The following is a 44,389-nucleotide window of genomic DNA, read 5'->3' as shown; positions in this document are numbered from 1 at the left end:
CCGCCGGAACGGCCCGCGCCACCGGGACCGCCGGAACGGCCCGCGCCACCGGGACCGCCGGAACGGCCCGCGCCACCCGCACCGCCGGACCGACCGCCGGGACCGCCGGATCGACCACCGCCGGCGCCACCGCTGCGGCCGCCACCGGACCGGTCACCGCCGCCGGAGCCGCCGGCCGGCCGGCCGCCCCCGCCGTCTCGTCGCTGTCCCGGGCTCATGCCACACCGTCTCTCTCCAGGTCGTCCAGGGCGTCGACCTCGGGCAGGTACGGCGCGAGCGCAGGCAGCTCGTCGACCGACCGCAGGCCCATCCGCTCGAGGAACGTGCTGGTGGTGCCGTAGAGCACGGCACCGGTCTCGGGGTCGGACCCGGTCTCGGCGACCAGGCCCCGCGTGACGAGGGTGCGCATGACGCCGTCGACGTTGACGCCGCGGACGGCGCTGACGCGGGCGCGGCTCACCGGCTGCCGGTAGGCGACGACGGCGAGCGTCTCGAGCGCGGCCTGGGTGAGCCGGGCCTGCTGGCCGCCCACCACGAAGCGCTCGACGACGGGCGCGTAGTCGCTGCGGCTGAACACGCGCCAGCCGCCCGCGACGAGCCGCAGCTCGAACCCGCGGCCGGCGTCGTCGTACTCGGCGGCGAGCGAGCGCACGAGCTCGGCCACCTGGCCGGGCGGCAGGTCGAGCGCCTGCGCGAGGGCGGTCTCGTCGACGGGCTCGTCGACGACCATCAGCACCGCCTCGATCGCACCGCGCGCACCGGAGGGGGTCGCCTCGAGGTCGATCGCGGGCGGCTCGGCCGCGGCGTCGACGACGGGATCCTCGTCGACGACGACGTCGGCGGCGTCGGTCTCGACGCTGCCGACCGCCCCCTGCTGCTCCTCGGTCACGAGGAGCGATCTTACGGGCTGGCCGGTCAGCGCACGGACAGCCTGTGGACGGGCGAGGTGTCCGGGCGGTTGGCGGTCGAGCCGGCGAACACGACCTTCACGCTCACCGAGGTGGTCGGGTGCAGCGTGGCGCGGTAGGTGCCGCGCACCGCCGAGGTGCGCACGCTCTTCGCCAGCACCCACTTCGAGCCCTTGGCGGTGCGCTTCGTGTAGACGCGCAGCGACTTGCCGGTCAGCGGCAGCTTCGAGGCGGTGCGGCGCAGCGAACCGCGCACGGTCACGGCGTGGCCGCGGGCGACGCGGGTGGCCGACGTCGTCGCGGTCACCTCGGCGGCGTACCGGTCGGAGATCGTGTGCGCCCGCTCGGTCGACCACGAGGCGGCCACGGCCCGGCTGCCGGAGAAGCGCACCTTGTACTCCCAGGCGCTCGACGGACGGCGCACGAACGCGAACGCACCGCCGGCGGACGTCGTGGTGGTGGCGACCTGGCGCCAGGCGGCGCTCGAGCCCTTCGCCCGCACCAGCAGCTTGACGGCCCGCCCGGCCGCCGCGCTCGACGGCCCGGTCGTGGTCAGCCGGCCGCGCAGGGTCCAGGTCGAGCCGCGGAAGGCGCGGGCGCCCGTCGTCGTGGTGGAGATGGTCGTCGAGGGGTGCGCGAAGGCCCGCAGGCCGGCCGCGTCACCGTTGAAGGCGTCGAGGTCGACGTCGGTGCGGATGCCCGCGACCGATCCGGTGGCGCTGTACTGCCACAGCGTCCAGGTGGGCCAGCCGCCGGGCACGCTGGGTGTGCGCGGCCCCCAGTGCGCGATCCACAGCGGGTAGGCGTGGAAGGCCGTGCTGTCGGCCATCGCGCCGCGCCAGAACGAGGGCGTGGTGTAGACGACGGGCGTGCGGTTGGTGAGCCGCTGCACGGTCGTGAGCCAGGTGCGCACCCAGGCCTGCAGCTGCGCGGGGGTCAGGCCGCCGCTCACCTCGAGGTCGAGCACCGGGGGCAGGTCGCCGGGCTCCTGCAGCCGCCCGGTCGCCGCGACGAGGAAGCGCGCCGAGGCGGCGGCCGAGCCGGCCGTCGTCGAGGGGCGCACGTACATGTAGGCGCCCCGGTAGAGCCCGGCGGCCCGGGCCGCGACGGCGGCGGCGCGGTAGCAGGGGTCGACGCTGTTCGTGCCGTCGGCCAGCGTCACCGCGGCGCGGTGCACGAGGAACCGGTGGGTGTCGCGGACGCGTCGCCAGTCCGGCACGATCGAGCCGCACGCGCCGGTCGTGCTCCCGGGCGACTGCCACCGCGAGGCGTCGACGCCGAGCGGGCCGGTGGGGTGCGAGGCGCTGCGCGCGGACGCGGCGGCGACGTCGGCGGTGGCGGCCGTCGCGGCCTGCGGTGCGGCGGCGCACACCGCGGCGCCCACGGCCACGGCGGCCAGCGCCCCGGTGATCCCCCGGCGGCTGCGGGACGGACGGGGACGACGCACTGCGGTGAACGGACGCATGGCCGTGACGTCGGCACCGGCTCTCGACCCCTTGAGCCGCCGCCCGCCCGCGACGCGGTCCTCAGGCCGGGTCGGGCGGCTCGTCCGCGGGCCCGTCGTCCTCGTCGAACTCGGCACCCACCTCGACGTCGCCGGTGTCGGTGCCGGTCCAGCGCACGGTGAGCTCGCCGAGCGGCGTGACCTGGTCGAACGCGACCGCGCCGTCGCGGAACAGCTCGAGCAGGGCGAGGAACCGAGCGATCACCACGAGGGTGCCGTCGGCGTCGGCGGTGAGCGAGCGGAACGTGCTGGTGCGCGAGCGACGCAGCCGCTGGACGACGATCGCGGCCTGCTCGCGCACGCTGACCGCCGGCGCGTGCAGGTGCTCGAGCCCGACCGTGGGCGCGACGCGCGGGGTGAGGGCGCGGGCGGCGATCGCGGCGAGCTGCTCGGGCGTGATGCTCATGACCAGCTCGGGCAGCAGCGTGGCGAGCTGCGGCTCGAGCGACACCGCGCGTGGGTGCCAGCGCCCGGCGACCACCATCCGCTCGGTGAACACGGACGCGACCTGCTTGAACGCGCGGTACTGCAGCAGCCGGGCGAAGAGCAGGTCGCGGGCCTCGAGGAGCGCGAGGTCCTCCTCGTCCTCGACGCTGGCGGCGGGCAGCAGCCGGGCCGCCTTGAGGTCGAGCAGCGTGGCGGCCACCACGAGGAACTCGCTGGCCTGGCCGAGGTCCCACTCGCGACCGCGGGCGCGGATGTGCGCGACGAACTCGTCGGTCACCGAGGCCAGCGCCACCTCGGTGATGTCGAGCTTGTGCTTGGAGATGAGCCCGAGCAGCAGGTCGAACGGCCCGCTGAACACGTCGAGGTGCACCTCGAACGGCGCCGAGCGACCACGCCCCGTGAGCGGGACGGCGGGCGCGGCGTCCGGCTCGAGGGGGTCCTCGTCGGGCACGCGGCTCAGGCCGCGTCGCCGCGCGCGACGAGCTCGCGGGCCAGCTGCCGGTAGGCCTCGGCGCCGGCGTGGGTCGAGGCGTAGACGGTGATCGGCTCGGCGGCGACCGTGGCGTCCGGGAACTTCACGGTGCGCCCGATGACGGTGTGGAAGACCAGGTCGCCGAAGGCGTCGACGACGCGGGCGACCACCTCGCGGCTGTGCAGGGTGCGGCCGTCGTACATGGTGGCGAGGATGCCGTCGATCTCGAGGCGCGGGTTGAGCCGGTCCTGCACCTTCTCGATGGTCTCGACGAGCAGGGCCACGCCGCGCAGCGCGAAGAACTCGCACTCCAGCGGGATGATCACGCCGTGCGCGGCGGTCAGCGCGTTCACCGCGAGCAGGCCCAGTGAGGGCTGGCAGTCGATGAGCACGACGTCGTAGTCGTCGCTGACCGTGCGCAGGGCGCGGGCCAGCACCATCTCGCGGGCGACCTCTCCCACCAGCTGCACCTCGGCGGCCGACAGGTCGATGTTGGCCGGCAGCACGTCGAGCCCGGCCACGGCGGTGCGCTGCACGACCGCGCGGGCGTCGACGGAGCGGTCCATCAGCACGTTGTAGACGGTGGTCTCGAGCTCGTGCGGGTTGATGCCCAGGCCCACGGAGAGCGCGCCCTGCGGGTCGAAGTCGACGAGCAGCACGCGGCGTCCGGCCTCGGCGAGCGCGGCACCGAGGTTGATGGTCGTGGTGGTCTTGCCCACCCCGCCCTTCTGGTTGCACATCGCGATGATCCGGGCCGGGCCGTGACTCGCCAGGGGCGGCGGCTGCGGGAAGTCGGGCATCGGCCGGCCGGTGGGCCCGAGCTGGCCGGCGCCGGCGCTCTCGGTGCCGGGCAGGTGGTCCTGCGCCCGCGTGCCGACCTGGCTGACCTGCGGGTCGGTCGGGGGCTGCGCGGTCACGGCGGGGTCCACTCTCCAGAGGCGACGAGGTGTGCTGACGGGTGCCGACGGCGTGCAGATCGGTGCGGCGACCCTAGCCGCGGCGCTCGGGCACCATCAAGGCGCCCCGCCGCGGGCGGTCAGCGCGCCCGCGGGTGCGACGCGGCGTACACCTCGCGCAGCCGCTCGACGGTGACCAGCGTGTAGACCTGCGTGGTGGTCACCGAGGCGTGCCCGAGCAGCTCCTGCACGACGCGGACGTCGGCGCCGCCGTCGAGCAGGTGGGTGGCGAAGGAGTGGCGCAGCGTGTGCGGGCTGACGTCCGCGGTGAGTCCGGCCCGCTCGGCGGCGACGCGCAGCACGGCCCACGCGCTCTGCCGCGACAGCCGGCCGCCGCGGGCGTTCAGGAACACCGCCGGGGTGCCCCCGCCGTGCTCGGCCAGGGCGGGGCGGGCCCGCACCAGGTAGGCCCGCAGCGCGTCGCGGGCGTACGACCCGAGCGGCACCAGCCGCTGCTTGCGCCCCTTGCCGAGCAGCCGCACGCCCTGGTGCTGCGCCCCGCCGTCCGGCCCGGCGTCGAGGTCGAGCACGTCGAGGTCGTCGAGGTCGAGCCCGATCGCCTCGCTGATCCGGGCGCCGGTGCCGTACAGCACCTCCAGCAGCGCCCGGTCGCGCAGGGCGGTCGGGGTGTCGCCGAGCGACGCGGCCTGCAGCAGCCGCTCGACGTCGTCGGTGCCGATGGCCTTGGGCAGCCGCTTGGCCGCGGTCGGCGGGCGGACGGCGGCGGCCGGGTCGGTGCTGGTCACGCCCTCCAGCGCCCAGAACCGGTGCAGGCCGCGGACGGCGACGAGCGTGCGGGCCGCGGACGACGCCGTCAGCGGCGGGTGGGCGTCGTCGCCCTCGGACAGGTGGGCGAGGAACGCGGTGACGTCGTCCTCGACCACCTGGCCCGGCTCGTCGCGGCCGCGCGCACCGAGGAAGCCGAGGTAGCGGCGCAGGTCGCGCCGGTACGACAGCAGGGTGTTGCGGGCCGCGCCGCGCTCGACCTCGAGGTGCCCCAGCCAGCCGTCGGCGGCCCGGCGCAGCGCCGGGGGCTCGACCTGCGGGGGCACCTCGGCGGCCCGGGCGGTCAGCCGAGCACCTCCGCGAGGGGCGTGCTGTCGAGGCCGTGGGCCTCGGCGACCGGGCCGTAGGTGACGGCGCCGGCGTGCGTGTTGAGGCCGAGGGCCAGGGCGTGGTCGGCGCGCAGCGCGTCGCGCCAGCCGCGGTTCGCCAGCTCGACGGCGTACGGCAGCGTCACGTTGGTCAGCGCGTAGGTCGAGGTGTGCGGCACCGCGCCGGGCATGTTGGCGACGCAGTAGAAGACGGAGTCGTGCACCTTGTACGTCGGGTCGGCGTGCGTGGTGGGCCGCGAGTCCTCGAAGCAGCCGCCCTGGTCGATCGAGATGTCGACGAGCACGCTGCCCGGCTTCATCCGCGAGACCTGCTCGTTCGACACCAGCTTCGGGGCGCGGGCGCCGGGTACCAGCACGGCGCCGATCACCATGTCGGCGTCCATGATCGCCCGCTCGACCTCGTAGGCGTTCGAGGCGACGGTCTGGCAGTGGCCCTGGTAGATCGCGTCCACCTGCCGCAGCCGGGCGACGTTGCGGTCGAGCAGCAGCACCTCGGCCTGCATGCCGAGCGCGATCGCGGCGGCGTTCATGCCGGACACGCCGGCGCCGATGACGACGACCTTGGCCGCGTACACGCCGGGCACGCCGCCCATGAGGATGCCGCGCCCGCCCTCGGCGCGCATGAGCGTGGCCGCGCCGACCTGCGGCGCGAGCCGCCCGGCGACCTCGCTCATCGGCGCGAGCAGCGGCAGGCTGCGGTCGGGCAGCTCGACGGTCTCGTAGGCGATGGCGGTGACCTTCCGCTTCGCCAGCTCCTCGGTGAGCGGCTTGTCGGCGGCCAGGTGCAGGTAGGTGAAGAGGGTCTGCCCCTCGCGCATGCGGTGGTACTCGCTCGCGACGGGCTCCTTGACCTTCAGGACCAGGTCGCCGGTGGCCCACACGTCGTCGGCCTCGGTGAGGATCTGCGCGCCGGCCGAGACGTAGTCGGCGTCGGTGATCGAGGACCCCGCGCCGGCGTCGTGCTCGACGAAGACCTCGTGCTCGTTGCGCACCAGCTCGTGCACGCCCGCCGGGGTGATGGCCACCCGGTACTCGTGGTTCTTGACCTCGCGGGGGATGCCGACCTTCACGTTCGTGCTCCGTTGCTCGACGAGACTGCTGGGTGCCCGCGAGTGTAACCACGACGGCGGTATCCGTGGACGTGACGGCGCGCACATCCCGGATCCGTCGTACGACCCCCTCTCGGACGTCGTGTTCCGCCGCACGCGGGCCGGACGACGGCGGATCCGATCACCGCAGAACGGTCCGATGCTTGACAGTCCATCGCTAAACCGGTTTATATCGAGGTCCGACGACGACGACGGGAGGTGGACGCGGTGGCACGAGCAGCCGACGAGCCGGCCACGCGCACCGCGGGGCACGCCCCCGCCCGTCGCCCGACGATCGCCGACGTCGCCCGCGCGGCCGGCGTCTCCAAGGGCGCCGTCTCGTTCGCGCTGAACGGCCGACCCGGTGTCGCCCCCGGCACCCGCGACCGCATCCTGGCCACCGCGGGCGAGCTCGGCTGGTCGCCCAGCCACCGCGCGCGCGCCCTGTCGAGCTCGCGCTCGCTCGCCGTCGGGCTGGTGCTCGCCCGTTCTCCCGAGACCCTCGGCAGCGACCCGTTCTTCCCGGCGTTCATCGCCGGCGTCGAGACCGTGCTCTCGCCGGCCGGCCAGGCCCTGGTGCTGCAGGTCGTGCCCGACCCGGCCGCCGAGCTGGCCGGCTACCGCACGCTGGCCGCCGAGGGCCGGGTCGACGGCGTGCTGCTGACCGACGTCCGGGTCGGCGACGAGCGGCCCGCGCTGCTGCGCGAGATCGGCCTGCCCGCCGTGGTCGTCGCGCCGTCCGCGCTGCCGGGGTGGGACGGCGTGCCCGCCGTCCCCGCCGACGACCGACCGGGCGTCGCGGAGGCGGTCGAGCACCTGATCGCGCTGGGCCACACCCGGATCGCGCACGTCGGCGGCCGCGACGACCTGGTGCACGCCCGGTCGCGGCGCGAGGCCTGGCAGTCGTCGCTCGCGGCCCACCACCTGCCGGCCGGACCCTGCGCGGAGGCCGACTTCTCGGCGGCGTCCGGCGCGGCGGCCACGGCTCGGCTGCTCGAGCTGCCCGACCCGCCGACCGCCGTCCTCTACGCCAACGACCTGATGGCCGTCGCGGGCCTGTCCGTGGCCCACGGCCGCGGCGTGCGGGTGCCGCACGACCTGTCCGTCGTCGGGTTCGACGACACCGAGCTCGCGGCGCACCTCACCCCCGCGCTGACCACCGTCCGGGCGGACGCCGCGGCCTGGGGGCGGGCAGCCGCCGAGCGGCTGCTCGAGCTGGTGGCCCACCCCGACGACGTCGCCGACGCCCCGCCCCTGCCGCCGCCCCGCCTCGTGGTGCGCGGCTCCACCGCCCCGCCCGCCGGCTAGCCCGGCGGCGCCGTCCGACCGCACCGCAGCACGACCCCGTCAGACCAGACAACGACGTCACGGAGGAACCCCATGAAGCGCGTGGTCCCGATCGCCCTTGCCCTCACCGTGGCCGCGTCAGCGGCCGCCTGCGGAGGTGGCGGCGGCGGTGACGCGTCCGCCGCCAAGGCCGCGAAGGGCCCGATCAAGATCTGGCTCTCGAACAACGCCGACGAGCTGAAGTGGGGCAAGGCGATGGTCGCCTCCTGGAACAGCGCGCACCCGGACGAGCAGGTGACCGCCCAGGAGATCCCCGCCGGCAAGACGTCGGAGGAGGTCATCGGCGCCGCCATCACCGCCGGCACGGCGCCCTGCCTGGTCTACAACACCTCTCCCGCGGCGGTTCCCGGCTTCCAGAAGCAGGGCGGCCTGGTCGCGATCGACGACCTGCCCGGCGGCAAGGAGTACATCGAGAGCCGCACGGGTGCCACGGCCGACCAGTACAAGAGCCCGGACGGCAAGTTCTACCAGCTGCCCTGGAAGTCCAACCCGGTGATGATCTTCTACAACAAGAAGCTGCTGAAGAAGGCCGGCGTCGACACCGCGAACCCGCCGCTGGCGACGTACGACGACTTCCTCGCCACCAGCCGCAAGATCGTCAGCAGCGGCGCCGCGAAGGCCGCGATCTGGCCGGCGCCGTCGTCGGAGTTCTTCCAGTCGTGGTTCGACTTCTACCCGCTGTACGCCGCCGAGAGCGGCGGCGCGCAGCTGGTCCAGGACGGCAAGGCGACCTTCGACGACCCGGCCGGCAAGGCCGTCGCGGGCTTCTGGCGCACCATGTACAGCGAGAAGCTCGCGCAGAACGAGGCCTACAACGGCGACTCGTTCGCCGACGGCAAGGCCGCCATGTCGATCGTCGGGCCCTGGGCCGTCGCCGTCTACGGCAAGAAGGTCGACTGGGGCGTGGCGCCGGTGCCGACGTCGACCGGCAAGCCGGCGTCCGACGTCCACACGTTCAGCGACGCCAAGAACGTGGCGATCTACTCCGCCTGCAAGAACCAGGGCACCGCGTTCGACCTGCTGAAGTTCTCGACCAGCGAGGAGCAGGACGGCAAGCTGCTCGAGGCCACGGGTCAGATGCCGCTGCGCAAGGACGTCGCCACGACGTACAAGGCGTACTTCGACGCGCACCCGGCCTACCAGACCTTCGCCGACCAGGCCTCGCGCACCGTCGAGGTGCCCAACGTGCCGAACTCGGTGCAGGTCTGGCAGACGTTCCGCGACGCCTACTCGTCGTCGGTCATCTTCGGCAAGCAGCCGGTCGACGCGGCGCTCAGCGGAGCGGCGACGAAGGTGACGTCGCTCGCCGGCCAGTCGTGAGCGCCACCACCGCCGGGGCCGTCGACCGCCCGCCGCTGCTGCGGCGGGTGGTCGGCCGGCAGCCGCTGGGCATCGCCTTCACGCTGCCCTACGCGCTGTTCCTGGCCGCCGTCTTCGCCTACCCGCTCGGGTACGCGGTGTGGATGAGCTTCCACGACTTCTTCTTCACCGCACCGGGCGCCGTGGTGCCCCACCCCTTCGTGGGGTTCGACAACTACGTCACGGCGCTCACCGACCCGGCCGTGCTGCGCTCGTTCCGCAACGTCGGCGTGTTCCTCGTCATCAACGTCCCGCTGACCGTGGTGCTGTCGCTGGTGCTGGCGAACGCGCTGAACGCGGTGACCCGGCTGCGCACGTTCCTGCGCATCGCGTACTACGTGCCGTACGTGACGGCGAGCGTGGCGGTCGTCGGCGTGTGGCTGTTCCTGTTCAACGGCGACGGCCTGGTCAACTCGGTGCTCGGGCCGCTGGCCCCCGACCCGTCGTGGCTGGTGAACAGCGCGTGGGCGATGCCGGTGATCGCGGTGTTCGTCACCTGGAAGCAGCTGGGGTTCTTCATCCTGCTGTACCTGGCGGCGCTGCAGAACGTGCCCAAGGAGCTGCACGAGGCGGCGTCGGTCGACGGCGCCGGCCGGTTCCGCAGGTTCCTGTCGGTGACCGTGCCGGGTGTGCGTCCGGCGACGTTCCTCGTGGTGCTGCTGGCCACCATCACCGGCGGCAACCTGTTCACCGAGCCCTACCTGCTGACGGGCGGCGGCGGGCCGGACGGCGCGTCGTCCTCGCCGGTGCTGGTGATGTACCAGCGGGGTGTGCAGCAGGGGAACCCCGACGTCGCCGCCGCCATCGGCGTCGTGCTCGTGCTCATCGTGCTGCTGCTCGGACTCGTGCAGCGGCGCGTCTTCGGACGGGAGGACTGACGTGACGACCGTCGCCGAGGCGCGCACGCTCGACACCGCGCCCACCACCGCGAACCAGCTGAGGCAGCGACGCCCGTGGGGGCAGTACGTGCTGCTGCTGCTCGGGGCCTTCGTGTTCCTCTTCCCCTTCTACTACATGCTGATCGGCTCCATCCAGCCGGAGCCCGACACCTCCCCCGCCGGCGCGCTGCCGCTGCACGGGGTGACGCTGAACAACTACACGGACATCAACAGTCGGATCAACCTGGGCCGGTCGCTGCTGAACTCCGGCATCTTCACCGGCGGCGTCATCCTGCTGACCGTGGTGTTCGGCGTGCTGGCCGGCTACGCGCTGGCCCGCCTGCACTTCCGCGGCAAGGGCGTCGTCTTCGCGGCGATGCTGCTGATCCAGGTGGTCCCGTTCCAGCTGCTGCTCATCCCGCTGTACGTGATGATCGTGCGCGACTACGGGCTGGGCGACAGCTACCTGGGCATGATCGCGCCGTACGCCATCAACTCGACGGCGGTGTTCGTCTTCCGGCAGTTCTTCCTGCAGCTGCCGGACGACCTGTTCGCCGCCGCCCGCATCGACGGCGCCGGCGAGCTGCGGGTGCTGTGGTCGATCGCGCTGCCGCTCGTGCGGCCGGCGCTGCTGACCGCCGTGCTGCTCACGTTCATCGGCCCGTGGAACGAGTTCCTCTGGCCGTTCCTGGTGACCAAGGACGCCGACCTGCAACCGCTCGCGGTGTCGCTGGCCAACTACATCAGCAACGTCGCCTCGCGGGCCGCCAACCCGTTCGGCGCGATCCTCGCCGGCGCCTGCGTGCTGGCCGCCCCGGCGGTCGCGCTGTTCGCCGTCTTCCAGCGCCACTTCACCTCCACCGAGCTCGGATCGGGAGTCAAGGGATGACCACAGCCACCACCACCGTGCCCTACACGCTGACGCGCGTCGGCACCGTCATGGAGCCCGACCCGTCGAACCCGCACGAGGTCGCCGGGGTGCTGAACCCGGCGTCCGGCCGCACGCCCGACGGCCGCCTGCACCTGCTGCCCCGGCTGGTCGCCGAGGGCAACGTCTCGCGGGTCGGCCTCGCGGAGGTCGAGCTGACCGACGGGGTGCCCACCGGCGTCCGGCGGCGCGGCGAGGTGCTCGCGCCGGACGAGGGCTGGGAGCGCGGCGCGGCCAACGCCGGCGTCGAGGACCCGCGCACCACCTGGGTGCCGTCGCTCGGAGCGGCCGGCACGCACGTCATGACGTACGTCGCGTACGGGCCGCTCGGCCCGAAGCCCGCGCTCGCCGTCTCGACCGACCTCGAGCACTGGACCCGGCTCGGGCCGGTGCAGATGGCGTACCAGCCCGACCTCGACACCGACCTGAACCTGTTCCCCAACAAGGACGTCGTGTGGTTCCCCGAGGTCGTGCCCGACCCCGACGGCGTGCCGTCGTACGCCGTGCTGCACCGCCCGATGTGGGACCTGGGCTGGATCCGCCCCGGCGAGACCACGCACCTGCCGGCCGGCGTCGACGACGAGCGGCCGGGCATCTGGATCTCGTACGTCGAGGCCGCCGCCGCGCAGGCCGACCTCAGCGCGCTGACCCGGCCGCGCAAGCACCGGGTGCTGGCCATGCCCGAGTTCGACTTCGAGGCGCTGAAGATCGGCGCCGGCCCGCCACCCGTCCGCGTCGCCGAGGGCTGGCTGCTGCTGCACCACGGCGTGGTGGGGTACGTGCCGCCGGGCTTCGACCCGACGACGCAGCAGGTGTCGTACGCGGCGGGGGCCATGCTGCTCGACCCCGAGGACCCGTCCCGGGTGCTGGCGCGCACCAGCGAGCCGCTGATGTCGCCGGAGACGGACGACGAGCGCACGGGGGTGGTGTCGAACGTGGTGTTCCCGACGGCGATCGAGGAGGTGGACGGCGTGACGTACGTCTTCTACGGCATGGCGGACGCGAAGATCGGCGTCGCCCGGCTGGAGCGGCTGCGATGAGGCGGCTGCTCACGGCGCTGGCCGCCGTCGCGGTCGCCGCCGGCACGGTGACCGGCGTCGGCGCGGCCTCGGCGCAGGCCGCTCCCCCGCGGCTGACGAACCTGGCGCACCTGAACCTGCTGGGTGCCACGGTGCGCCCGCCCGCCCAGGCCGGGCACACGACGTACCGCATCGCCGAGGAGCCGGCGATGGGCGTCCTCTGGACCTACGCCGAGCCGGCCGGGAGCGGCTGGAAGCGCCTCGGCGGCGGGGCGTACGACCCCGCCACGAACACCTACGGGCAGGGCGCCTTCAACGCGGACGACGTGGCGCGAGCCGCCGTCGTGTACCTGCGCGACTGGCAGCAGACCCGCTCGCTCACCAGCCGCAGCCGGGCCTTCCAGCTGCTGCGCGGCCTGGCGTTCCTGCAGACGGCGTCCGGGCCGCACGCCGGCGAGGTCGTGCTGTGGATGCAGCCCGACGGCACGCTCAACCCGAGCGCCGACCCGGTCGAGCTGCCCGACCCGTCCGACAGCGGCGACTCGTACTGGCTCGCCCGCACGATCTGGGCGCTCGGCGAGGGCTACGCGGCGTTCCGGCAGAGCGACCCCACGTTCGCCGCCTTCCTGCGCCAGCGCACCGAGCTCGCGGTGACCGCCCTGGACCGCGACGTCCTGACGGACTACGGCCGCTACCAGGTCGTCGACGGCAAGCAGGTGCCGCGCTGGTTGATCGCCGACGGCGGCGACGCCAGCGCCGAGGCGCTGCTCGGGTTGTCGGCGTACGTGCGGGCCGGCGGCTCGGCGCGGGCGCGCACCGCGATGGACCGCCTCGCCGAGGGGGTCGCCGCGCTGCAGGGCGGTGACGCGACGCACTGGCCGTTCGGCGCGGTGCTGCCGTGGGGCCTCAGCCGCGCCGACTGGCACGCGTGGGGCGCGCAGATGCCGGCCGGGCTGTCCGCCGCCGCGGGGGCGACCCGCGTGGGCGACGTCCGCGGCTCGGCGACCGTGCCGGCCGTGTCCGACACCGCGGGCTTCACGCCGTGGCTGCTGACCACGGAGGGGCCCGACAACGGGCTGCTGCCCACGCCGGTCGAGCGGGCGCAGATCGCGTACGGCGCCGACGCGCGGGTGCAGTCGCTGCTGGCCGCCGCGCGGCTCACCGGCCGCACCGGGCTGCGCGACGAGGCGGGCCTGGCCGCCGGGTGGTTCTTCGGGGCCAACCGGTCGGGCGCCCGGACGTACGACCCGGCCACCGGCGTCACGTTCGACGGCGTCGAGGCCGACGGGCGGGTGAACCGCAACAGCGGCGCCGAGTCGACCATCCACGGGCTGCTCACGATGCTCGCGCTCGACGCCGACCCGCGGGCCCGTGCGCTGGCCCGCACCGGCACGACGTACCAGCGCACCGGCTCCTCGGTCGTGCAGGCCGAGGACGGCGCGACGTCCGGTGGGGCAGCGGCCGTCACGCCGGCGTCGCTCTGGACCGGTGAGTCGTCGTTCGGCGGCACCGGCTACGTCGACGTGCCGGACGGCGGGTCGGTGAGCTTCGCCGTCCCGGCCGCCGACCGCGGACAGCGCCTGGTGCTGCCCGTCGTCGAGCTGCGCGACGGCTCGAGCGCGGTCACCACGTTCCGCGCCGGCGGCCGGGTGCTCGGCACCGTGCGCTCCGGTGCGGTCGGCCCCGACGGTGCGTCCGCCGGGCCCGGCGCGCTGCTGCCGATGACGCTGTCGAAGCGGCTGCCCGCCGGGGCGACCACGGTCACGGCGACCACCCGGTCGAGCGGCGGCGACGTCGCCCGCCTCGACGCGCTCTGGGTGCAGCCCTCGGTGTCGGCGCTCGTGCAGTCCGGCGACGGCGACGCCGCCGCGCTGGTCCGCAACGGCCTCGCCCGCCGCACCACCCAGCAGGTGACGCTGCCCGGCAGCGGGGCGGTGCACGCCACCCTGCAGGACGACCGCGGCCGCACCCGGCAGCGCGTGGTGCTGCACGCCGGTCGCGGTGGCGCCGTCACGGTGCCCGTGCTGCCCGGCGGCTTCACGATCGCCCGCCGCTGAGACCGCCGCGGGTGGTCTCGCGGGCCACGTGAAGTCGGCTGCGGCACCGTTCGAGGGGTCTGCACCCCCCTCGGACGGTGCCGCAGCCACGTGCGGCACCTGGACGAACTCCCCTTCCCCGCCCTCGCTCGCCCGATCGTGTCGTCGGCCTGCGGCGCACACGTCGGCCGGCCGGGGGAAGGCCAGGCTGAAGGGCCGGCCGCGGTCTCCGGAGAGCCGACGTCAAGGCGAGCTCTCGCGAGCCAGTCGGCCGGAGGAGGCCGCGGTCGGCCCGGACGCGACAGACCCCGGCACCCGGTCCGACGTGCGAGACGGTCAGGCGCTGGGCACGATCCGGGCATGCGCCTCTACGCCCAGCTGCCTGCCCGCGCGGTCCGGCAGGTCGCGGCCGACGTCCTGGCCGTGGTGGTGCTCCTGCTCGCGGTGCGCGCCGCCCACGCGCTGCGCGACGCGGTGCTGCAGCTCGCCGAGCCCGGACGCCGGCTGCAGACCACCGGCGACGCGGTGGGCCGCAGCCTGCGCCAGGCCGCCTCGCAGGTCGGCAACCTGCCGCTCGTCGGCGACGACGTCCGCGGGCCGCTCGACCAGGCCGGGGTGCAGGCGGGCACCCTGTCGCGGGCCGGCACCGACCTGGTCACCGCCGTGCAGCACCTCGCGACGCTGCTGCAGGTCGTGGTGATCGGCGGCGCGATCCTGCTGCTGCTGCTCACCTGGCTGCCGGTGCGGGTGCGGTTCGTGCGCTCGACCCGCACGGCGCAGCGCTTCGTCGACGCCGAGCCCGACCTCGACCTGTTCGCGCTGCGGGCGATGGCGCACCAGCCGATGCACCGGCTCGCCCGGATCAGCGACGACCCCGCCGGCGCCTGGCGCCGAGGCGACCGCACGGTCATCCACCAGCTGGCGACGCTCGAGCTGAAGGCCGTCGGCCTGCGCCCCCCGCGCCTGCCCTGACCCTCCCGCCGAGTTGCCACGAGCGGGTCACCGCAGCGCGCCCCCGTGACCCACTGGTGGCAACTCGGCGTGGGGAGCTGCTCAGCCCTCGACGGGGCGGCCGCCCTGCCAGCCGTGCCAGGCCTCGATCTCGACGAGGGCGCTGGTGCGCGGGCGGTCCCGCACCGGGTAGGCGTTGCCGGTGTAGTGCGTCGACAGCCGGTCGATGTCGGCGAGCTCGGGGTCGGCGCGCCACTCGACGACTCGGCCGCGCACGCTCACGTGGTTGCCCCAGTTCTCGGGCTCGAGGGCGGTCAGGGCGACGCGCGGGTCGTCGCGCATCCACGCCAGCCGGGCGCGGCCGTCGTCCATGTTGACCAGCACTCGACCGTCGTCCTCGAGCAGGTACCAGGTGGCGACGGTCATCGGGTCACCGCCGGGGCGCAGCACGGCGACGACGGCGGGACACGGACGGCGCAGCAGGTCGGCGGCGCCCTCGGGCAGCGGTGGCTTCGGCACCCTGCGAGCATGCCGCACGTGGAGCTCGGTGACGCGATCAGGGCACGCCGCATGCTGCGGACCTACGACCCCGACCGGCCGGTACCCGACGACGTGGTGGGGCGGCTGCTCGACCACGCCACCCGCGCGCCGAGCGCCGGCTTCACCCAGGGCTGGGACCTGCTGGTGCTGCGCACGGACGCCGACCGCGACCTGTTCTGGCGGACGACGGCGGGCGACGGCGAGATGGGGCCGTGGCTGCGCGGGCTGTCGAGCGCGCCGCTGCTGGTGGTCTGCTGGAGCGACCCCGAGCGCTACCTCGACCGCTACGCCGAGCCAGACAAGGGCTGGACCGACCGCTCCCCCGACAACTGGCCGGTGCCCTACTGGGACGTCGACACCGGGATGGCCGCGCTGCTGATGCTGCTCACGGCCGTGGACGCCGGGCTCGGCGGCTGCTTCTTCGGGGTGCCCGGCGCACGGCACGACGCGGTGCGGGCGGCGTTCGGGGTGCCCGCGAACCGGCGTCCGGTGGGCGTGGTGAGCGTCGGGTACCCGCCGGCCGACCGCCCCGACCGCCGCTCCCCCAGCCTGCGTCGCGGCCGGCGTCCGCTCGCCGAGGTCGTGCACGACGGACGCTTCGACACGCCCTGGGGCGGCTGACCGGGCCGACCCCCGCGGTGGGCGATGATGGCGCGCATGGCCCGTCGCACGTCGAGCACGCCCCCGCCGCCCGAGGAGTACACCGAGCGGATCGTCGACGTCGACGTCCAGACGGAGATGCACGGCTCGTTCCTCGAGTACGCGTACTCCGTCATCTACTCGCGCGCGCTCCCCGACGCCCGCGACGGCCTGAAGCCCGTGCAGCGCCGGATCCTGTTCTCGATGTCGGAGATGGGCCTGCGACCCGACCGCGGCCACGTGAAGAGCTCGCGGGTCGTCGGCGAGGTCATGGGCAAGTACCACCCGCACGGCGACACGGCGATCTACGACGCCCTGGTGCGCATGGCCCAGCCGTTCTCGCTGCGGCTGCCGCTCGTCGACGGGCACGGCAACTTCGGCTCGCCGGACGACGGCCCCGCGGCCATGCGGTACACCGAGGCCCGGATGGCGGCGTCCGCGCTGCTGATGACCGGCTCGCTCGACGAGGAGACCGTCGAGTTCGTCCCCAACTACGACGACCAGCTGCAGCAGCCCGACGTGCTGCCGGCCGCCTTCCCGAACCTGCTGGTGAACGGCGCCAGCGGCATCGCCGTCGGCATGGCCACGAACATGGCGCCGCACAACCTGGTCGAGGTGATCGCCGCCGCGCGGCACCTGATCGCGCACCCGCAGGCCACGCTCGACGACCTGATGCGCTTCGTGCCCGGCCCCGACCTGCCGACCGGCGGGCGCATCGTCGGGCTCGACGGCGTGCGCGAGGCGTACGAGACCGGCCGCGGCACCTTCCGCACCCGGGCGACCGCCCGCATCGAGGACGTCACGGCCCGCCGCAAGGGCATCGTGGTCACCGAGCTGCCGTACACGGTCGGCCCGGAGAAGGTCATCGAGAAGATCAAGACGCTCGTGCAGTCGAAGAAGCTGCAGGGCATCTCGGACGTCGTCGACCTCACCGACCGCGAGCACGGCCTGCGGCTGGTCGTCGAGGTCAAGAACGGCTTCAACCCCGACGCCGTGCTCGAGCAGCTCTACCGGCTGACCCCGATGGAGGACTCGTTCGGCATCAACAACGTCGCACTGGTCGACGGCCAGCCGCGCACGCTCGGCCTGCGCGAGCTGCTACAGGTCTACGTGGACTTCCGCATCGACGTCGTGCGCCGGCGCAGCCAGCACCGGCTGCAGGGCCACCTCGACCGGCTGCACCTCGTCGAGGGCCTGCTCGTCGCGATCCTCGACATCGACGAGGTCATCCAGATCATCCGCACCAGCGACGACGCCGGTGCGGCGCGCGAGCGGCTGGAGCAGGTGTTCGACCTGTCGACCCCGCAGGCCGAGTACATCCTCGAGCTGCGGCTGCGGCGGCTCACCCGGTTTAGCCGGATCGAGCTGGAGAAGGAGCGCGACGAGCTGGCCCGGCTCATCGAGGAGCTGCAGCGGATCCTGGGCGACGAGGCCGTGCTGCGGGCCGTGGTGTCGGACGAGCTGTCGGACGTCGCGAAGTCCCACGGCACGCCGCGGCGCACGGTGCTGCTCGCCTCCGCCGGCACGCCGGCGACCGCCACCCCGCTCGAGGTGCGCGACGACCCGTGCTGGGTGCTGCTGTCGTCGACCGGCCTGCTGGCTCGCACCGGCGACGCCGAGCCGCTGCCCGCCGAGGGCGAGCGGCACGCGCACGACGCGGTGGTGTCGTCGGTGGTCGCGACCGCCCGCGGCGAGGTGGGCCTGGTGACCTCGCGCGGCCGGGTGCTGCGCCAGTCGGTGCTCGAGCTGCCCGAGCTGCCGCCGACGTCCGGCCCGCCCGGCCTGTCCGGCGGCGCGCCGCTCGGGGTGGTCGTCGACCTGCCGGCGGGCGAGCGGGTGCTCGCGCTGACCTCGCTGCGCGGGCCGGGCCAGGGCGGGGCGGGCCTCGCGCTCGGCACCGCCCAGGGCGTGGTGAAGCGCGTGGTGCCCGACGTGCCGAAGGGCGAGGCGTGGGAGGTCGTCGGCCTGCGCGACGACGACGAGGTCGTCGGCGCCGTCGAGCTGGTCACCGGCGACGAGGAGCTGGTGTTCGTGACCGCCCAGGCGCAGCTGCTGCACTTCGCGGCGTCCGGCGTCCGGCCGCAGGGCCGACCGGCCGGTGGCATGGCCGGCGTGCGGCTCGGCGCCGGCGACCGGGCGATCTGGTTCGGCGCCGTCGACCCCGCCGCCGGCGACCCGGTGGTCGTCACGGTGGCCGGCGCGTCGTCCGCGCTGCCGGGCACCGAGGCCGGCAGCGTCAAGGTGACGCCGTTCAGCGAGTACCCGGCCAAGGGCCGCGGCACCGGCGGCGTGCGCTGCCACCGGTTCGTGCGCGGCGAGGACGTGCTGCTGCTCGGCTGGGCCGGCCCCACCCCGGCGCGGGCCAGCAGCGGCAGCGGCAGCCCGGTCGACCTGCCCGAGGTCGACGGCCGCCGCGACGGCTCGGGCACCCCCGTCGCCGCGCCGATCTCCGCCGTGGCCGGCCCGGCGGGCCAGCGCTAGCAGCGGCCGGTCGGCCGGTCGACGTCCCCGGCGGCGACCGTGCCCGAGGTCAGGCGTCGATGCGGTCGCGGTCGAGGGCGTCGGCGCCCTCGACGATGAAGTCCTTGCGCGGCCCGACCTCGGAGCCCATGAGCAGCTCGAACACGCGCTCGGCCGCCTCGGCGTCGGGCACGGTGACCCGGCGCAGGGTGCGGTGCCGCGGGTCCATCGTGGTCTCGGCCAGCTGGTCGGCGTCCATCTCGCCGAGGCCCTTGTAGCGCTGGATCGGCTCCTTGATGCGCTTGTTGCGCTTGGCCAGGTCCTTCAGGGTGCTGCGCAGCTCGGCGTCGGAGTAGGTGTAGACGTAGTCGTTCTTGCCGCGCTGGTTGACCACCTCGAGCCGGTGCAGCGGCGGCACGGCGGCGAACACCCGGCCGGCGTCGACCAGGGGGCGCATGTAGCGGAAGAACAGCGTGAGCAGCAGCGTGCGGATGTGCGCGCCGTCGACGTCGGCGTCGGTCATCAGCACCACCCGGCCGTACCGCGCGGCCTCCAGGTCGAACGACCGCCCCGAGCCGGCACCGATCACCTGGATGATCGACGCGCACTCGGCGTTCTTCAGCATGTCGGCGATCGACGCCTTCTGGACGTTCAGGATCTTGCCGCGGATGGGCAGCAGCGCCTGGTGGTCCGACGAGCGCGCCAGCTTGGCGGTGCCCAGGGCGCTGTCGCCCTCGACGATGAACAGCTCGCTGCGCTCGACGTCCTGCGAGCGGCAGTCGGCGAGCTTGGCCGGCAGCGACGAGGTCTCGAGCGCGTTCTTGCGCCGCTGCGTCTCCTTGTGGACGCGGGCGCTGATCCGCGACTTCATCTCGGCGACGACCTTGTCGAGCAGCATCGCCGCCTGCTGCTTGTCGCCCTTGCGCGGGGAGGTGAGCGCCGCCGTCAGCTGCTGCTCGACGACGCGTGCCACGATGCCCCGCACCGCGTTGGTGCCGAGCACCTCCTTGGTCTGCCCCTCGAACTGCGGCTCGGCCAGCCGCACCGTGGCGACGGCGGTCAGGCCCGCCATCACGTCGTCCTTCTCCAGCTTGTCGTTGCCCGCCTTGAGCCGTCGGGCGTTCGCCTCGACCTGCTTGCGGAACGTCTTCAGCAGGGCCGCCTCGAACCCGGCGACGTGCGTGCCGCCCTTGGGCGTGGCGATGATGTTCACGAACGAGCGCAGCTGCGTGTCGTAGCCGGTGCCCCAGCGCAGCGCGACGTCGACCGTGCACTCGCGCTCGACCTCCGTCGGCGACATGTGCCCCTGCGCGTCGAGCACCGGGACGGTCTCGCGGAAGTGCCCGGTGCCCTGCAGCCGCCAGACGTCCGTCACGGCCGGGTCGGTGGCGAGGAACTCCACGTACTCGCCGATGCCGCCGTCGTGGACGAACACCTCCTCGTGCGGGCCGTGCTCGCCCGGGGTGCCGGCGACACCGCGCTCGTCGCGCACGACGAGCCGCAGCCCCGGCACCAGGTACGACGTCTGCCGGGCGCGGGTGACCAGCTCGTCGTAGGCGAACGCCGCCTCGCGCAGGAACACCTGACGGTCGGCCCAGTAGCGGATCCGGGTGCCGGTGACCCCGCGCTTCGTCCGCCCGGTGACCAGCAGCTCGGAGCCGTCGACGAACGGCCGGAAGGGCGCGTCGGGCGACGGGCCGGCGACGGGGTCGTCGAACACGCCCGGCTCACCGCGGCGGAAGCTCATCGAGTGCACCCTGCCGCCGCGCTCGACGTGCACGTCGAGGCGGGACGACAGCGCGTTGACGACGCTCGCCCCGACGCCGTGCAGCCCACCGGACGCCGCGTACGACCCGCCGCCGAACTTGCCGCCGGCGTGCAGCTTGGTGAAGACGACCTCGACGCCGCTGAGCCCCGTCTTGGGCTCGACGTCGACCGGGATGCCGCGGCCGTCGTCGTGGACCTCGACCGAGCCGTCGGCGTGCAGCGTGACCTCGATGCGGCCGGCCTGCTCGGCCAGGGCCTCGTCGACCGAGTTGTCGATGATCTCCCACAGGCAGTGCATGAGGCCGCGACCGTCGGTGGACCCGATGTACATGCCGGGCCGCTTGCGCACGGCCTCGAGGCCCTCGAGCACCGACAGGTGCCGAGCGGTGTAGTCGCCCTCTGCTGCCGGTCGGCGGGGGCGGGTCGAGGGCGTCGCGGTCACGTGCGTGCGTCTCCTGGCCTGGACGAGGGGGGTGGTGCACCGGCCCGTCCAGGCTAACCGGCGCCACCGATGACGCCGGGACCCGCGCCGATCCGGTTGCGACGGGTCGGCCCGCTCGGCTCAGGTGCACGGGCCCGCGAACCGATGCAGGTGCGAGACGACACGCGGGCCGGATCGCCGGCCGGTGCGTCAGCACGCATGATGGCCGTGCATGATGAACGCACTGCTCATGGCACCAGGTACGGATTTCGCTCACAGCCGATCGGCGGGCACGTCCCTTCGGGGAACGCCGCGAGGTGCTTGACTGTTGGACAGGTCGAACACGGTGAAGCGGCCCCCCGGACTGACCGGGGACGCCGCAGACGAAGAGAAGGAAGGTGTCATGAACGCCACCCTCGCCCCCAGCCACCTGACCGCTGCCGACCGCTGCGACCGCTGCGGGGCCCAGGCGTACGTCCGCGTCACGCTCGCCAGCGGCGGTGAGCTGCTGTTCTGCGCGCACCACGGACGCGAGCACGCGGCCGCGCTGTCCGGTGCCTCGGCGCAGATCCACGACGAGAGCGAGAAGCTGCAGCCCACGCCGGCGAACGCCGCCGAGGGCGACCGCTGAGCTCGCAGCACGACCCCCGAACGGGCCCCGGCGACCTGCCGGGGCCCGTTCGCGTCTGCACGGGGTCGGTGTGACGGGCGCGGTCGACGTCCTCGTCGGCGTCGTGATCCTGATCGGCCTGGTCGGCGTCGTGGTCCCCGTGCTGCCCGGGCTCGTGCTCGTGCTCGCGGCACTGCTGATCTGGGCGATCGAGCAGGGGGACGCCGTCGGCTGGGTCGTCCTCGGCGTCGGTGCCGCGCTCTTCGCCGTGGGCCAGGTGGTCAAGTACGTGCTCCCCGGGCGGCGACTGAAGGACGCCGGGGTGCCCTGGTGGACGACGCTGGCCGGCGTCGCGCTCGGCGTCGTGGGGTTCTTCGTCGTGCCGGTCGTGGGGCTGCTGCTGGGGTTCGTCCTCGGCGTCTACCTGGCCGAGCTGGCCCGGCTCGGCTCCCACGCCGCCGCCTGGCCGTCGACCCGCCAGGCGCTGAAGGCGGTGGGCTGGAGCATCGTCATCGAGCTGGCCACCGGGCTGCTGATGGCGACCACCTGGGCCGTCGGGCTCATCGTCCGCTGACCGGCGTCCAGGGCGCCGCGGCCAGGTGCTCGTCCAGCGTGCCCCCCGGCGCGCAGCCGCCGTCGCGGTAGGCGTCGGGCATCCGCGGGTACGTGGTCGTCCAGTGGCTGCGAGCCAGTGCGACGGCCTGCTCCGCCGTGGCGCCGAGCAGCCGCGCGGTGACCGCGTCGCGCTGCACGGCGCCGCACTCGGCCGCGTTCTCGGTGGTCACCCCCGCCACGTGCCGCGTCTCGTGGGTGAGCACGTGCACCGCGACCACCTGGTCCCGCGTCGGCCGGCTGCGGTCGCCGCCGAGGTAGGCCGCCAGCTCCCGGCACGGGTCGCGCTCGACGAACGTGCGGCGCTCCGGCACGCCGTCCGGTCCGGAGCGGACGGACCCCAGGTCGCTGCCGAGGTCGGCCAGCTGGCGCCCCAGCGACTGGCACCGCACCTCGGACGGCGCTCCCACCAGCGCCGACGCGACGGCCGACAGGCGCGTCTCGAGGCGGTGGTGCTGCAGCACGGGCACCGTGCCCCCGACCGCCAGCGCCAGGCTCAGCCCCACGGAGACCGCGAGGAAGGGACGTCGCCGGCCGAGTCCGTCGACCGGCCGCCTGGTCCACCGCACGACGACGGCGCCGGCGAGCCCCACGAGCGCGAGGACGGCACAGGACAGCACGCCCTCGCTGTCGGCGGAGCTGGCGTGACGGTCGAGCGCCGCCACGCCGTCGTCACCCGGACGCGCCGACGGCCCGGTCCCCGTCGGGGGGCCGGGCCGTCGCGGTCGCTGCTCGACTCAGTCGAGGTAGTCGCGCAGCACCTGCGAGCGCGACGGGTGGCGCAGCTTGCTCATCGTCTTGGACTCGATCTGCCGGATCCGCTCGCGGGTGACCCCGTAGACCTTGCCGATCTCGTCGAGCGTCTTGGCCTGGCCGTCGGTGAGGCCGAAGCGCATCGACACCACGCCCGCCTCACGCTCGGACAGCGTGTCGAGCACCGAGTGCAGCTGCTCCTGCAGCAGCGTGAAGCTGACCGCCTCGGCCGGCACGACCGCCTCGGAGTCCTCGATGAGGTCGCCGAACTCGCTGTCGCCGTCCTCACCCAGGGGGGTGTGCAGCGAGATGGGCTCGCGGCCGTACTTCTGCACCTCGACGACCTTCTCCGGGGTCATGTCGAGCTCCTTGGCGAGCTCCTCCGGAGTGGGCTCGCGGCCGAGGTCCTGCAGCATCTGCCGCTGCACCCGGGCGAGCTTGTTGATGACCTCGACCATGTGGACGGGGATGCGGATGGTGCGGGCCTGGTCGGCCATGGCCCGCGTGATGGCCTGCCGGATCCACCAGGTGGCGTAGGTGGAGAACTTGTAGCCCTTGGTGTAGTCGAACTTCTCGACCGCGCGGATGAGGCCGAGGTTGCCCTCCTGGATCAGGTCGAGGAAGAGCATGCCGCGACCGGTGTAGCGCTTGGCCAGCGAGACGACGAGCCGCAGGTTGGCCTCGAGGAGGTGGTTCTTGGCCTTCTTGCCGTCCTGGGCGATCCACCACAGCTCGCGCTTGAGCTTGCTGTCCATCTTCAACCCGGAGTTGAGCTTCTCCTCCGCGAACAGGCCGGCCTCGATGCGCTTGGCGAGCTCGACCTCCTGTTCGGCGTTGAGCAGCGCGACCTTGCCGATCTGCTTCAGGTAGTCCTTGACGGGGTCGGCCGTCGCGCCGGCGGTGGCGACCTGCTGCGCGGGCGCGTCGTCGTCGTCGTCGGTGATGACGAAGCCGGTCTCCTCGACCGCCTCGCCCTCGGGAGCGGCGGCGGCACCCTCGGGGGCCTCCGCGCCCTCGGCGACCTCCTCGGGGCCGTCGGCCTCGGCAGGCTCGGAGGCCGGTGCGGCGGCCGTCTTCTTCGCAGCGGTCTTGCGCGCGGGGCGGGCGGCCTTCTTGGCCGGTGCGGCCTCGACGCCGTCCTCGGCCGGGGCGTCCACGGCGTCGACGGCGACGGCTGCGACGACCGTCTTGGCAGCCGGCTTGGCGGCGGTCTTCGTCGCCGTCTTCTTGGCCGCGGACGCCGTGGTGCTCGCGCGGCGGGTGGCGGTGGCGGCGACCGCGCGGGCCGGGGTCTCCTCCTCGACGCGGACGGCGATGCGCTCCTCGTCGAGGGCGCGGAGCACGGCCTTCATGCGGTGCAGGGGCAGCTGGGCCTGCTCGAGCGCGTCACGGACGGCAGCGGCCGGGACCGAGCCGTTCGTGGCGCCCTGGCGCAGCAGCTGCTGGAGGGCGGGGTGGCTGAACTCGGCGGGCAACGAGGTGCGCGCGGCGGGCTGGACGGGGCGGACCGACGACACGGACTCCCTTTCGTCGTTGGTACGGGACGGGCACCGGCGCTGGCGTGCGGGCACAGCAGGGCTCGATGTGGACAACGCACGAGAGCGCCTTGGCATGCCCGCGCACCGTGAGAGATCCCCCGGCGCGAGCCGGACACACAATTGTAGCGCGCCGGGGCCTGGCGCTCCGCCCCGACACCGCCGCGGACGGCTGCGCCGCCCTCGGTCAGGCGTCGGCCTTGACCGCCAGCACGGGGCACGGCGCGTCGAGCAGGATGCGCTGGGCGTTCGACCCGAGGATCAGCTTGCCGACGGGCGTCCGGCGCCGCAGGCCGATCACGATGAAGTCGGCCCGGGTCTCCTCCGCCACCGCGATGAGGTCCTCGGCGGGCTCCAGCCCGCGCACCAGCTGGCGCACCTCGTGGTCGACGCCGGCGCTGCGCAGCTCGGCCTGGACCTCCTCGAGCTCGGCCTCGTACCGCTCGGCCTCCTCGCGCGACAGGTCCTTGCCGCCGCGGTTGGAGTTGATGACGACCAGCCTGGTCGAGCGCAGCTGCGCCTCCTCGGCGGCACGGCGCAGCGCGGCGCGTCCCTCGTTGGTCGGGACGAACCCCACGACGATCGACATCTGTGCTCCCTCGACGCGGGCGGCGGACAGCGGGCGGCCGGCCCGTCGGCCGCCGAGCCGACCGTACCGGACCAGCGGCCGCCGGGCCCGCTCCCGGCACGTCCGCCCTCCGCGGACCGTCGGGGCGCCCGCCCACCCGTCGTCAGGTCGCCGCGGCCGGTGCCGCCTGGCGAGACGGACCGGTGCACCGGGGCCGCGACCGCGGCACGGGTCCGTAGGCTGACGCCGCGCGGCGCCACGACCGCGCGACCGGGGGCACGACCGCCGCCGGCAGGCGCACGAGAGGCGGTCCGATGTCCCCGAGCCCGGGACCGACGCTGGGTGTCGAGGAGGAGCTGCACGTCGCCGACGCCGGCACCGGCCGGCTGGTCAGCCGCGGGCCCGAGGTGCTGGCCGCGCTGGCCGACGTCGCCCTCGACCCCGCCGACGGCAGCGCGGTGGCCGAGCTGACGCTCTCGCAGCTCGAGACCGTGACCTCCGTGGCGCGCGACGTCGAGGACGTCGTCGCCCGGGCCGCGCGGCTGCGGACCGCGGCCGCGCGCGCCGCGGAAGGGCTCGGGCTGCAGCTGCTCGCCAGCGGGACGCCGCCGCTCGGGTCCGCCGAGGAGCAGCAGGTGGCGCCCGACGAGCGGTACCTGCCGCTGCGGGCGCGGGCCGCCGGGCTCGTGGACCAGCAGCTGATCGCGGGGCTGCACGTGCACGTGGCGGTGGCCGCGCCGGGCACGCGCGTCGAGGACGTGGACGACGAGGCCCGCGTCGCCGTCGTCGAGCGCATCCGCCCCTGGCTGCCGGTGCTGCTGGCGGCGACCGCGAACTCGCCGTACTGGCTGGGCACCGACACCGGCTTCGCGTCGTACCGCCAGGTGCACTGGCAGCGCTGGCCGGTGGCCGGTCCCCCGCCGCCGACCGGTTCGGCCGCCGCCTGGCACGAGGCGGTGGCCTCGCTCGTCGACGCCGGCGTGGTCGACGACGCGAGCTTCGTCTACTGGGACCTGCGCCTGGCCACCCGCTACCCCACCGTCGAGGTGCGGGTCGCCGACGCGCTCCCCTCGCTCGACGACCTCGCGACGTTCGTCGCGCTCGTCCGCGGCCTCGCGGCGTCCGTCGCGGTCGACGCAGCCGCGGCGGGCGGTACCCGTGCCGTGCCCGGGCAGGGGACGCCGCTGCACGCGCTGCGTGCGGCCGGGTGGCGGGCGGCCCGCCACGGCCTCGAGGACCGCCTGGTCGACCCGCGCACCGGCCGGCTCGCCGGGCCGATCGACCTGCTGCACGGCCTGCTCGAGGGGGCGCGACCTGGCCTGGAGGCCTGCGGTGACCTCGAGACCGCGCAGGCCGGCGTCGCACGCTGGCTGCGGGACGGCAACGGGGCGATGCGGCAGCGCGCCGCCTTCGCCCGAGCCGGCTGGCCGGGCGTCGTGGACGTCGTGCGGGTGCGCCCGGACGCCGCACCGGACGGCCTGGCACCGGCCCGATCGACTGCGTCCGCAGGCACGTCGGACGGGGCTGCGCAGCGCGCCGTGGACGGGCACCGCATCACCGAGGCGGGCGCACCCGAGGCCCCTCGCGTCCCGCCGACCGACGCACCGGGGTCGTCGGACGCCGCGCGCGAGGACCGGGCCGCAGGCCGCGCGGGCGACGGCAACGGGTGGGTCGACTGCGCCTGCGGTCACCGGCACTGGGGGCTGCACGGCGCGGCCGGCCTGCTCGTGGCGCGACCGGCCGACGGCGAGCCGGAGGTGCTCCTGCAGCTGCGCGCCGTCTGGACGCACCAGGGCGGCACCTGGGGGCTGCCCGGCGGCGCGCGCGACAGCATCGAGACGACCGGTCAGGCCGCACGGCGCGAGGCGTCGGAGGAGGTCGGCCTCGACCCACGGGGCCTGACCGACCTCGGCTCGGTCGTCGTCGACCACGGCTCCTGGTCGTACACGACCGTGCTGGTCGCGGCCCCCGCCGGGACGTCGGCGACGCCCACCAGCCCGGAGACCGACGCGGCGGTGTGGACCCCGCTGTCGGAGGTCGCCGCACGCCCCCTGCACCCGGGGCTGGCCGAGACCTGGCCCGGGCTGCGCGCCCGGCTCGAGGCCGCCGACCTCCGGGCACCGGCCGGCGGGGTCGACTCCGACCGCTCGCGCTGACAGCCCGCGGCCGGTCTCGGGTGACCTGACCTCTCGGGTCGCCTACGCCTGGTGCCGCACGGCCTGCCGGCCGAGCACCTCGCGGGCGAGGGCACCCACCTGGTGCGTCTCGATGAGGAACCCGTCGTGCCCGTAGTCGGAGTGCACGGTGCGCACGGCGGGCGCACCCGGGAGGGCGGCGGAGAGCCGCTGCGACAACCGCGGCGGGTACAACCGGTCGCTGTCGACGGCCGCCACCACCACGTCGGCGCGCACCCTCGCGAGGGCGGCGTCCAGCCCGCCGCGGCCACGGCCCACGTCGTGCGAGCTCATGGCCTCCGTGAGCACCAGGTACGAACCCGGGTCGAACCGGCGGGCCAGCTTGCCGGCGTGGTGGTCGAGGTAGCTCTCGACCGCGTAGCGGCCACCGCCGCCGAGCGGCTGCTCGTCGCCCTGGGCCCGGCGGCCGAATCGGGCGTCGAGCTCGTCGGCGCTGCGGTAGGTGGCGTGCGCGATGCGACGGGCGATGCCCAGCCCGGTGACGGGACCGGGGCCGTCCTGGTCGTGGTAGTCGCCGCCCTGCCAGGCGGGGTCGGCGCGGATGGCCGCCACCTGCGGCGCGCACCAGGCGATCTGGTCGGCGCTCGCCGCCGCCGTCGACGCCAGCACGAGGGCGCTGGCGACGCGGTCGGGATGGGTGACGGCCCACTCGACCACCCGCATGCCGCCCATCGAGCCGCCGACGACGCTCGCCCACGTGCCGATGCCCAGGGCGTCGGCCAGGCGCACCTCCGCCTCGACCTGGTCGCGCACCGTCAGGAACGGGAAGCGCGAGCCCCAGGCCCGGCCGTCGGGCGCGACGGACGACGGACCCGTGGTGCCCTGGCAGCCACCGAGCACGTTCGGCGCCACCACGAACCAGCGGTCGGTGTCGAGCGCGCGGCCCGGGCCGACGAGCCCGTCCCACCACCCGGGCGTCGGGTGGCCGTCCCCGGCCGGTCCGGCCACGTGGCTGTCACCGGTGAGCGCGTGCAGCACCAGCACGGCGTTGTCGACCGCCGCGTTCAGCGTGCCCCACGTCTCGTAGGCGACCGTGACGTCGGGCAGCGCGCCCCTGGCCTCGAGGGTGATCGTGCCGACCTCGGCGAACCGGCGGTGCCCCACGGGGTCGCCGGGTCGCCAGTGGCCGGTCACGGTCATCAGGAGCCCTTGGCGGCCCGGAAGCCGGCCTCGAGGTCGGCGAGGATGTCGTCGAGGTGCTCCAACCCCACGGCCAGCCGCACCAGGCCGGGGGTGACCCCGCTCGCGGCCTGCTCCTCGGGCGAGAGCTGGCTGTGGGTCGTCGACGCCGGGTGGATCACCAGGCTGCGCACGTCGCCGATGTTCGCGACGTGGCTGTGCAGCTCGAGCGCCTCCACGAAGCGCTGCCCGGCCTCGAGACCGCCGACGATCTCGAAGGCCAGCACCGCGCCCGCACCGCGCGGCGCGTACTTGCGCGCGTTCTCGCGCCACGGGCTGCTCTCGAGGCCGGCGTACGCGACCCGCTCGACCTCGTCGCGACCCTCGAGCCAGGTGGCGACGGCCTCGGCGTTGGCGACGTGCCGCTCGATGCGCAGGCTGAGCGTCTCGATCCCCTGCGAGAGCAGGAAGCTGTTGAACGGCGAGATCGACGGTCCGAGGTCGCGCAGCAGCTGCACGCGCGCCTTGAGGATGTACGAGAGGTTCGCCCCCAGCGGGCTGCCGACGCCGAGGTCGCGGCCGTAGACGAGACCGTGGTAGCTCGGGTCGGGCTGGTTGAACCCCGGGAACCGATCCGGCTCGGCGGTGTAGTCGAAGCGACCGCCGTCGACGATCACGCCGCCGATCGCGCTGCCGTGGCCGCCGAGGTACTTGGTCGCCGAGTGCACCACGACGTCGGCGCCCCACTCGAGCGGGCGGATGAGGTACGGCGTGGCCACCGTGTTGTCGACGATCAACGGCACGCCGGCGTCGTGCGCGACACCGGAGACGCCCTCGATGTCGAGCACGTCCTGCTTGGGGTTCGAGATGGTCTCGGCGAAGAAGGCCTTGGTGTTCGGCCGCACCGCGGCACGCCACGACTCGAGGTCGTCGGGGTCGTCGACGAAGGTGACCTGCACGCCCAGCTTGGGGAACGTGTAGTGCAGCAGGTTGTACGTGCCGCCGTAGAGGCTGGGGCTGGCCACCACGTGGTCACCGGCCTCCGCGACGTTCAGCAGCGCCAGCGTCTCGGCCGACTGACCGCTGGCGACCAGCAGGGCCCCCACGCCGCCCTCGAGGTTCGCCACGCGCTGCTCCACGACGTCGGTCGTGGGGTTCATCAGGCGCGTGTAGATGTTGCCGAACTCCTTGAGCCCGAACAGGTTCGCGGCGTGCTCGGCGTCCTTGAAGACGTAGGACGTCGTCTGGTAGATGGGCAGCGACCGGGCGCCGGTGGCGGCGTCCGGCTGCTGACCGGCGTGGATCTGTCGCGTCTCGAAGGACCAACCGTCGGACATCTCTGCTCCTCGGTGCGTGCTGGTGGGTGCGTGCTCGTGCGTGCTGGTGGGTGCCTGCTCACGCCCCGCGGGGCGCGGCAGCGGGACGCGCCGGTCGTCCGGCCCGTCACCGGGTCCTGCGTCAGCGGTCGCGTCGACAGCTCATCGGGGGACTCCCATCTCTGGGGTCCGTCGGCACGACGGACCCGCGCTTGCCGTCCGTCACCGTGACGGAGCAGCCGGGTCATCACCCGGGGCACCCCACCGCGAGTGGAGGGTTGCCGGCCAGCGAGCCGGGGCTTGACGCTGGCGCTCATGACCTGGGCCGAAGGTACCCCAGACCACCGCCGCGGATCCACGCTCTGGACGCCGCCGTCTCACATGGTGGACCTCACGTCGACCGCCGAGGCCCACCGGGGCACCACGCCCGTCCGCAGCGCCTCGTCGACCAGGACCGCCAGCGGGTACCCGGCGTCCACCTCCAGGGCCCGCTCGCAGGCGACCGCCGCCAGCGGGCCGTCACCACGGGTCCAGTGGTGCACGGCCAGCATGGTGGCGACGGGCGCGGCGAGCGCGTCCGGCGCGAGCGTGCAGAGCCGGGTCAGCAGACCTCCGACGGCGGCGACGCCGTCCGGCGTGCCGACGAGGCGACTCGCCGGCGACTCCTCGCCCGCGCGGTCCACCGGCACCATGCGCCCGCCGAGGCGACGCAGGGCCGCTGCGGCCTCGTCCACCGCGTGGTCGGCGTCCGAGTCGTCGACGTCGTCGAGGTCGTCCACGTCTGCGTCGCCCACCGCGGCGCGCCAGCCGCTCCAGCGGTCGAGCAGGACGTCGCGCACGTCGCGGTCCCCCAGCCCGACGAGCAGCCGCCCGACGTCGGCGAGCTCGGGGGGTTCGGAGCGGTTCGCCTGCCCGACGACCATCTCGTCGAACAGCCGCACGGTCGCAGCCTGCCGCGCTGCAGCCCCGCGGCCGCGACGGGCCGCCCAGTCGTGGAGCGCATCGGCCCGGGCACGGTCGGCGGCCACCTGCACGGCTGCGGCGGTCAGCGGCGACCCGGGCCGCAGCGCGGCGAGGGCGGCCGCCCGGTCGGGAGCCGGTGCGCGGCCCTGCAGCACGAAGTGCAGCACGAGCTCGCTGTGCCGGTGGTCCGACAGGTCGTGGCGGCGGGCGGGGCGCAGGCCGTCGGCTGCGGTGTCGGCCAGTGGGTCCGTCCAGGCGGCGCCGTCGTGGACGTAGAACGTCCAGACCGGCACCGGGTGCAGCGCCGCGACGACCGCGTCGCGCTCGGCGCTGCGTGGCGGTCTGGCTCCCACTGCCCGCGGCCGGTCGTCGTGGACGACGACCACCACCGCGGCGGGGCGTGCTGCGACCACTGCCTCCGTCACCGCCGCCGCCCAGGACCGCACCCGCGTCGTCCCCGTGCCGGTCGGCGGCAGGTCGGCGCGGGCCATCAGCCCGAGCGTCGGCGCCCCGCGCGTGAGCGACAGCAGCACCACGCTGCGTCGGGGCTCGTACCCCAGCAGGTGCGGGAGGGCGGCGACCAGCTCGACCGGGTGGCGCACCGTGGCCGCCGGCACCTCGGCCGCCCGGTCGGCCGCTGTCCGACGCGGGTCCGTGGCCCCGGTCGAGGAGCGCGAATCGGTCGGGTCGGTCGGGTCGGTCGGGTCGGTCGGGTGGGCGGGGTCGGTGGTGGGTCGGTCGTCGCGTCGTCCAGGCATGCGGCGAGCGTCGACGCCGGCCGGTCACGACGCCTGCGTCCGACGACCGCTGTGGACCGTCGCCGGCGTCCACAGGCCGCGCCTGTGGACGGGCGACGGCCGTCCACCGTCAGCGCACGACCTGCCCGGGCACGACGTCGGGTCGGCCAGCCTCGGACGCGTGCCGCTCCCCACGTCGACGCCAGCGCCCGAACCGGCGGCGTCCGCTCTCGTCCTCGCCCGCGCGCTCCCACCGCAGGAAGGCGTCGGTCTCGCCCAGCAGGCGGGCAGCCAACCAGCTGAGCACGAACGCGTCGTCCCCGAGCCCCAGCAGGCCCAGCGGCACCTCGGGCACGAGGTCGATCGGCGACAGCACGTAGCCGGCGGCGAGCGCCAGCCCGATCAGCCGCGTGCCGGTCGTGCCGGTGTACTCGCCGCTGTGCACGGCGCGCACCAGCCGGGGCACGGCACGCACGCGATCGGGCAGACCGGGCTCACCGGGGCGCAGCGATCCCCGCAGCAGCCGCCACAGGGTCGACCAGGCCGTGCCGGACGTCTGTCGCGATCGTGCAGCCATCGTCACCCTCCGTCGGTCGGTCGCGCGGTCGGCGGCCTCGTCGTGTCAGACGGCGAACCCGACCGGTCGGTTCCCGCACGTCGTGGCGCGTCGCGGCGCCGTGGTTCAGGACCCGGCCACGAGTCGCAGGGGGAACTCGCGTCGGGCGTGGTCGGTGATCTGCTTCAGGAGGTAGCCGTCCACCCCGGCACCCACGACCCCGCCGACGAACGGCACGCCCCGGCCGAGGCGCGACAGCGCAGAGCGGCCGGCGCGGCCGACCAGGCGGAAGCCGATGCCCTTGTTCAGGGCCATGAGCACGGGCCCCGGCAGCCGCCGGGTCGCGAGCCCGGCCAGCCCGCCCGTCGTCGACATCCCCGCCTTGCGCAGGAGGTCGTTCGCGTCGGCCCCGACCAGCGTGAGGACGACTGCGGTGCGCACGCCCTGGTCTCGCAGGTCGTAGCCGCGCAGGGCGGCCACGGCCGCGACCGCCCGGGTGGCCACCGCGTAGAAGCCGACGACGTTCGCGGGGACGGCGACGGGCATGGTCACGAAGCCGCCGAGGCTGGTGACGAAGCCTCCCGCGGCAGCGGCCTTCAGGTGCGAGCGCACCACCGCGTCGACGGCCCGCTCGACGTCGTGGTGCTCCGCCATCGCCGCGTCGGCGACGGCCTGGGCGGACGGGAACGGGCCGCGTCCGTCGATGCCGACGTCGAGCAGGCGCTCGACGAGCCGGGCCGCCCCGGCGGTGCCCCTGCCGCCGCGAGCGGGTGGGGTGGTCCCCGGCGCGCTGCCGCCGCCCGGCACCGCCACGTCGGCCGGTCGGTCGCCGTTCCCGGGGTCCTGCTGCGTCGCGTCGTCCACGGGCTGATCATGCCCGAGCCGGCCGCGACCCACCCGGGGAAGACCTGCCACCATCCCCGGGTTGGCACCGGCAGACCCAGACGAGGAGCCCCACGTGACCCTGCCGCAGGACACCGACCCGAAGCTCGCCGAGTACGCCCACCCGGAGCGGCTCGTGACGACGCAGTGGCTCGCCGACCACCTCGGCGACGACGGCCTGGTCGTCGTCGAGTCCGACGAGGACGTGCTCCTCTACGACACGGGCCACGTGCCGGGGGCCGTGAAGGTCGACTGGCACGTCGACCTCAACGACCCGGTGACGCGCGACTACGTCGACGGCGAGCGCTTCGCCCAGGTCATGGGCGAGCGCGGCATCGGTCGCGACACGACCGTCGTCGTCTACGGCGACAAGAACAACTGGTGGGCGGCGTACGCCCTGTGGGTGTTCAGCCTGTTCGGGCACGAGGACGTCCGGCTGCTCGACGGTGGTCGCGCGAAGTGGGTCGCCGAGGAGCGCGAGACCACCCGCGAGACGCCGACGCCGACGCCGGTCGAGTACCCCGTGGTCGAGCGCGACGACTCGGCGATCCGTGCCTTCAAGGACGACGTGCTGGCTCACCTGGGCGGCCGGCTGGTCGACGTGCGCTCCCCCGGCGAGTTCAGCGGGGAGCTGCTGCACATGCCGGACTACCCGCAGGAGGGCGCGATGCGCGGTGGGCACGTGCCCGGCGCCAGCAGCGTGCCGTGGGCCCGGGCGGCGGCCGAGGACGGCACCTTCAGGGGCCGCTCGGAGCTGGAGGCCATCTACCAGGGCGAGAAGGGTCTCGGGCCGTCCGACGACGTGATCGCCTACTGCCGCATCGGCGAGCGCTCGTCGCACACCTGGTTCGTGCTGACGCACCTGCTCGGCTTCGAGCGCGTGCGCAACTACGACGGCTCGTGGACGGAGTGGGGCAACTCGGTGCGCGTGCCCATCGAGACCGGGCCCGAGCGGTGACGACGCCGACCGACGCGGACGCCGCGCTGCCGGAGGCGCTGGCCGAGCTGGCGGACGACTTCACCTCCGTCACCGCGCGCGACCGCCTGCAGCTGCTGCTCGAGCTGAGCGACGAGCTGCCCGAGCTGCCGCCGCGGTACGCGCTGCACGTCGAGGCGATGGAGCAGGTCGACGAGTGCCAGTCGCCGCTGTTCCTCGCGACGGAGGTCGACGGGGGCACGGTGCACCTGTTCTTCAGCGCCCCGCCCGAGTCCCCCACCACCCGCGGGTTCGCCGGGATCCTGCACACCGGGCTCGACGGGCTGCCCGTCGCCGACGTGCTGGCGGTGCCGGACGACGCCCCGTACCGCTTCGGGCTGGCCGAGGCGGTCAGCCCGCTGCGGCTGCGCGGCATGGTGGCGATGCTGTCGAGGATCAAGCGGCAGGTGCGCGCCCACGCGGCCTGATCCGCGGATGTCGGTGGGCTGGCCCAGGATGGGCGACGTGACGGCGACGACGACGGGGCCCGCGGGGGCGACCGGGCCCGGGAGCGACATGGCGCCCGTCGCTCCGGGAGCCCTCGTCGACGCCCTGCGAGCGGCTGGCGTGCAGCGCGGCGACCCGGTGGCCCTCGCCGTCGCGGCGCCCGTCGGCGCCGGGCTCTGGGCGGCCGCTCGCGCGTGGACGGTCGCCGGCGACGACCTGGCGGCCACCGTGGCGGTGCTGGCCGAGCTCGAGGACGCGCTGCGGCCCCGGTGGGTCTGGTGGTCGGCGCGGCAGACCGCCACGTCGCTCGTGCTGCACGGGCTGCGCCCTGCCACCTGCTGGGACGTCGCGGCGGTGCACCGGCTGCTGCACGGCGGCAGCGACGACGCGCCGCCGCTCGCGTGGGCGGTCGCTCGCGGGCTCGACCCGGCGGGGGCACCGCAGACCGGGCAGCTCGACCTGCTGGCGCCGTACGACGATCCCGGTCCCGGCGACACCACCCCCGCTGCTGCGGCAGCGTCGCACCTGCCGGTCGACACCCGCGGCTACCTGCGCGCCGAGTGGGTCGAGGGCGGGTGGGGCGCCGACGCCGGGCGGCTGGCGTCCTGGGCCGCCGCGGCGGACGCCGCCCGGGCCGCGCAGGTGCAGACTCTCGAGCACGAGCCCGACGATGCCCCTCGCCGGACGGCCACGGCGCACGCCGAGTCGGCGGCGGACCTGCTCTGCGTCGAGCTGACTGCAGACGGCCTGCCGATCGACGTGCCCACCGCGCTCCGGCTCGTCGCGGACGCCGCCGGGCCCCGGCCCCGCGACGCGGCGCACGGGGGCGTCGTCCGGCGCGAGCGCGACGACGTCGTCCGGCGTCTGCTGCCGGCGGCCCACCGCGACGTCGACCTGCGCAACCCGGCGTCCGTCCGCACGGCGCTCGCCGCGGCGGGGTTCGACCTGCCCGACACCCGCTCCTGGCGCCTCGAACCCTGGCGCGGCCAGCCGGTGGTGGACGCCCTGCTGGCCTGGCGCAAGGCCGAGCGCATCGCCACCACGTACGGCTACGGCTGGCTCGAGCGGCACGTCGGCGACGACGGGAGGTTGCGCGGTGCCTGGACGGGCAGCGACGGCGCGGCCGGCCGGATGACCGCGCAGGCCGGGCTGCACAACCTGCCCGCCGAGCTGCGACCCGCCGTGGCGGCCGAGCCGGGTCACGTGCTGGTGCGCGCCGACCTGGGGCAGGTCGAGCCGCGGGTGCTGGCCGCCGTGTCGGCCGACCCGGCGTTCGTCGCGGCCGCGGCCGACGACGACCTCTACGCACCGGTCGCGGCACGGCTCGGCGTCGAGCGGCCGGTCGCCAAGGTGGCCGTCCTGGCGGCGATGTACGGGCAGACGTCCGGGACGGCCGGCCAGGCCCTCGCGGGCATGGACCGGGCGTACCCGGTGGCCATGCGGTTCCTGCTCGACGCCGACGAGCCCGCCGGCGCTGGCCAGGCGGTGCGCACCTGGGGCGGCCGCCGGGTGCCGATGTGGTCGGGGCCGCCGAGCCTCGACGACGCCGAGCGCCGCCGGCTGGAGGGCCGGCGCGGCCGGTTCGCCCGCAACGCCGTCGTGCAGGGCGCCGCGGCCGAGCTGTTCAAGGCGTGGGCGGTCACCGTGCGCGCGCGGGCCCGGCCGCTGGGCGCGCGCGTGGTGCTGTGCCTGCACGACGAGCTGCTCGTGCACGCTCCGGAGCAGGTCGCGCCCGAGGTCGCCGCCCTGCTGCACCGCTGTCTCGACGAGGTGGCCGCCGGGTGGGCGGGCGGCGGGCGGGTGCGCTTCGTCGCCGACGTGAAGGTCGTGCGGCGCTGGTCCGAGGCGAAGGACTGAGCGGTGCCCGACGACCTGGAGGTGACCGGCCGGCTGACGGTGCCCGCCGGCGAGCTGGTCTGGCGGTTCTCGCGCGCGTCCGGCCCGGGCGGCCAGGGCGTGAACACGACCGACTCGCGCGTGGCGGTGTCGTTCGACGTCGCGCGGTCGCCGGCGCTGGGCGAAACGGACCGCGCGCGGCTGCTCGCCCGGCTCTGCGGCCGGCTGGTCGACGGTGTGCTCACGGTCGTCGCGGCCGAGCACCGGTCGCAGCTGCGCAACCGGGAGGCGGCGCGCGCGCGGCTCGCCCAGCTGCTGCGGGACGGCACGGCACCGCCACCGGCGGCCCGGCGTCCGACGAAGGCGACGCGCGGCTCGCAGCGCCGACGGCTGGACGCGAAGACCCGCCAGGGGCAGACGAAGCGCCTGCGCCGGCCGCCCACCGAGTGACCGGGTCGACGCCACGGGCCGGGCACGCGATGATCGGGCGCCCGGGGAACGCCGACACGCGGAGGACGAACCAGTGAGCCAGCACGCGGCACGAGCCCGGGACGCCGCCCGGCAGGCGGGCGACGACGACCGCCTCGAGACGGTGGCGCGCATCGGGTACGCCACGAACGGCGTGGTGCACCTGCTGCTCGCCTGGATCGCGGTGCAGGTCGCCTGGACCGGTGGCGGGGAGGACGCCGACCAGTCCGGGGCCATGGCCCTGCTGGCGAAGAACGCCTTCGGCAAGGGCCTGCTGTGGCTGTGCGTCCTGGGGTTCGCCGGTCTGGCTGTCTGGCAGGTCACCGAGGCCGTGCGCGGCGGGTCGGGGCAGGGGTCGGACCAGGCGAAGGCCCGGGCGAAGGCGGCCGGCAAGGCGGTCGTGTACGCCGCGCTCGGCGTCTCGGCGGCGCGCTTCGCCGTCGGCTCCGGCTCGTCGTCGAAGCAGCAGTCGACCTCGCTGACCGGTCGGCTGCTGGAGGCACCGGGTGGGCAGGTGCTGGTGGCCCTGGTGGGCCTCGGGGTGCTCGCCGTCGGCGCGTACCACGTGGTCAAGGGCGTGCGGAAGAAGTTCCTCGACGACCTGCGCGGCCACCCCGGCCGCACCGTCGAGCGGCTGGCGGTCGCCGGCTACGTCGCCAAGGGCGTGGCGCTCGGGGTGCTGGGCGTGCTCTTCGTGGTCGCCGCCGTGCAGCACGACCCGAAGGAGGCCGGGGGCCTCGACGCCGCCCTGAAGACCCTCCGCGAGCAGCCGTCGGGACCGGTGCTGCTGACGCTCGTGGGGCTCGGCATCGCGGCGTACGGCCTGTACTCCTTCGCCCGCTCGCGGTACGCCCGGCTCTGAGCCGGCCGTCGTCCACAGGCCCGCAGGCGCGGTCGGCGGTTGTCGGACGGACCCCGTAGCGTCGTCGTCATGCCAGCCACCCCGTCGCCGTCCGGCACCTCGACCGACCCCGAGCTCGACGCCCGCGCGCTCGCGGTGCTGCACCGGCTCGTCGGGCGCGACGACGTGGGCTTCCGCGAGGGGCAGCTCGACGCCGTGCGCGCGCTCGTCGCCGACCGGGCGCGGGTGCTCGTCGTGCAGCGCACCGGGTGGGGCAAGTCGGCCGTCTATTTCGTGGCCACCGCCCTGCGGCGCGCCGAGGGAGCCGGTCCGACGCTGATCGTCTCGCCGCTGCTCGCGCTGATGCGCGACCAGGTCGCGGCAGCGGCGCGGGCCGGCGTGCGCGCGGTCACGATGAACTCCGCGAACGCCGACGAGTGGGGTCAGGTCGCGGCGGCCCTGGCGGCCGACGAGGTCGACGTGCTGCTGGTCAGCCCCGAGCGGCTGAACAACCCGCGCTTCCGTGCCGAGCAGCTGCCGCAGCTGGCGGCCCGGTGCGGGGTGCTGGTCGTCGACGAGGCGCACTGCGTGAGCGACTGGGGCCACGACTTCCGCCCGGACTACCGCCGCATCCGCGACCTGCTGGTCGAGCTGCCCACGGGCACACCGGTGCTCGCCACCACTGCCACGGCGAACGCGCGCGTCGTCGAGGACGTCGCCGAGCAGCTCGGCGCGGGCGGCCACGACGTGCGCACCCTGCGCGGCCCGCTCGCGCGCGACAGCCTCCGGTTGGGGGTGCTGCGGCTCCCGACCGCCGAGCAGCGGGTGGCCTGGCTGGTCGCGCACCTGGGCAGCCTCGAGGGCAGCGGCATCGTCTACGCGCTCACCGTGTCGGCCGCCGAGGACCTCGCGGCGGTGCTGCGCGACGCCGGCCACGACGTGCGCGCCTACACCGGCCGCACCGACCCGGCCGACCGGCAGGAGCTCGAGGAGGCCCTGCGCGACAACCGGGTGAAGGCGCTGATCGCCACCAGCGCGCTGGGCATGGGCTTCGACAAGCCCGACCTCGGCTTCGTCGTGCACGTCGGCGCCCCCTCGTCGCCGATCGCGTACTACCAGCAGGTCGGGCGGGCCGGCCGCGCCACCGAGCGCGCCGACGTGCTGCTGCTGCCCGGTCACGAGGACCGCGACATCTGGCGCTACTTCGCCAGCGCGTCGATGCCGCGGCAAGAGCAGGCCGACGCGGTGCTCGCCGCGCTCGCCGGCGCCCCGAAGCCGCTGTCGACCGCACGCCTCGAGACCGTCGTCGACGTGCGCCGCACGCGGCTCGAGCTGCTGCTGAAGGTGCTCGACGTCGACGGCGCCGTCCAGCGCGCGACCGGCGGCTGGACGTCGACGGGGGCCCCGTGGTCGTACGACGCCGAGCGGTACGACCGGGTCAGCGCGGCCCGCGAGCGCGAGCAGCAGCTCATGGTGGGGTACGAGGCCACCGAGGGCTGTCGCATGGCCTACCTGCAGCAGGCGCTGGACGACGACACCGCGCAGCCGTGCGGTCGCTGCGACCGGTGCGCCGGTGCCTGGTACCCGGGCGACGTGCCGCAGGACGCGCAGGACCGGGCCGGTGCGCGGCTGCGCCGGGCCGGCACCGAGATCGACCCTCGCGCGCAGTGGCCGAGCGGCATGCCGCGGCTGGGCGTCGAGATGAGCGGCCGCATCGACGCCGAGGAGCGCGCCGAGCCCGGACGGGCGCTGGCCCGCCTGAGCGACCTCGGCTGGGGGTCGCGGCTCGCGGCGCTGCTCGGCGGTGACGACGCGCCGGTCGACGACTCGCTCGTGGAGGCGTGCGTCGGTGTGCTGCGGGACTGGGGCTGGGCCCGCCGACCGGTGGCCGTCGTGCAGGTGCCGTCCCGCCGGCGGCCGCAGCTGGTCGGTTCGCTCGCCGAGCGCCTGGCGACCATCGGCCGGCTGCAGCTGCTGCCCCCGCTCGACCTGGTCGACGGCGGTCCCACCGGCGAGGCGGGCGGCAACAGCGCGTTCCGGCTGGCCGGCGTGTGGGGTCGGATCGTGGTCGGACCGTTGCTGGCCGACGCGCTTCGCACGGTGGACGGCCCGGTGCTGCTCGTCGACGACCTGGTCGACTCGCGCTGGACCCTCACCGTGGCCGCCCGCGAGCTGCGCCTGGCCGGCGCCGACGCCGTGCTGCCGCTGGTGCTCGCCAGCGCCGGGTAGGCGCCGGATAGGCGCCGGGCAGGTGCCAGGCAGGCGCCAACGGGCTCAGCGGGTCAGGTGCGGCTGCGACGGGCGCGGCGCTCGCGGGCGATCGCCTCGCGGATGGGCGGCACGACGACGCCCTGCCGGGCCAGCCGGGCGCGCACCTGCTTGCGCGCGTGCAGCAGGCCGACCACGCCGAGCCCCCAGACGACGTACTGGAACGACCAGGCGAGGCGGAAGGCGTCGAGCGAGTACGAGGCGGTGCGACCGCTGCCGCGGCCGGTGCCGGAGGCGTCGAGCACCACGCCGATCACGAGCATGGTCACCAGCGACGCCAGGAAGCCGCCGACGTTCACGATGCCCGTCGCGCTGCCGACGCGGCCGGCCGGATTGAACGTCCGCGCGTAGTCGAAGCCGATCATCGAACCCGGCCCGCCGGCTGCCGTCGCCACGACGGTCACGACCAGCAGCCACAGCGGGGCCCGGCCCGGCCACAGCAGCAGCACGGTCCACCAGAAGGCGGTCGTGCCGATGATGGCCAGCACGAGCCACGAGCGGCGCAGCGGGTGGCGGGCCACGAAGCGGCCGAAGAACGGCCCGGTGATCATCGCGACGACGACGAGCAGCGTCAGCAGGGTGCCCGCCTCCGCCGGCGTCCGCCCCTCCCCCGCCACCAGGAACGGGAACCCCCACAGCAGCGCGAAGACGGTCGCGGAGAACTGCGTCGCCATGTGGGTGAGGAAGCCGAGCCGCGTGCCGGGGTGCCGCAGGGCGGCGAGCAGCTGACGCCGGACCGCGCGACCGGACGGCGACCGCGGCGCCGGCCCTGCACCGGGCGGCCGCTCGCGCAGGCCGATGAGCACCAGGGCGCCGGCCAGCACACCCAGGGCCGCGGCCGACAGGTACGTCGTCGTCCACCCCGGGCCGTGCAGCAGCGCCACCAGCGGCACGGCGCTGAGGATCTGGCCCAGCTGACCCGTCATGCCGGTGAGCTGGGTGACCAGCGGCACGAGGCGGCCCGGGAACCAGGCGGTCACCACGCGCAGGACGCACACGAAGGTCATCGCGTCGCCGGCACCGACGAGCACGCGACCGGCGATCGCGAGCGTGAGCTCGTGCGACAGCCCCAGCACGGTCTGCCCGACCGCCATGGTGAACGCGCCGGCCGCGATGAGCGCCTTCGGCCCGACCCGGTCCATGAGCACCCCGACCGGCACCTGCAGCCCGGCGTAGACCAGCAGCTGCAGCACCGCGAACGTCGCCAGCACGCTGGCCGAGGCGTGGAACCTGTCGGCCGCGGCGATGCCCGCCACCCCCAGGGAGGTGCGCTGCAGCACCCCCACCAGGTAGGCGACCAGCGCCACGCCCCACACCAGCCAGGCACCGCGCGGCACCGGGGTCGGCGTGTGCGCGGCCTGCGGCCTGCGCACCACCCGACTCACCGGACGTCGGCCAGCGGGTGCACCGGACGCGCCGTCCCGGCCGGGGGTGGTGGGGCCGGTCGTGGGGGCGGAGCCGTCGCTCACGCCCCCATCGTCCCAGGTCTAGGCCTGGGCACGCGCCGCCTGGCGGGCCAGGTAGGTGGCCCGCTTGTCCTCGAACCGCGAGGCCTGCTGGTCGAGGCCCTGCAGCAGGCTGTCGAGCTCCTCGCGGGCCGCCTCACCGCGGCCGCTCAGGCCCTCGCGGTCCCAGACCTTCCACTTGCGCAGCACCGGCGCGAGCACCTCGTCGCGGTGGATGCGCAGGTCGTAGATGCCGTTCATGGCGATCTGCAGCGACCGGCGACCGAAGTCCTCGATCGTGTACCCGGGCATCTGGAAGGTCGACACGACGTCGCGCACGGCCTCGAGGGTCTGGTCGGGCGCGAGGTCGAAGGCCGCGTCGAGCAGGTTGCGGTAGAAGACCATGTGCAGGTTCTCGTCCTGCGCGATGCGGGCCAGCAGCTGCTCGCAGTAGGGGTCCTCGGTGAACCGGCCGGTGTTGCGGTGCGAGATGCGGGTCGCGAGCTCCTGGAAGGACACGTAGGCGACCGAGCGGAGCATCTCCTCGTGGCCCTGCTCGAAGCCGCCGGCCATGTGCTGCATGCGCTCGCGCTCGAGCTGCACCGGGTCGACGGCGCGCGTCACGAGCAGGTAGTCGCGCAGTGCGATGCCGTGCCGGCCCTCCTCCGCCGTCCAGCGATCGACCCAGGTGCCCCAGGCGCCGTCGCGGGTGAAGGTGTTGGAGATCTCGCGGTGGTAGCTGGGCAGGTTGTCCTCGGTCAGCAGGTTCACCACGAGGGCGGTGCGCGCGACCGGTGACACGTGCGACTGCGAGACGTCCCAGGCGACGCCCTCCATGACGCCGTCGTAGTCCCGCCCCTGGCTCCACGGCACGTACTCGTGGGGGAACCACTCCTTGGCGGCCTTGAGGTGGCGCTCGAGCTCGCGCTCGACCACCGGCTCCAGCTCCTGCAGCAGCTGCAGCTGCGTCAGCTCCTGTGGCACGGTCTCCACCTTACGGTTGCGTAGGTTACGGGTGCGTCTGCAGCATCCCGCAGATCCTGGGCGGCGCCAACCGCTGCGCGTGTCGGCTGGAGCGAAACCCCTGCGACGCGACGTCGAGCCGCTCGGTACCGTCGTGGCCCGTGAGCGCCACCATCGTCACCCGCGACCTGGCAGCCGGCTTCGGGGCGAGGTCGCTGTTCGAGGGCCTCGACCTGGTCGTGGCCCCCGGCGACGTCGTGGGCCTGCTCGGCCCGAACGGCGCCGGCAAGTCGACGCTGCTGCGGCTGCTGGCCGGCCTCGACGAGCCCGAGCAGGGCAGCGTCGTCCGCAGCCCCGCGCACGCGTCGGTGGGCCACCTGCCGCAGGAGCCCGAGCGACGGGCCGGCGAGGACGTCGCCGGCTTCCTGGCCCGGCGCACCGGCGTGGCCGCCGCCACCGCCCGCATGGACGCCGCGACCGCGGCCCTCGAGCAGGGCGCGCCGGGGTCGGACGACGAGTACGCAGCCGCCCTGCAGGCGTGGCTCGACCTCGGTGGCGCCGACCTCGACGAGCGCGCCGTGCAGGTGGTCGCCGATCTCGGGCTCGACGCCGCGCTGAGCGCCGAGATGACGACGCTGTCGGGTGGGCAGGCCGCGCGGGCGGGCCTGGCCTCGCTGCTGCTGTCGCGCTACGACCTGTTCCTGCTCGACGAGCCGACGAACGACCTCGACCTGGCCGGCCTCGACCGCCTCGAGCGCTTCGTGCGCGAGCAGCGCGCCGGCGTGGTCGTCGTCAGCCACGACCGCGAGTTCCTCGCGCGCACCGTCACGACCGTGGTCGAGCTCGACCTGGCGCAGCACCTGGTGCGCGTGTTCGGCGGCGGCTACGAGGACTTCCTGCGCGAGCGGGAGGTCGCCCGGCGGCACGCCCGCGAGGAGTTCGAGCAGTACGACGAGCGGCGCAGCGACCTGCAGGCGCGGGCCCGGATGCAGCGCGGCTGGGCCGACAAGGGCGCCAAGCAGGCCTTCCGCAAGGCCAAGGACAACGACAAGAACGTGATCCACCACGCCCGGGAGACCGCCGAGAAGCAGGCCACGAAGGCACGGCAGACCGACCGGATGCTCGAGCGGCTGGAGGTGGTCGAGGAGCCGCGCAAGGAGTGGGAGCTGCAGATGGAGATCGCCCGGGCGCCGCGCGCCGGGGCGGTGGTCTCGACGCTGCGCGACGTCGTGGTGCGCCGCGGCGACTTCGTGCTCGGACCGGTGAGCCTGCAGGTCGACTGGGGCGACCGCGTGGTCGTCACCGGCGCCAACGGCTCGGGCAAGACGACGCTGCTGGAGGTGCTGCTCGGCCGGCTGGCACCCGACGAGGGCCAGGTGCACCTCGGGCCGAGCGTCGTCGTGGGCGAGGTCGACCAGCGCCGGTCGCCGTTCGTGGCCGAGCAGCCGCTGATGCAGCTGTTCTCGGCGCACGTGCCGGACCGGCCGACCGCCGAGGTGCGCACGCTGCTCGCCAAGTTCGGCCTCGGGGCCGAGCACGTGCTGCGGGCGGCGAGCACCCTGTCACCCGGCGAACGCACCCGGGCCGGGCTGGCGCTGCTGCAGGCCGAGGGGGTCAACCTGCTCGTGCTCGACGAGCCGACCAACCACCTCGACCTGCCGGCGATCCTGCAGCTCGAGCAGGCCGTCGAGTCCTACGACGGCACGCTCGTGCTGGTCACGCACGACCGGCGGATGCTCGACACGGTGCGGGCGACCCGGCGGTGGCACGTGGACGCGGGCCGGGTCGACGAGCTCGACCCGGCCCGCGCCGTGGACGTCAGCGGGGGGCGGGGCCGCCCGGCGTCGGGGTAGCACCGGGGCCACCGGTGCCGCCGGAGCCCCCACCGCGGCGCTTGGCGATCTCGGCCTGCACCTTCGCCCGGCCCTGCTCGATGCGTGCCCGGTTCTTCGGGTCGTTCGCCACCTCCTTGGCCTTGACGGCGGCCTTGTTCACCATCTGCTGGGTGCGGGGGTCGCGGGCCAGCTTGGCGACTCGGTCGAACAGCGATGCCATCGGCGGTGCTCCTTGCGTGGTCGGTGGTCGCGGTGTCGTGCGGTGAACGATCCTCACCCGCGAAGGGTGCCCGCGCACGCCAGGACGGCGGACCCGAGCGCCGCGTCGTGCTGCGCCGGCAGCGAGCGCAGGTCGAGCAGCAGGGCGCCGCGCTCGACCCGGCCCACCACGGGTGGGGTGCCCAGCCGCAGCGGCGCGGCCAGCTCCGCGGGCAGCTGCAGGGCGACGCTGTCGAGCTCCTGACCCGGGGCTCCGCCACCGCCGACGGTCGCCGCGGACGGCACGACCAGCACCGCGACGCCCAGGGCGGCGAGCGGACCGGTCAGCCGGCGCAGCAGCACCTCGGCCCGGGCGTGCAGCGCGTCGAGCGGCGTCGCGGCCGCCACGGCCAGGCCGAGCACGACCCGCT

At 75.0% G+C, this 44,389-nt stretch carries 38 protein-coding genes, 1 pseudogene and 1 riboswitch; of the genes and pseudogenes, 19 read left to right on the top strand and 20 right to left on the bottom strand.

Annotated features, from left to right (window positions below; all coding sequences use genetic code 11):
* Positions 1-214 precede the first annotated feature (214 nt).
* The 6 genes from scpB to ald all read right to left on the bottom strand — a co-directional run bounded on the left by scpB (position 215) and on the right by ald (position 6,472).
* A complete protein-coding gene (gene scpB / locus ACYVI6_RS07495) occupies positions 215-889 on the bottom strand; it encodes an SMC-Scp complex subunit ScpB (protein WP_460445770.1) in 675 nt (224 codons plus the stop codon).
* 26 nt (positions 890-915) lie between these two features.
* Positions 916-2,355, bottom strand: coding sequence for a glycoside hydrolase family 25 protein (locus ACYVI6_RS07490; protein WP_460445769.1), 1,440 nt, complete (start codon positions 2,353-2,355; stop codon positions 916-918).
* Between the two features lie 79 nt (positions 2,356-2,434).
* A complete protein-coding gene (locus tag ACYVI6_RS07485; RefSeq protein ID WP_460445775.1) occupies positions 2,435-3,319 on the bottom strand; it encodes a segregation and condensation protein A in 885 nt (294 codons plus the stop codon).
* Entirely contained in the window at positions 3,316-4,131 is an 816-nt protein-coding gene (locus ACYVI6_RS07480) for a ParA family protein (RefSeq protein WP_460445774.1), read from the bottom strand. Before ACYVI6_RS07480 ends, ACYVI6_RS07485 begins: the two co-directional genes overlap by 4 nt.
* 236 nt (positions 4,132-4,367) lie before the next feature.
* Positions 4,368-5,339 (bottom strand): site-specific tyrosine recombinase XerD, encoded by a 972-nt coding sequence (locus ACYVI6_RS07475; protein WP_460445768.1) that lies wholly within the window; start codon positions 5,337-5,339, stop codon positions 4,368-4,370.
* Between the two features lie 17 nt (positions 5,340-5,356).
* Positions 5,357-6,472: an alanine dehydrogenase gene (gene ald, locus ACYVI6_RS07470; protein WP_460445767.1), complete on the bottom strand. Its 1,116-nt coding sequence runs from the start codon at positions 6,470-6,472 to the stop codon at positions 5,357-5,359.
* A gap of 246 nt (positions 6,473-6,718) precedes the next feature.
* Here ald and ACYVI6_RS07465 point away from each other — a divergent pair, with 246 nt between their 5' ends.
* The 7 genes from ACYVI6_RS07465 to ACYVI6_RS07435 all read left to right on the top strand — a co-directional run bounded on the left by ACYVI6_RS07465 (position 6,719) and on the right by ACYVI6_RS07435 (position 15,029).
* Positions 6,719-7,798, top strand: coding sequence for a LacI family DNA-binding transcriptional regulator (locus tag ACYVI6_RS07465; protein WP_460445766.1), 1,080 nt, complete (start codon positions 6,719-6,721; stop codon positions 7,796-7,798).
* 72 nt (positions 7,799-7,870) lie between these two features.
* A complete protein-coding gene (locus tag ACYVI6_RS07460) occupies positions 7,871-9,157 on the top strand; it encodes an extracellular solute-binding protein (protein WP_460445765.1) in 1,287 nt (428 codons plus the stop codon).
* Positions 9,154-10,074, top strand: a complete 921-nt coding sequence (locus ACYVI6_RS07455; protein ID WP_460445764.1) for a carbohydrate ABC transporter permease — start codon at positions 9,154-9,156, stop codon at positions 10,072-10,074. The genes ACYVI6_RS07460 and ACYVI6_RS07455 overlap by 4 nt, the downstream gene beginning before the upstream one ends.
* Before the next feature lie 58 nt (positions 10,075-10,132).
* The gene (locus tag ACYVI6_RS07450; protein WP_460445773.1) at positions 10,133-10,963 is read left to right on the top strand and encodes a carbohydrate ABC transporter permease; all 831 of its coding nucleotides are present in this window, start codon (positions 10,133-10,135) and stop codon (positions 10,961-10,963) included.
* On the top strand, positions 10,960-12,042 hold the full coding sequence (locus tag ACYVI6_RS07445; RefSeq protein WP_460445763.1) for a glycoside hydrolase family 130 protein: 1,083 nt from the start codon (positions 10,960-10,962) through the stop codon (positions 12,040-12,042). The genes ACYVI6_RS07450 and ACYVI6_RS07445 overlap by 4 nt, the downstream gene beginning before the upstream one ends.
* Positions 12,039-14,078, top strand: a complete 2,040-nt coding sequence (locus ACYVI6_RS07440; RefSeq protein ID WP_460445762.1) for a hypothetical protein — start codon at positions 12,039-12,041, stop codon at positions 14,076-14,078. The genes ACYVI6_RS07445 and ACYVI6_RS07440 overlap by 4 nt, the downstream gene beginning before the upstream one ends.
* Positions 14,079-14,417: 339 nt before the next feature.
* Positions 14,418-15,029 (top strand): hypothetical protein, encoded by a 612-nt coding sequence (locus ACYVI6_RS07435; RefSeq protein ID WP_460445761.1) that lies wholly within the window; start codon positions 14,418-14,420, stop codon positions 15,027-15,029.
* Between the two features lie 81 nt (positions 15,030-15,110).
* Here the strand turns inward: ACYVI6_RS07435 and ACYVI6_RS07430 are convergent, their stop codons facing one another.
* Positions 15,111-15,527, bottom strand: a complete 417-nt coding sequence (locus tag ACYVI6_RS07430; protein WP_284290745.1) for a pyridoxamine 5'-phosphate oxidase family protein — start codon at positions 15,525-15,527, stop codon at positions 15,111-15,113.
* Positions 15,528-15,545: 18 nt separating this feature from the next.
* Between ACYVI6_RS07430 and ACYVI6_RS07425 the strand changes: the two genes are divergently transcribed.
* Both ACYVI6_RS07425 and ACYVI6_RS07420 read left to right on the top strand, forming a co-directional pair.
* A complete protein-coding gene (locus tag ACYVI6_RS07425) occupies positions 15,546-16,169 on the top strand; it encodes a nitroreductase family protein (protein WP_460445772.1) in 624 nt (207 codons plus the stop codon).
* 36 nt (positions 16,170-16,205) lie between these two features.
* Positions 16,206-18,668 carry a DNA gyrase/topoisomerase IV subunit A gene (locus ACYVI6_RS07420; RefSeq protein ID WP_460445760.1) on the top strand — a complete coding sequence of 821 codons (2,463 nt, stop codon included), beginning with the start codon at positions 16,206-16,208 and terminating at the stop codon, positions 18,666-18,668.
* A 49-nt stretch (positions 18,669-18,717) separates the two neighbouring features.
* Here the strand turns inward: ACYVI6_RS07420 and ACYVI6_RS07415 are convergent, their stop codons facing one another.
* Positions 18,718-20,856 carry a DNA gyrase/topoisomerase IV subunit B gene (locus tag ACYVI6_RS07415; RefSeq protein WP_460445759.1) on the bottom strand — a complete coding sequence of 713 codons (2,139 nt, stop codon included), beginning with the start codon at positions 20,854-20,856 and terminating at the stop codon, positions 18,718-18,720.
* A gap of 382 nt (positions 20,857-21,238) precedes the next feature.
* Here ACYVI6_RS07415 and ACYVI6_RS07410 point away from each other — a divergent pair, with 382 nt between their 5' ends.
* The gene (locus tag ACYVI6_RS07410) at positions 21,239-21,466 is read left to right on the top strand and encodes a DUF7455 domain-containing protein (protein WP_460445758.1); all 228 of its coding nucleotides are present in this window, start codon (positions 21,239-21,241) and stop codon (positions 21,464-21,466) included.
* A 70-nt stretch (positions 21,467-21,536) separates the two neighbouring features.
* Positions 21,537-22,019 carry a DUF456 domain-containing protein gene (locus ACYVI6_RS07405; RefSeq protein WP_460445757.1) on the top strand — a complete coding sequence of 161 codons (483 nt, stop codon included), beginning with the start codon at positions 21,537-21,539 and terminating at the stop codon, positions 22,017-22,019.
* Here ACYVI6_RS07405 and ACYVI6_RS07400 read toward each other — a convergent pair.
* The 3 genes from ACYVI6_RS07400 to ACYVI6_RS07390 form a co-directional block, all read right to left on the bottom strand.
* A complete protein-coding gene (locus tag ACYVI6_RS07400; RefSeq protein WP_460445756.1) occupies positions 22,006-22,722 on the bottom strand; it encodes a hypothetical protein in 717 nt (238 codons plus the stop codon). The genes ACYVI6_RS07405 and ACYVI6_RS07400 overlap by 14 nt on opposite strands.
* Before the next feature lie 72 nt (positions 22,723-22,794).
* Positions 22,795-24,327, bottom strand: coding sequence for an RNA polymerase sigma factor (locus tag ACYVI6_RS07395; protein ID WP_460445755.1), 1,533 nt, complete (start codon positions 24,325-24,327; stop codon positions 22,795-22,797).
* A gap of 205 nt (positions 24,328-24,532) precedes the next feature.
* Entirely contained in the window at positions 24,533-24,934 is a 402-nt protein-coding gene (locus ACYVI6_RS07390; RefSeq protein ID WP_460445754.1) for a universal stress protein, read from the bottom strand.
* A 293-nt stretch (positions 24,935-25,227) separates the two neighbouring features.
* Between ACYVI6_RS07390 and ACYVI6_RS07385 the strand changes: the two genes are divergently transcribed.
* Positions 25,228-27,069, top strand: a complete 1,842-nt coding sequence (locus ACYVI6_RS07385; RefSeq protein WP_460445753.1) for a glutamate--cysteine ligase — start codon at positions 25,228-25,230, stop codon at positions 27,067-27,069.
* Between the two features lie 42 nt (positions 27,070-27,111).
* Here the strand turns inward: ACYVI6_RS07385 and metX are convergent, their stop codons facing one another.
* From metX to ACYVI6_RS07360, 5 genes are all read right to left on the bottom strand, one after another.
* Positions 27,112-28,248 (bottom strand): homoserine O-acetyltransferase MetX, encoded by a 1,137-nt coding sequence (gene metX, locus ACYVI6_RS07380; RefSeq protein ID WP_460445752.1) that lies wholly within the window; start codon positions 28,246-28,248, stop codon positions 27,112-27,114.
* Entirely contained in the window at positions 28,248-29,564 is a 1,317-nt protein-coding gene (locus ACYVI6_RS07375; RefSeq protein ID WP_460445751.1) for a bifunctional o-acetylhomoserine/o-acetylserine sulfhydrylase, read from the bottom strand. The genes metX and ACYVI6_RS07375 overlap by 1 nt, the downstream gene beginning before the upstream one ends.
* A gap of 182 nt (positions 29,565-29,746) precedes the next feature.
* Positions 29,747-29,864, bottom strand: a riboswitch (SAM riboswitch).
* 56 nt (positions 29,865-29,920) lie between these two features.
* Complete coding sequence (locus tag ACYVI6_RS07370) at positions 29,921-31,264, bottom strand: DUF4192 family protein (RefSeq protein ID WP_460445750.1); 1,344 nt, start codon at positions 31,262-31,264, stop codon at positions 29,921-29,923.
* 109 nt (positions 31,265-31,373) lie between these two features.
* Positions 31,374-31,718: a YkvA family protein gene (locus tag ACYVI6_RS07365; RefSeq protein WP_460445749.1), complete on the bottom strand. Its 345-nt coding sequence runs from the start codon at positions 31,716-31,718 to the stop codon at positions 31,374-31,376.
* 207 nt (positions 31,719-31,925) lie between these two features.
* Positions 31,926-32,663: an EcsC family protein gene (locus ACYVI6_RS07360; RefSeq protein WP_460445748.1), complete on the bottom strand. Its 738-nt coding sequence runs from the start codon at positions 32,661-32,663 to the stop codon at positions 31,926-31,928.
* A 94-nt stretch (positions 32,664-32,757) separates the two neighbouring features.
* Here ACYVI6_RS07360 and ACYVI6_RS07355 point away from each other — a divergent pair, with 94 nt between their 5' ends.
* From ACYVI6_RS07355 to ACYVI6_RS07330, 6 genes are all read left to right on the top strand, one after another.
* A complete protein-coding gene (locus ACYVI6_RS07355) occupies positions 32,758-33,639 on the top strand; it encodes a sulfurtransferase (protein ID WP_460445747.1) in 882 nt (293 codons plus the stop codon).
* Positions 33,636-34,085 carry a SufE family protein gene (locus ACYVI6_RS07350; protein ID WP_460445746.1) on the top strand — a complete coding sequence of 150 codons (450 nt, stop codon included), beginning with the start codon at positions 33,636-33,638 and terminating at the stop codon, positions 34,083-34,085. The genes ACYVI6_RS07355 and ACYVI6_RS07350 overlap by 4 nt, the downstream gene beginning before the upstream one ends.
* 37 nt (positions 34,086-34,122) lie before the next feature.
* The gene (locus ACYVI6_RS07345; protein ID WP_460445745.1) at positions 34,123-35,961 is read left to right on the top strand and encodes a DNA polymerase; all 1,839 of its coding nucleotides are present in this window, start codon (positions 34,123-34,125) and stop codon (positions 35,959-35,961) included.
* 3 nt (positions 35,962-35,964) lie between these two features.
* Positions 35,965-36,390 carry an alternative ribosome rescue aminoacyl-tRNA hydrolase ArfB gene (gene arfB / locus ACYVI6_RS07340; RefSeq protein WP_460445744.1) on the top strand — a complete coding sequence of 142 codons (426 nt, stop codon included), beginning with the start codon at positions 35,965-35,967 and terminating at the stop codon, positions 36,388-36,390.
* Positions 36,391-36,463: 73 nt separating this feature from the next.
* Positions 36,464-37,270, top strand: coding sequence for a DUF1206 domain-containing protein (locus tag ACYVI6_RS07335; RefSeq protein ID WP_284290725.1), 807 nt, complete (start codon positions 36,464-36,466; stop codon positions 37,268-37,270).
* Between the two features lie 69 nt (positions 37,271-37,339).
* The gene (locus ACYVI6_RS07330; protein ID WP_460445743.1) at positions 37,340-39,478 is read left to right on the top strand and encodes a RecQ family ATP-dependent DNA helicase; all 2,139 of its coding nucleotides are present in this window, start codon (positions 37,340-37,342) and stop codon (positions 39,476-39,478) included.
* Between the two features lie 53 nt (positions 39,479-39,531).
* On the opposite strand, the gene ACYVI6_RS07325 is transcribed toward ACYVI6_RS07330, so the two are convergent.
* Together ACYVI6_RS07325 and ACYVI6_RS07320 are read right to left on the bottom strand one after the other, a co-directional pair.
* Complete coding sequence (locus tag ACYVI6_RS07325; RefSeq protein WP_460445771.1) at positions 39,532-40,854, bottom strand: MFS transporter; 1,323 nt, start codon at positions 40,852-40,854, stop codon at positions 39,532-39,534.
* A 150-nt stretch (positions 40,855-41,004) separates the two neighbouring features.
* Positions 41,005-41,946 (bottom strand): acyl-ACP desaturase, encoded by a 942-nt coding sequence (locus tag ACYVI6_RS07320; RefSeq protein ID WP_460445742.1) that lies wholly within the window; start codon positions 41,944-41,946, stop codon positions 41,005-41,007.
* Between the two features lie 140 nt (positions 41,947-42,086).
* Between ACYVI6_RS07320 and ACYVI6_RS07315 the strand changes: the two genes are divergently transcribed.
* A complete protein-coding gene (locus ACYVI6_RS07315; protein ID WP_460445741.1) occupies positions 42,087-43,778 on the top strand; it encodes an ABC-F family ATP-binding cassette domain-containing protein in 1,692 nt (563 codons plus the stop codon).
* Here ACYVI6_RS07315 and ACYVI6_RS07310 read toward each other — a convergent pair.
* Positions 43,744-43,980 carry a hypothetical protein gene (locus tag ACYVI6_RS07310; RefSeq protein ID WP_460445740.1) on the bottom strand — a complete coding sequence of 79 codons (237 nt, stop codon included), beginning with the start codon at positions 43,978-43,980 and terminating at the stop codon, positions 43,744-43,746. The two genes, ACYVI6_RS07315 and ACYVI6_RS07310, sit on opposite strands and share 35 nt — an antisense overlap.
* A 53-nt stretch (positions 43,981-44,033) precedes the next feature.
* Positions 44,034-44,389: pseudogene (locus ACYVI6_RS07305) on the bottom strand (L-seryl-tRNA(Sec) selenium transferase); the annotation flags it as partial.

It is taken from the genome of Angustibacter aerolatus, assembly GCF_054776675.1.
The sequence above is the reverse complement of the archived record's forward strand: the minus strand, read 5'-3'. Positions and strand labels throughout refer to the sequence as shown.

What these genes read in the sequence shown, in the direction of transcription:
- ACYVI6_RS07435 (WP_460445761.1), top strand. Translation starts at nt 14,418, where the DNA reads ATGCGCCTCTACGCCCAGCTGCCTGCCCGCGCGGTCCGGCAGGTCGCG.
- ACYVI6_RS07445 (WP_460445763.1), top strand. Translation starts at nt 10,960, where the DNA reads ATGACCACAGCCACCACCACCGTGCCCTACACGCTGACGCGCGTCGGC.
- ACYVI6_RS07440 (WP_460445762.1), top strand. Translation starts at nt 12,039, where the DNA reads ATGAGGCGGCTGCTCACGGCGCTGGCCGCCGTCGCGGTCGCCGCCGGC.
- ACYVI6_RS07410 (WP_460445758.1), top strand. Translation starts at nt 21,239, where the DNA reads ATGAACGCCACCCTCGCCCCCAGCCACCTGACCGCTGCCGACCGCTGC.
- ACYVI6_RS07310 (WP_460445740.1), bottom strand. Translation starts at nt 43,980, where the DNA reads ATGGCATCGCTGTTCGACCGAGTCGCCAAGCTGGCCCGCGACCCCCGC.
- ACYVI6_RS07370 (WP_460445750.1), bottom strand. Translation starts at nt 31,264, where the DNA reads ATGCCTGGACGACGCGACGACCGACCCACCACCGACCCCGCCCACCCG.
- ACYVI6_RS07330 (WP_460445743.1), top strand. Translation starts at nt 37,340, where the DNA reads ATGCCAGCCACCCCGTCGCCGTCCGGCACCTCGACCGACCCCGAGCTC.
- ACYVI6_RS07420 (WP_460445760.1), top strand. Translation starts at nt 16,206, where the DNA reads ATGGCCCGTCGCACGTCGAGCACGCCCCCGCCGCCCGAGGAGTACACC.
- ACYVI6_RS07460 (WP_460445765.1), top strand. Translation starts at nt 7,871, where the DNA reads ATGAAGCGCGTGGTCCCGATCGCCCTTGCCCTCACCGTGGCCGCGTCA.
- ACYVI6_RS07385 (WP_460445753.1), top strand. Translation starts at nt 25,228, where the DNA reads ATGTCCCCGAGCCCGGGACCGACGCTGGGTGTCGAGGAGGAGCTGCAC.
- ACYVI6_RS07375 (WP_460445751.1), bottom strand. Translation starts at nt 29,564, where the DNA reads ATGTCCGACGGTTGGTCCTTCGAGACGCGACAGATCCACGCCGGTCAG.
- ACYVI6_RS07390 (WP_460445754.1), bottom strand. Translation starts at nt 24,934, where the DNA reads ATGTCGATCGTCGTGGGGTTCGTCCCGACCAACGAGGGACGCGCCGCG.
- ACYVI6_RS07480 (WP_460445774.1), bottom strand. Translation starts at nt 4,131, where the DNA reads ATGCCCGACTTCCCGCAGCCGCCGCCCCTGGCGAGTCACGGCCCGGCC.
- metX (WP_460445752.1), bottom strand. Translation starts at nt 28,248, where the DNA reads ATGACCGTGACCGGCCACTGGCGACCCGGCGACCCCGTGGGGCACCGC.